General features: G+C 72.4%; 40 protein-coding genes and 1 tRNA gene. 18 read left to right on the forward strand and 23 right to left on the reverse strand.

Features of this window, described 5'->3' with window-relative positions; translation table 11 throughout:
- The 6 genes from PLJ28_RS00910 to PLJ28_RS00935 form a co-directional block, all read right to left on the reverse strand.
- Nucleotides 1-1,642: protein kinase domain-containing protein (locus tag PLJ28_RS00910; RefSeq protein WP_324589829.1), on the reverse strand; the 1,642-nt coding region annotated here is incomplete at its 3' end.
- Nucleotides 1,639-3,087 carry a penicillin-binding transpeptidase domain-containing protein gene (locus PLJ28_RS00915; RefSeq protein ID WP_298042550.1) on the reverse strand — a complete coding sequence of 483 codons (1,449 nt, stop codon included), beginning with the start codon at nt 3,085-3,087 and terminating at the stop codon, nt 1,639-1,641. The genes PLJ28_RS00910 and PLJ28_RS00915, both read right to left, overlap by 4 nt.
- The gene (locus PLJ28_RS00920) at nt 3,084-4,520 is read right to left on the reverse strand and encodes an FtsW/RodA/SpoVE family cell cycle protein (RefSeq protein WP_298042553.1); all 1,437 of its coding nucleotides are present in this window, start codon (nt 4,518-4,520) and stop codon (nt 3,084-3,086) included. The genes PLJ28_RS00915 and PLJ28_RS00920 overlap by 4 nt, the downstream gene beginning before the upstream one ends.
- The gene (locus PLJ28_RS00925) at nt 4,520-6,067 is read right to left on the reverse strand and encodes a PP2C family protein-serine/threonine phosphatase (RefSeq protein WP_324589830.1); all 1,548 of its coding nucleotides are present in this window, start codon (nt 6,065-6,067) and stop codon (nt 4,520-4,522) included. Before PLJ28_RS00925 ends, PLJ28_RS00920 begins: the two co-directional genes overlap by 1 nt.
- Before the next feature lie 5 nt (nt 6,068-6,072).
- Complete coding sequence (locus PLJ28_RS00930) at nt 6,073-6,615, reverse strand: FHA domain-containing protein FhaB/FipA (protein WP_298042559.1); 543 nt, start codon at nt 6,613-6,615, stop codon at nt 6,073-6,075.
- Entirely contained in the window at nt 6,612-7,508 is an 897-nt protein-coding gene (locus PLJ28_RS00935) for an FHA domain-containing protein (RefSeq protein ID WP_324589831.1), read from the reverse strand. Before PLJ28_RS00935 ends, PLJ28_RS00930 begins: the two co-directional genes overlap by 4 nt.
- A 288-nt stretch (nt 7,509-7,796) precedes the next feature.
- Between PLJ28_RS00935 and PLJ28_RS00940 the strand changes: the two genes are divergently transcribed.
- Nucleotides 7,797-7,880: transfer RNA gene (locus PLJ28_RS00940), tRNA-Leu, on the forward strand.
- Between the two features lie 116 nt (nt 7,881-7,996).
- Here the strand turns inward: PLJ28_RS00940 and PLJ28_RS00945 are convergent.
- The 4 genes from PLJ28_RS00945 to PLJ28_RS00960 form a co-directional block, all read right to left on the reverse strand.
- Nucleotides 7,997-9,199 carry a M20 family metallo-hydrolase gene (locus tag PLJ28_RS00945; RefSeq protein WP_502876472.1) on the reverse strand — a complete coding sequence of 401 codons (1,203 nt, stop codon included), beginning with the start codon at nt 9,197-9,199 and terminating at the stop codon, nt 7,997-7,999.
- Nucleotides 9,200-9,305: 106 nt separating this feature from the next.
- Nucleotides 9,306-10,943, reverse strand: coding sequence for an amidohydrolase (locus PLJ28_RS00950; RefSeq protein WP_298042568.1), 1,638 nt, complete (start codon nt 10,941-10,943; stop codon nt 9,306-9,308).
- The gene (locus tag PLJ28_RS00955) at nt 10,940-12,601 is read right to left on the reverse strand and encodes a thiamine pyrophosphate-dependent enzyme (RefSeq protein WP_324589832.1); all 1,662 of its coding nucleotides are present in this window, start codon (nt 12,599-12,601) and stop codon (nt 10,940-10,942) included. Before PLJ28_RS00955 ends, PLJ28_RS00950 begins: the two co-directional genes overlap by 4 nt.
- A gap of 88 nt (nt 12,602-12,689) precedes the next feature.
- Nucleotides 12,690-14,054 (reverse strand): MFS transporter, encoded by a 1,365-nt coding sequence (locus PLJ28_RS00960; protein ID WP_324589833.1) that lies wholly within the window; start codon nt 14,052-14,054, stop codon nt 12,690-12,692.
- A gap of 139 nt (nt 14,055-14,193) precedes the next feature.
- Here PLJ28_RS00960 and PLJ28_RS00965 point away from each other — a divergent pair, with 139 nt between their 5' ends.
- Entirely contained in the window at nt 14,194-15,348 is a 1,155-nt protein-coding gene (locus PLJ28_RS00965; protein ID WP_298042577.1) for a PucR family transcriptional regulator, read from the forward strand.
- 40 nt (nt 15,349-15,388) lie between these two features.
- On the opposite strand, the gene PLJ28_RS00970 is transcribed toward PLJ28_RS00965, so the two are convergent.
- Both PLJ28_RS00970 and PLJ28_RS00975 read right to left on the reverse strand, forming a co-directional pair.
- Nucleotides 15,389-16,591: a glycosyltransferase family 4 protein gene (locus PLJ28_RS00970; RefSeq protein WP_324589834.1), complete on the reverse strand. Its 1,203-nt coding sequence runs from the start codon at nt 16,589-16,591 to the stop codon at nt 15,389-15,391.
- A gap of 79 nt (nt 16,592-16,670) precedes the next feature.
- On the reverse strand, nt 16,671-17,927 hold the full coding sequence (locus PLJ28_RS00975; protein WP_324589835.1) for an NAD-dependent epimerase/dehydratase family protein: 1,257 nt from the start codon (nt 17,925-17,927) through the stop codon (nt 16,671-16,673).
- Between the two features lie 385 nt (nt 17,928-18,312).
- On the opposite strand from PLJ28_RS00975, the gene PLJ28_RS00980 reads away from it, so the two are divergent.
- From PLJ28_RS00980 to PLJ28_RS00990, 3 genes are all read left to right on the forward strand, one after another.
- Nucleotides 18,313-18,876, forward strand: coding sequence for a YceI family protein (locus PLJ28_RS00980; RefSeq protein WP_010145364.1), 564 nt, complete (start codon nt 18,313-18,315; stop codon nt 18,874-18,876).
- A 258-nt stretch (nt 18,877-19,134) separates the two neighbouring features.
- Entirely contained in the window at nt 19,135-19,857 is a 723-nt protein-coding gene (locus PLJ28_RS00985; protein WP_298042586.1) for a dienelactone hydrolase family protein, read from the forward strand.
- A gap of 5 nt (nt 19,858-19,862) precedes the next feature.
- Nucleotides 19,863-20,708 (forward strand): LysR family transcriptional regulator substrate-binding protein, encoded by an 846-nt coding sequence (locus PLJ28_RS00990; RefSeq protein ID WP_298042589.1) that lies wholly within the window; start codon nt 19,863-19,865, stop codon nt 20,706-20,708.
- A 16-nt stretch (nt 20,709-20,724) separates the two neighbouring features.
- Here PLJ28_RS00990 and PLJ28_RS00995 read toward each other — a convergent pair whose 3' ends face one another.
- A complete protein-coding gene (locus PLJ28_RS00995) occupies nt 20,725-21,294 on the reverse strand; it encodes a gluconokinase (protein WP_298042591.1) in 570 nt (189 codons plus the stop codon).
- Between the two features lie 39 nt (nt 21,295-21,333).
- Nucleotides 21,334-22,662: a uracil-xanthine permease family protein gene (locus tag PLJ28_RS01000; protein ID WP_298042609.1), complete on the reverse strand. Its 1,329-nt coding sequence runs from the start codon at nt 22,660-22,662 to the stop codon at nt 21,334-21,336.
- A gap of 190 nt (nt 22,663-22,852) precedes the next feature.
- Here PLJ28_RS01000 and PLJ28_RS01005 point away from each other — a divergent pair, with 190 nt between their 5' ends.
- The 4 genes from PLJ28_RS01005 to PLJ28_RS01020 are packed head-to-tail and all read left to right on the forward strand — an operon-like array spanning nt 22,853 to nt 27,191.
- Nucleotides 22,853-23,803, forward strand: a complete 951-nt coding sequence (locus PLJ28_RS01005; RefSeq protein WP_298042593.1) for a carbohydrate kinase family protein — start codon at nt 22,853-22,855, stop codon at nt 23,801-23,803.
- A 52-nt stretch (nt 23,804-23,855) separates the two neighbouring features.
- Nucleotides 23,856-24,752, forward strand: a complete 897-nt coding sequence (locus PLJ28_RS01010) for an HAD family hydrolase (RefSeq protein ID WP_183530366.1) — start codon at nt 23,856-23,858, stop codon at nt 24,750-24,752.
- A 25-nt stretch (nt 24,753-24,777) separates the two neighbouring features.
- Entirely contained in the window at nt 24,778-25,644 is an 867-nt protein-coding gene (locus tag PLJ28_RS01015) for a glycerophosphodiester phosphodiesterase family protein (protein WP_298042600.1), read from the forward strand.
- Between the two features lie 17 nt (nt 25,645-25,661).
- Entirely contained in the window at nt 25,662-27,191 is a 1,530-nt protein-coding gene (locus PLJ28_RS01020) for an aldehyde dehydrogenase family protein (protein WP_183530362.1), read from the forward strand.
- Between the two features lie 3 nt (nt 27,192-27,194).
- Here the strand turns inward: PLJ28_RS01020 and pgm are convergent, their stop codons facing one another.
- A complete protein-coding gene (gene pgm / locus PLJ28_RS01025; protein WP_183530360.1) occupies nt 27,195-28,925 on the reverse strand; it encodes a phosphoglucomutase (alpha-D-glucose-1,6-bisphosphate-dependent) in 1,731 nt (576 codons plus the stop codon).
- A 137-nt stretch (nt 28,926-29,062) separates the two neighbouring features.
- On the opposite strand from pgm, the gene PLJ28_RS01030 reads away from it, so the two are divergent.
- The 3 genes from PLJ28_RS01030 to PLJ28_RS01040 all read left to right on the forward strand — a co-directional run bounded on the left by PLJ28_RS01030 (nt 29,063) and on the right by PLJ28_RS01040 (nt 33,751).
- Complete coding sequence (locus PLJ28_RS01030) at nt 29,063-30,358, forward strand: M24 family metallopeptidase (RefSeq protein WP_255459812.1); 1,296 nt, start codon at nt 29,063-29,065, stop codon at nt 30,356-30,358.
- 115 nt (nt 30,359-30,473) lie between these two features.
- Nucleotides 30,474-31,562, forward strand: coding sequence for an acyl-CoA dehydrogenase family protein (locus PLJ28_RS01035; RefSeq protein ID WP_183530358.1), 1,089 nt, complete (start codon nt 30,474-30,476; stop codon nt 31,560-31,562).
- Complete coding sequence (locus tag PLJ28_RS01040; RefSeq protein ID WP_324589836.1) at nt 31,559-33,751, forward strand: PIG-L family deacetylase; 2,193 nt, start codon at nt 31,559-31,561, stop codon at nt 33,749-33,751. The genes PLJ28_RS01035 and PLJ28_RS01040 overlap by 4 nt, the downstream gene beginning before the upstream one ends.
- Here the strand turns inward: PLJ28_RS01040 and PLJ28_RS01045 are convergent.
- The 3 genes from PLJ28_RS01045 to PLJ28_RS01055 are packed head-to-tail and all read right to left on the reverse strand — an operon-like array spanning nt 33,735 to nt 36,159.
- The gene (locus tag PLJ28_RS01045) at nt 33,735-34,109 is read right to left on the reverse strand and encodes a hypothetical protein (protein ID WP_183530354.1); all 375 of its coding nucleotides are present in this window, start codon (nt 34,107-34,109) and stop codon (nt 33,735-33,737) included. The two genes, PLJ28_RS01040 and PLJ28_RS01045, sit on opposite strands and share 17 nt — an antisense overlap.
- 9 nt (nt 34,110-34,118) lie before the next feature.
- Nucleotides 34,119-35,297: a M4 family metallopeptidase gene (locus PLJ28_RS01050; RefSeq protein ID WP_255459811.1), complete on the reverse strand. Its 1,179-nt coding sequence runs from the start codon at nt 35,295-35,297 to the stop codon at nt 34,119-34,121.
- Entirely contained in the window at nt 35,281-36,159 is an 879-nt protein-coding gene (locus tag PLJ28_RS01055; RefSeq protein ID WP_183530352.1) for a DNA/RNA non-specific endonuclease, read from the reverse strand. The genes PLJ28_RS01050 and PLJ28_RS01055 overlap by 17 nt, the downstream gene beginning before the upstream one ends.
- A 114-nt stretch (nt 36,160-36,273) precedes the next feature.
- On the opposite strand from PLJ28_RS01055, the gene PLJ28_RS01060 reads away from it, so the two are divergent.
- On the forward strand, nt 36,274-36,894 hold the full coding sequence (locus PLJ28_RS01060; RefSeq protein ID WP_183530350.1) for a DUF4190 domain-containing protein: 621 nt from the start codon (nt 36,274-36,276) through the stop codon (nt 36,892-36,894).
- A gap of 10 nt (nt 36,895-36,904) precedes the next feature.
- Here the strand turns inward: PLJ28_RS01060 and PLJ28_RS01065 are convergent, their stop codons facing one another.
- Together PLJ28_RS01065 and PLJ28_RS01070 are read right to left on the reverse strand one after the other, a co-directional pair.
- On the reverse strand, nt 36,905-38,296 hold the full coding sequence (locus PLJ28_RS01065) for an amidase (protein WP_183530348.1): 1,392 nt from the start codon (nt 38,294-38,296) through the stop codon (nt 36,905-36,907).
- A 21-nt stretch (nt 38,297-38,317) separates the two neighbouring features.
- Nucleotides 38,318-40,384: an ABC1 kinase family protein gene (locus tag PLJ28_RS01070; RefSeq protein WP_298043205.1), complete on the reverse strand. Its 2,067-nt coding sequence runs from the start codon at nt 40,382-40,384 to the stop codon at nt 38,318-38,320.
- 27 nt (nt 40,385-40,411) lie between these two features.
- On the opposite strand from PLJ28_RS01070, the gene PLJ28_RS01075 reads away from it, so the two are divergent.
- Both PLJ28_RS01075 and pheA read left to right on the forward strand, forming a co-directional pair.
- Complete coding sequence (locus tag PLJ28_RS01075) at nt 40,412-40,738, forward strand: rhodanese-like domain-containing protein (protein WP_029139318.1); 327 nt, start codon at nt 40,412-40,414, stop codon at nt 40,736-40,738.
- On the forward strand, nt 40,735-41,727 hold the full coding sequence (pheA, locus tag PLJ28_RS01080) for a prephenate dehydratase (RefSeq protein ID WP_183530345.1): 993 nt from the start codon (nt 40,735-40,737) through the stop codon (nt 41,725-41,727). The genes PLJ28_RS01075 and pheA overlap by 4 nt, the downstream gene beginning before the upstream one ends.
- Before the next feature lie 39 nt (nt 41,728-41,766).
- On the opposite strand, the gene PLJ28_RS01085 is transcribed toward pheA, so the two are convergent.
- Nucleotides 41,767-42,999, reverse strand: a complete 1,233-nt coding sequence (locus tag PLJ28_RS01085) for a diacylglycerol/lipid kinase family protein (protein WP_298043208.1) — start codon at nt 42,997-42,999, stop codon at nt 41,767-41,769.
- 51 nt (nt 43,000-43,050) lie between these two features.
- On the opposite strand from PLJ28_RS01085, the gene serS reads away from it, so the two are divergent.
- Together serS and PLJ28_RS01095 are read left to right on the forward strand one after the other, a co-directional pair.
- Nucleotides 43,051-44,337: a serine--tRNA ligase gene (gene serS / locus PLJ28_RS01090; RefSeq protein ID WP_298043210.1), complete on the forward strand. Its 1,287-nt coding sequence runs from the start codon at nt 43,051-43,053 to the stop codon at nt 44,335-44,337.
- A 135-nt stretch (nt 44,338-44,472) separates the two neighbouring features.
- Nucleotides 44,473-45,396, forward strand: coding sequence for an HAD family hydrolase (locus PLJ28_RS01095; RefSeq protein ID WP_502876470.1), 924 nt, complete (start codon nt 44,473-44,475; stop codon nt 45,394-45,396).
- Between the two features lie 59 nt (nt 45,397-45,455).
- Here PLJ28_RS01095 and PLJ28_RS01100 read toward each other — a convergent pair whose 3' ends face one another.
- Together PLJ28_RS01100 and PLJ28_RS01105 are read right to left on the reverse strand one after the other, a co-directional pair.
- On the reverse strand, nt 45,456-46,112 hold the full coding sequence (locus PLJ28_RS01100) for a hypothetical protein (protein ID WP_298043212.1): 657 nt from the start codon (nt 46,110-46,112) through the stop codon (nt 45,456-45,458).
- 12 nt (nt 46,113-46,124) lie between these two features.
- Nucleotides 46,125-46,718 carry an inorganic diphosphatase gene (locus tag PLJ28_RS01105; RefSeq protein ID WP_324589837.1) on the reverse strand — a complete coding sequence of 198 codons (594 nt, stop codon included), beginning with the start codon at nt 46,716-46,718 and terminating at the stop codon, nt 46,125-46,127.
- Between the two features lie 161 nt (nt 46,719-46,879).
- Between PLJ28_RS01105 and PLJ28_RS01110 the strand changes: the two genes are divergently transcribed.
- On the forward strand, nt 46,880-47,496 hold a 617-nt coding region (locus PLJ28_RS01110), incomplete at its 3' end, for a D-alanyl-D-alanine carboxypeptidase (RefSeq protein WP_324589838.1).

Raw genomic sequence — 47,496 nt, forward strand, 5'->3', positions numbered from 1 at the left:
GTGCCGAGGTGGTGGCCGGCGGTGCGGTCGTGGTCGGCGGTGCCGAGGTGGTGGCCGGCGGTGCGGTCGTGGTCGGCGGTGCCGAGGTGGTGGCGGGCGCCTGGGGGCCGGTCGAGTAGTCCACCGTCACCAGCGTGCCCACGGGCATCTCGCCCTGCGGGGAGAGGGACAGGACGGTGCCCTCGGGGCTGCTGTCCTCGATGGGCCTGGCCTCGACCTCGAGTCCCAGGGCCTGCAGGGCGCGGGTGACGTCGTCGATCTGCTGTCCGCGGTACTGCGCTGCCACCACGTCGACGGTCTCCGGCAGCGTGCTGGTCTCGCTGGCCGAGGTGGGCGGAGCCGAGGTGGTCTCCTCGCCACCGCCACCGGCGAGCATCGGGCCGAGCCACATGCCGAGGATGACGAAGCCCGCCAGGGCCACCAGTCCGATCATCGGCCAGGTCCACGGGCTGCGCCGCTTGCGCCCGGCCGTGCGGTCCAGTGCGTCGTGGTCGTCGGCACCCCCGGACCCACCGGGTGCGGCGAGACCGGACGTGTCGGTGCCGGGGACGCCGTCGGGCGAGCCGGTGGCCGAGATCGGCCCGGCCCCGGCGCCCGCGGCCGCACCCGCGGCAGCCGCGCCGGCCACCGGCAGGGCCGAGGTGCCGGTGCCCCGGGAACCGGAGGCCCCCGGGGAGCGGTCGATGATCTCGGTGGCGTGGGTCTGGGTCATGCCCGAGTAGTCCACCGGCTGGGTCATGGCCTCGGTGGGTGCACCGGCAGCCGCGGCGCCCGAGGTGAGGAACGGCAGCATCCCGGGGACCGAGGCCGCCGCGGAGGCGGTGTCCTGGCGGCGCAGCGCCTCGGCGGCGTCGGCCAGGGACGTGGCATTGGCCGGGCGGTCCTGGGCCTCCTTGGCGAGCATGGACAGGATGAGCGCCCGCACCGGCTCCGGGATCGTCTCCGGCAGCGGCGGTGGCGGGTCGTTGACCTGGGCCAGGGCGATGGCGATCTGGGACTCGCCCGAGAACGGGCGGCGTCCCACGAGGCACTCGTAACCGATGACCCCGAGGGAGTAGATGTCGGAGGAGCCGGTGGCCTGCTGGCCCGTGGCCTGCTCGGGCGCCAGGTACTGGGCGGTGCCCATGACCTGCCCGGTCGCCGTGAGGGGCACCTGGTCGGCCAGGCGGGCGATGCCGAAGTCCGTGACCTTGACCCGGCCGTGCGGGGTGATCAGCAGGTTGCCCGGCTTCACGTCCCGGTGCACCAGGCCCTGGGCGTGCGCGGCGGAGAGGGCACGTGCCGTCTGCGCGATGATGTTCAGGGTCCGGTCCGGGGACAGGACCTTCTCCTTGTCCAGGATCGCGGACAGCGGCTGGCCGGGGACCAGCTCCATCACGAGGTAACCGGAGCCGTCCTCCTCACCGTAGTCGAAGACGTTGGCGACCCCGGGGTGGTTCAGCAGGGCCGTGTGCTGGGCCTCGGCACGGAACCGGCGCAGGAAGTTCGCGTCCCCGGTGTACTCCTCCTTGAGGATCTTCACCGCCGTGAGCCGGCCCAGGACCTTGTCCCTGGCCTTCCAGACCTCGCCCATCCCGCCGATGGCGATGCGCTCGGTGAGCTGGTACCTGCCGCCCAGCGTGATACCCGATGTCGGCCTCACTGTGTGACCACCGCCTCCATGATGTCCTTCAGTTTCGTCGACGTCAGCGCGCTGCCGGTGTCGTAGTCGATGTTCTGGTACACGAGCGTGACGGCCACCTGCGGGTCGTCGGCCGGGGCGAACCCGGTGATCCAGGAGTGGACGTCGTCCGTCTCGGCGCTGATCTGCGCGGTGCCGGTCTTCGCGGCGATGTCCACCGTGTTCGACTTCGCCCGGTAGGCGGTCCCGCCCTCCACCACCCCGCGCATCATCTGGGTCATCTGGGCCGCGACCTCCGGGGTGGTGGAACGCTTGAAGACCTCCGGCTGGGTCTCCTCCAGCAGGGTCAGGTCCGAGCCGCGGATGGAATCGATCAGCTGCGGTTTCATCAGGGTCCCGTCGTTGGCGATGGCCGCGGCCACCATGTTCATCTGCAGGGCGGTGGCCTTGACGTTGCGCTGGCCCAGCGCGGACTGCGCCAGTTCCGCGTCGTCCATGTCCTCGGGGAACTGCGAGCCGGAGACCGTCAGCGGGATGTCGAAGGACTCGTTGAAGCCGAAGTTCTCGGCCGTGGTGCGGATCCTGTCCTGGCCCAGCTCCATCGCGGCGGTGGCGAAGGGGGTGTTGCAGGACTGGGCGAAGATCTCCGCGAGGGTGGCCTGGTCGAAGGTGCCGCAGATCCCGCCGCCGAAGTTCCCCAGCTGGGTGCTGGAGTTCGGCAGGGTGATGCTGTCCGGGACCTCGAGCACGGAGTCCGGCTGGTACTGGCCCGACTCGAGCATGGCCACCGTGTCGATCAGCTTGAACGTGGACCCGGGGGCGGCGAGGGAGGCGGTGGGACGGTTCACGTAGGGGCTCAGGCCCGGGACGGACTGCAGCTCCTCCATGTTGGCCGAGGCCTTGGCCCCCGAGTGCACCGCCAGCAGGTTGGTGTCGAAGCTCGGCTTGGAGGCCATCGCCAGGATGTCCCCGGTCTTCGGATCCGTGATGACCGCAGAGGCGGTGACCCCGTCCGGCAGGGCGTCGTAGGCGACCTGCTGCATCTGCGGGTCGATCGTCAGCTCGACCTGGGCACCCTCCATGGGCGTGCCCGAGAACAGCTCGACGATGCGGTCCACGAACTGGCCGTCCGAGGTGCCGGCCAGGTAACGGTTCATCTTGTCCTCGAGCCCGGTGGCGCCGTACGTCAGGGAGTAGAAACCGGTCAGCCCGGAGTACAGCAGGGGGTCGTGGTAGACGCGCTGGTAATTGAAGTCGTCATTGGACTCCACCGACTCGGCGATCGCCGCCCCGTCCACGAGGATCGGACCCCGGGCCGAGCCGAACTCCTGGTACAGCTGCCGGGAGTTGAAGTCGTTGTTCTTCAGGGTGTCTGCGGCGACCACCTGGATGATCGAGATGGCCGCGATGAGCACCATGAACATGGCGATGATGACGACCCAGGTGTTGCGGATGGCCTGGTTCATGCGATCTCACCTCCCGGTATGGCGGTGACGGGGGTCTCCGGCCCCGGCGTGGCGGCACCGGTGGCAGGGTCCTGGTGGCCGGAACCGGCCCCGGAGGCATTGACCATCGGCCCGACGGCGACCGGCCGGCGCGCGGACTGGGAGACCATGAGCACGAGGGCGACCACCAGCCAGTTCGCCAGCAGCGACGAACCGCCGGCGGCCATGAACGGCGTGGTCAGGCCGGTCAGCGGGATGACCATGGTGACACCGCCGATGACCACGAAGCACTGCAGGGCCATGGTGAACGCCAGCCCGGCGGCCAGCAGCTTGCCGAAGGTGTCCCGGGTGCCCAGGGCGGCCCGCATGATCCGGGTCACCAGCAGCACGAACAGCATGATGATGGCCGCCAGCCCGACGAACCCGAGCTCCTCGCCGAAGGAGGCGATGATCATGTCCGAGTTCGCGAAGGCCACGATGTCCGGACGGCCCCCGCCCAGCCCGGTGCCCAGCAGGCCACCGGAGGCCAGCCCGAACAGGCCCTGGACGATCTGGTAGCTGCCGGCGCCCCGGTTGTAGACCTCGGGGTCGAAGGCGTTGAGCCAGGCGTCCACCCGCAGTCCGACGTGGGAGATGGTGTTGACGGCGATCACGCCGCCCACGGCGACCAGGGCCAGGCCGAGCAGGATCCAGGAGGTCCGCGAGGTGGCGAGGTAGATCATGGCCATGAACAGGCCGAAGAACAGGATGGCGGACCCCAGGTCCCGCTGGAACACCAGCACGCCCATGGAGATCAGCCAGGCCACCACGAGCGGGCCCATGTCCCGGAACCGCGGGAACGTGATCGGCCCGATCCTCTTGCCGGCGAGCAGGATCAGGTCCCGGTTGGCGGAGAGGTACCCCGCGAAGAAGACGGCCAGCGTGACCTTGGCGACCTCACCGGGCTGGAACGAACCGACCCCGAGGTTGATCCAGATCCGTGCCCCGTTGATCTCCATGCCCAGTCCGGGAACGAGCGGGAGCAGGAGCAGGAGGCCGGAGATGGCCAGGAACAGGTAGGGCCAGCGGCGCAGGATCCGGTGGTCCTTCAACAGCCACAGCAGCGTGATCGCCGCGCCCATGGCGACCACCGTCCAGATCAGCTGGCGGGAGGCGGCGTCGTCCCCCTCGGCGACGTCGATCCGGTGGATCATCGCGATGCCCAGCCCGTTGAGGGTGATGACGATGGGCAGGATGTACGGGTCCGCGTAGCGGGCCTTGAGGCGCAGCACGAGGTGGAACAGCAGGGCCATGATCGCCAGCACGGCACCCTGGACCCAGTATTCCGGGGTGATCTCCCGGTCCATGCCGATGGCGCCGAGCAGGTTGGCTCCGACCCCGATGCACAGCCCGAGCAGGAGCAGGACGAGTTCGGTGTTGCGGCGCGGACGCACCGGGACGACGACCTGGTGCATCAGCCGGCACCCCCGGCGGGGCTCGGGCTGGTGGTGCGCTCCGGCGAGGGGCTCCCGGACGGCGTGGCCGTCCTGGTCGGGCCGTCGGTTCCGCGCGGGCTGGCAGACCCGGAGGGCCGCGGAGTGGCGGGTGGGGCAGGGGTCACGGAGTTCTCCAGGTCGGCGACGATCTCCTGGGCGTGTTCCAGGTCCCGGGCCGGCAGCCCGGACTCGACGCGCTGGCGGGTATAGGACGGCAGGTCGTCCAGCATCACGGCGGTCTCGGTGTCCAGGTGGGACAGGGTGATCGGTCCCAGTCTCTGGGAGACCCCGTTGTAGATGGCCACCCGTCCCTCGTGGGTCCCGACGTAGTACTGCGTCTGGGTCCAGAGGTAGCCCCAGGTCAGGACGACGGCGAAGATCAGTGCCAGCAGGGCGGTGAACACCGGGATGAACACCGACCGGCGGCGGCGGACCGGGTGGTCGGCCACCTGCTCCACGGCGTCACCGCGGGCGGGGTCAGCCGTGTCCGGATCAGCGGGCCGGCTGCCGCCGATCAGCTCGGAGGCGGCACTCGCGGCCAGGGGGTCCAGGGGCGGAGCGGTCTCGGCCTCGCCGGCGCCGGTCAGCAGCGTGGCGGCCCGCTTCTGGGTGCTGCGCCGGGTGACGATCGGGATCTGGCCGGTGTCGGTGGCCTGGGCGGCCGCCCCGACCAGGACGTGGGGGCGGGACTCCAGGTCCTCGCGCAGCAGGGAACCCGAGACCGGGCCCGTCTCCGCGGGCGTCGCGGCGGCCAGGGCCTCGTCGGAGAGCTGGGCACGGGGCGGGGTGGCGGCCTCCTCGGCGGTGGACTCCGCCACCTCGAGGGCGACCACGGTGACGTTGTCCGGCGCCCCGCCGGCCAGGGTGAGCTCCACCAGCTCGTCGGCGATGGCCTGCAGGTCCCGGCGGTGCCGCAGCTTCTGCTCGATGGTGGACGGGGAGACCACGGCGGTCAGCCCGTCGGAGCACAGCAGCCAGCGTTCCCCGGGCGCGGCGGGGAGGGCCGAGATGTCCAGCTCGGGGGAGGCGTCCACGTCACCCAGCACCCGCATCAGCACGTTCTTGTGCGGGTGGGACTCTGCCTCCGCGGGGTCCAGCCGGCCCTCGTCCACGAGCCGCTGGACGAAGGTGTGGTCCACGCTGACCTGTTCGAAGGACCCGTCCTTGAGGCGGTAGGCGCGGGAATCGCCGATGTGGGCCAGGTGCAGGGTCTCGCCCGCGAGCAGCAGCGCGGTGCAGGTGGTGCCCATCCCGGCGAGCTTGGGGCTGGCGTGCACCAGGTCGTTCAGGATCAGGTTCGCGTTCTGGATCTCGTCCGGCAGCACGGTGGACGGGTCCGGGTACCCCGTGGCGTCCAGCACCGCGAGGTCCAGGACGGTCGAGGCACTGGCCACGTCCCCGCCGACGTGCCCACCCATGCCGTCGGCGACGACGGCGAGGTGGAGGCCGGCGTAGGCGGAGTCGTCGTTCTTCGACCTGACCCTGCCCACATCGGACCGCGCGGCGAAACGGAGGACCAGTGGCATCGGGTTCAGGACCTCAGCTCCAGCACCGTCTTGCCGATGCGAATGGGCGTGCCCGGCTCGACCGCGACCGTGCGGGACAGCGGGTTGCCGCTCACGAAGGTGCCGTTCGTGGAGCCGAGGTCCTCGAGGAACCAGCGCGAACCCTGCGGGAAGAGCCGCGCGTGGCGGCCCGAGACGTAGTCGTCCTCCAGCACCAGGTCGGCATCCTCGGCCCGGCCCAGCAGCAACGGCGTGCCGTTGAGCTGGATGACGGTGTCCTTCAGCGGGCCCTCCGTGATCGCGAGCCGGGTGGCCAGCGGGCGCGCGGCCGGCGGGGCGGCCGCGGGTCCGCCGGGGGCGGAGGGTGCCGTGGAGGAGCCGGTCGGGGCGGCGGACGTGCCGCCACCGGCACCGGCCGCGACGGGCGTGCCGGCCCCGCTGCGGGAACGGACCTTGTTCCGGGCGCCCACCATCAGGTCACGGCCCTGGGAGGAGACGATGGAGATGATGAGGATCCACATGACCAACAGCAGGCCCATGCGCAGGGCTGCGACGGCGAGTTCGCTCACTGGTCACCTCCCTGGTTCCTGGCCGGTAGCTTGCGGAAGACCATGGTGACCCGGCCCATGGTGATCCGGTCCCCGTCACGCAGCACGGTGGACCCGTCCACCTTACGGTCATTGACGTAGAAGCCGTTGGTCGAGCCGAGGTCGACCGCCATGACGGTCGGCCCGCGGGTGATCACCTCCAGGTGACGGCGCGAGACCCCGGTGTCGTCCACCAGGATGTCCGCGTCCGCCGAACGGCCGAGCACGATCGAGTCCGCGTTGATCGCGTACTTGCGTCCATCGATCTCCAGGACCGGCTGCAGGGGGGCGTCGGCGTCTACAGGGCGGGCCCGGGGTCCGGGGCTGGAGGTCCTGGGGGCTGCGGGTGCCACGGCGGCCGGGGGGACCGGTGACGGGCCCGGGGAGGGGGAGGGCGTGGGGCGAGGTGCCGGCTCACGCTCCACCGGCGCGGAGGGCGCGACGTCGGCCGAGCCGGTCGCCGTGGGCGCGGCACCGGAGCCGCCCGCCTGGTCCGCCCCGCCGGTGCGGTCGGAGACGGCCTCGATCCCGAGCTTGCCGGGGCGCAGGGCGCCGTCCTCGACGAAGGTGACCCGGACCGGACCGTGCAGGGTGTACCCCTGGTCCTGGGCGTGGCGGATGGCCTCGTCACACAGTTCCTCGGCCAGGGCGGAGCCCCACTTGCGGGCCAGCTCGAAGTCAGGGGTGGAGAAGGACACGGTGAAGACATTGGGCACGAGGGTGCGGCCCTCGGAGAGGGCCATGGCCTCGTCGTCCATGGCCAGTCGGAGGGCATTGGCGATCTCGACCGGCTTCACCGCGCGGGTGCCGCCGGCCGAGAAGGCCGACTGCACGGCCTTCTCCAGGCCGCGCTCGAGGTTGTCCAGAAGACCCACGCGGGGTTCTCCTTTCCGCAGATGTCTGTGTCGATAGTACGCGGCCGGGGTGAGGGAACCGTGAGAGGCGGGACCACCGCGGATTGCGGAGTGGTTGCGAGGGGGACCGGTGGCCGGTGCCGGTGGGGTGGCAGTGGCCGCATCGGGGCCCGAAGACCGGGTGTCCGCACCGCCTCCGTCCTCGATTTGGGATTCGGAGAAGGTTGTGGCTAAGATGGACCCTGCTGTTCTGACCGGCACGAAGGAATCCGCAAGGCCTTTCGTCCGGGAAGACAGACCAGCAATCTCGCGCGAGTGGCGGAATTGGCAGACGCGCTGGCTTCAGGTGCCAGTGTCCTTACGGACGTGGGGGTTCAAGTCCCCCCTCGCGCACGCGAGTCGAGGAAGGCCCCGGACCATCGGTCCGGGGCCTTCGTCATGAGTACGGCCACGTCGTGCGGTGGGGGTCGCATGCGGGCGGTCCGCCCCCGCAGCGACCCGGCCTGGAATCAGCGCGGATCGACGAAATGGCCCGTCACGGCCTTGGCCACGACCGCCTCGAGCAAGCGCAGGCCCGCGATCATGTCCTCGTCACTGGTGTACTCCCGCTCGTTGTGCGAGATGCCCTCCGCACTGGGGATGAACAGCATGATGGTTGGGACCAGGTCCTTGAGGTTCGTGGAGTCGTGGCCGGCCAGGGTCCGCACCACGCGATGGGGCAGGCCCAGTCCCTCGGCGCACTCGCGGGCCAGCTCCATGCCGGCCCGGTCGTAGGCCTTGGCGTCCCACAGGTGCTCGGCCCCCCGAACGATCTCCACCGACTCCCGGGCGGCGATCGCCTCGATGCGGCGCCGCAGTTCCGCGTCGGCCGCGGCGAGCCGCTGCGGGTCCGTGCTGCGCAGGTCCATCAGCAGGTCCACCCGGTTGGCCACCACCACGGGGGAGTTGGGGTACACGGAGAACTCGCCGCACGAGGTGATGACCATCCCGTCGTCGTCCGTGAACTGTTCGGCGACCTCACGGGCGGCCACCACCATGGACGACGCGGCGAACAGGGCGTCCCGGCGGTCCGCGATCACCGTGGCCCCGGTGTGCGCCTGCTCCCCGTGGACGGTGTACTCGTACTTGTTCGCGCCCCAGGTGGACTCCACCAGACCGATGGTGGCTCCGGCGTCCTCGAGCGAGCGTCCCTGCTCGATGTGGATCTCCACGTACGCCGCGAGGTCGAGGCTGGCCTCGCCGACGGTCCGCAGGGACTGCAGGGCCTCGCGGACCGTGACGCCGTCCGGATCCCGGGTCGCCAGCGCCTGTTCGGCGTCCAGCTTGCCGGTGAAGACCGAGCTGCCCATCATGGACGGCTTGAAGCGGCAGCCCTCCTCGTTGAACCAGTTGACGACCGCGATGTTGAACTCGGCCTCCTCCTCCGGGACGGCGTCACGGACCGCCGCCGCGGCGTGCGCCGCGGCGAGGACCCCGTAGGCACCGTCAAAGCGGCCGCCGGAGGGCTGGGAGTCCAGGTGGGAACCGACCGCGATGTACGGGGCGCCCGGCACGAGCTCGAGCAGGGCGAACTGGTTGCCGATCCGGTCATAGCGCACCTCGAAGCCACGGGCCTCGCACAGCCCACGGAACCAGTTGCGCGTCTGGCCGTCGGCGTGTGTTCCGGCCTGGCGGTCCACCCCTCCTCCCGCGGTGGCGCCATGGGTGCTCATGGAGGCGAAGTCGGCGAGGAAGGCGGTGGCGTCGATGGACACGGCGTCGATGGTCACAGCGGGTCTCCGGGTTCTGTTCGGGGGTGGGGTGATCGGGCGCAGGTGGTCAGCGCCGGTGGGTGCAGGAGCCGCCCACGAAGGTCGCCAGGACGTCCAGGTCGTTGAGGTCGTCGGCCTCCAGGGGCGAGCCGCTGAGGACGGCGGCGTCGGCGAACTTGGCGCGGGCGAGGGTGCCCCGGGTGGAGGACTGGCCATTGGCCGCCGCCGACCACTCGGTGTAGGAACGCAGCGCCTGCTCGGCGGTGAGCCCCTCCTGCGCGCCGATGACGGCACCGGTGTCACTGCGCCGGTCGATGGCCGACTGCATGCCCCGCAGCATGTCGTTGTCCGCCACGGGCAGGTCGCTGGACCCGGCCAGGATCACGCCGGCCTCCACCAGTGTCCGGCCGCGGTAGATCCAGTCCCGGCGGTGGTCGTCCAGGCGGTCGGCCATCTGGTCACCGATGGGCTGCAGGAATCCCGCCTGGGGCGTCACGGCCACGCCTAGCCGACCGGCCCGGGCCACCTGGTCCGGACGGGAGACCCCGAAGTGCTCGATCCGGTTGGGCGCCCCGCGGAGGCCGAAGCTGTCCTGGCAGTCCTCGATGAGGTCCAGGGCGAGGTCGATCGCCGCGTCGCCGATGGCGTGCAGCGCGATGGGCCAGCCGGCCCGGTACACCGCCTTCACCCGTTCGCGGTACTGCTCTGGGGTGTCCAGAAGGTAACCGGTGTTCCCGTGGTGGCCGCAGAAGGACTCCGTGACCGCCGCCGTGCGCCCCAGCAGGGAGCCGTCCAGGAAGACCTTGACGTGACCGAAGCGGACGCGGTCCGTGCCGAAGGCGAAGCGCTCGCCGAGGCCCAGGCCCAGGGCGGTGCCCATGCCGTGGAAGTCCTGCGCGTGGCCGTCCACGGTGGACAGGGAGTCCAGGGCGGGCATGAGCTGGGCACGGGCGTGCAACCGGCCGGTCTCCGCGGCCAGCTGGTAGGCCGCGACCTCCGTGGGGCTGTGGCCGATCCAACCACCGCCGACCCCGGCCTCGGTGAAGCTGGTGATACCGCGTGCGGCGTAGCGGCGGGTGGCCGCGTCGAGTGCGTCGGCGATGTCCTCGGCCGCGTAGGGCAGCAGACGCCGCTGCAACAGGCTCTGAGCGGTCTCCTCCAGCACGCCGGTGGGCCGGCCGGCGGCGTCCCGGACCACGGCACCGCCCGTGGGGTCGGTGAAAGCGGGCTCCAGCGCGCCCACCGCGCGCAGCGTGGCGGTGTTGGTGATCGCCGAGTGCCCCGAGGTGTGCCGCAGGTAGAGCGGACGGTTCCCGGTGATCGCGTCCAGCCGATCGATGCTGGGGTACTGGCTGTCGTGGTCCTTGTCATTGAAACCGGTCCCGTGGATCCAGGCGTCCGGCTGGGCGTCGAGCCTGCGTACCTCCGCCTCGAGCATCGAGTACAGCTCCTCCAGCCCACGGGCGCGGTCCAGCGGGACGGCCTGCAGGCCCAGTCCCCACCAGGTGGTGTGGCAGTGCGCGTCGTTGAAGCCGGGGACGATCGTGGCACCGTCGAAGCGCTCGGTGCTGCGGGCCGTCATGCCCTTGAGATCCTCGTCGAACCCGACGATCATCCCGCCGATGACCCCCATCCGCCGGACCCGAGGCCGTTGCGGGTCGAGGGTGATGATGGCGTCCGCCTCGAACAGCTGGTCCAGCATCATGGCCTGGCTCCGGCGAACTCGGCTTCGACAGCGTTGGCAGTGCCGGCCGGCACGGTCTCCCGGTCCACCACGAGGTGGATCAGGGCCGCCGTACGGCTGGCCAGGGCGCGCTCGACGGCGCCCCGGACGCCGTCGGTGGTCTCGACCCGCTCACCGAAGCCACCGAACGAGCGCATGAATGCCCCGAAATCGGGATTCGCCAGGTCCGTCCCGGAGACCCGGCCGGGGTACTCGCGCTGCTGGTGCGTCACGATGGTCCCGTACCGGCCGTTGTCCACCACGACGACGATCGGCGCCGCACCCTCGGCGATCGCCACGGACAGCTCCTGGCCGTTCATCAAGAAGTCCCCGTCCCCGCAGACCGCGACGACGGTGCGGTCCGGGTGCACCAGGCTCGCGGCGACGGCGGCCGGCACGGCGAGCCCCATAGCCCCGTTCCGTGGCCCGACCAGGCTGTTGGGTGCCTCGTGCACCAGGTGCCGGTGGCCCCAGAGGGTGGCGTTGCCCGCCCCGTAGGTGCACACGCGGTCGGCCGGCAGCAGCTCGGCGAGGACCCCGAAGGCGACCCCGAGGTCCACGCCCTCCGGCGGGTGCTCCGGGCCCGGCTGGGAGAAGCGGCGTTGGTCCGCGGCCAGCAACCGCATCCACTCCTCGCCGCGCTCGCCGCGGAGCCGGTCCGCCCCGAGCCGGAACAGGGCGTCCACAGCCGTGGCGGGGCCGGCCACCACGAGCTCGTCGATCCGGCCATGGTGCATCAGGGCCTGCGGGTCCGGCATGGCGACCACGGTGGTGGGCTCGAACCCGGCCGTGTAGCCCTCGCTGAGGACGTCACTGCGACCGCAGCCGACGAAGAGCAGCAGGTCCGCCTCGAACAGCCGGGAAGCCAGGGTGTCCGCCCGGCCGTACCCGAGCCAGCCGGCGTACGCGGGTGATGAGTTGGGCACGGCGTCGTAGGCCCTCCAGTCCGCGGCGACCGGGATGCCGGCGGCCTCGGCCAGCGTGGCGAGGTCCGCACCCGTGGAACCGTGCCAGCCGTCCCCGCCGGCGATGAGCAGGGGACGCCGGGCCCCGGCGATCAGCTGTCCGATCCGCTCGAGTTGGTCTGCGTCGACGGACGGCCGGGCCACGGGACGGGGGGCCGGTGTCGGGGCCTCGGTCAGCTGGACCAGGATGTCCTCCGGCAGGCCCACCACCACCGGGCCCGGGCGGCCCGAGGCGGCCAGGTGCATGGCCTGGGCGATCACCTCGCCGGCACGGTCGGCGACCTCCACGGTCAGCACGCCCTTGGCGGTGGTACCGAACCAACCGTCCAGGCTGAACTCCTGGAACGACTCCTGGCCGCGGTCCCGGTGCGGGATCAATCCCACCATCAGCACCATGGCCGTGGCGTCCTGCCAGGCCGTGTGTACCGCGATCATCGCGTTGGCCGCGCCGGGCCCGCGGGTGACCATGGCCACGCCGGGGCGGCCGGTCAGCCGGCCCTCGGCCAGGGCCATGAAGCCGGCCCCGCCCTCCTGTCGGCAGACCACGGTGCGGATGGCCGCGTCGTGCAGGCCGTCCAGGACGTCCAGGTAGCTTTCTCCCGGGACGACGTAGACACGTTCCACGCCGTGCTCGGCGAGGGTGTCCACGATCAGGTGACCGGCTGAGCGTGACACGGTGGTGACTCCTTGGGGTCGGTGGTTCCGGGACCGGTGGCCCCGGGGCGGGTGAGCGGAAGGGGAGAGTGGGGGAAGGCGGGACGACTCAGTGCTTGAAACCGGGCAGGTTCACGCTCATCCGCGGGGAGACCAGTGCCGAGAAGGCGGTGAACAGGGACAGGAAGACGAGCATCACCGCGGCGGGCCACCAGTGGTTCGCAGCGGTGGCCACCAGGGCGGTGGCGATCACCGGGATGAACCCGGAGAGCATCCCGGCGATGTTCTGGGCCAGCCCCACGCCGGTGTACCGGTACTTGGCCGGGAAGAGGCCGGTGAGGATGGTGCCGGAGGCCGCGTAGGGGATGGAGAGGGACGCCACGGCGATCGTCATCCCGAGCACGACCACCACGGGGTTGCCGCTCTCGATCATCAGGAAGCTGGGCCAGGCGAGCACGGCGGAGGCGAGACCGCCCCACAGGATGACCTTGCTGGCACCGAACCGGGCACCGGCCCGGCCGGCCAGGATGAGCACGGGGATCTCGACGGCCGCGGCCACCAGGCCTCCGAGGAGCATGACCGTGCGGTCGTACTCGAGGATGTTCACGCCGTACCAGACCACGAAGGCGGTCACCAGGTAGAAGCCGCCGATGCCCAGCAGACCGGCCGCCATGCCGACCAGGATGTGGCGCCAGTACCCGCCGAGGGTCTCCCGCACGGGGCTCTGTGCGGTCTCACCCTTTTCCATGAGTTCCTCGAACACCGGCGATTCCTCAAGCCGGCTGCGGATGTACAGGGCCACCAGGAGCATCGGGATGGCGGCCAGGAACGGCAGGCGCCAGCCCCAGGCGTCGAAGGACTCCTGGGTCATCCACAGGGCCAGCAGGTAGAAACCGCCGGAGGAGAGGATCGTGCCGATGGGTGAGCCGATCTGGGGGATCGCGGCGTAGATGGCCCGCTTCTCCAGGGGAGAGTTCTCCACCACGATGGTCATGGCCCCGGACCACTCACCGCCCACGAACAGTCCCTGGCCGATGCGCAGCAGGACGAGCAGCAGGGGAGCGGCCAGGCCGATCGCCGCATAGGTGGGGAGCATGCCGATCAGACCGGTCACCGCCCCGATGCCGACGATGGTGATCATCAGGACCTTGCGCCGGCCGATGCGGTCGCCCAGGTGACCGAAGACCAGACCGCCGAGCGGGCGGGCCGCCAGCCCGACACCGAAGGTGGCGAACGAGGACAGCGCGGCCGCCGTCGCGTTGTCGGTGGCGAAGTACTGGACGTTGAAGACGATGGCCGCCGCGGCGCTGAACAGGAAGAAGTCGTACCACTCCAGGGCGGTGCCGATGAGGGCGCCCATGGCAACCCGGTTGGCCTCCCGGGTGGTGAGCTGCCGCGCCGCGCCGAACTCGATGCTGGCGGTGGTCGGAGGAGCGGCATCGGGGATGATGCCGGTGGTGGTCTGCTGGTCCATGGCGACCCTCTCAGGGATGTGGGTGAGATCACAGTCTCGGTTGCTTCGTACCAGTGTGGTGGGCATCCTGCTGGCTTCGGCACGGCATGTGCCCCCGGATCCCGCCTCAGTATTGGGCATGTGCACATACACTGTGGTCATGAGCGCGTCGCCCATGTCCTCGTCCCCGCTGCCGGAGGACCGGGACCGGTGGCTGCGCCTGCTGGACAGTCTCGACGTCGACGGCCTGACGAGGCGTTTCCTCGACGCGGTCCGGCAGTTGCCCGACTACGTGAACCCACCCATCCCGTGGTCTCGCGTGGCCGAGGACGCGGAGGAGTCGTTCCTGGGCCTGGTCTCCGCACTGCGCGGGACGGAGCACTGGGTCCTCGAGGGCATCGCGACCCAGGTGGGTGTCACCCGGGCCAGGGCCGGCATCCCGCTGACGAGCCTCATGAGTGCGATCCGCCTGGACTTCGCCCTGTTGTGGGAGGAGCTGGTCGCCCTCGGAGACGTCGATGACATGGGCATCCTGCTTCGTCACGCGGCACTGGTGTCCGAGACGGTGGAGACCTACGTCCAGCAGACGCAGCACGCCTACCTGGTCGAGGAGCGGCGCATGGCCGACGAGATAGACGCCGAGCGGCGCGGCCTGCTCACCGAGCTGCTCGCCGAGCCTCCGGTGACGCCCGCCCGGCTGGCGCAGATCGCCGAACGGCTGGGAGTGGGCGTCGAGTGGGAGTACTCCGTCTATGCGAGCCGGGACGAGTCGCTGCAGCAGTTGCGGGTGGAGGCGGCTGCCCTGGAGCGCCAGGGCACCCAGGTGCTCTCGACCTATACGGGCAGCGGCCTGGTGGTGATCGTCCCCCACCCGCCGCGGACGGGACGGGCGCGCCTGCGACGCGTGGACCAGCTGAGGGTCGGCGCGGTCGGGGACGTCCGGGGGATGTCGGAGGTGAGCAGGGCGGTTCACCTGGCCAGGGAGCTGGCTGAGGTGCTCCGTCCGGGAGAGGCGGGATGCATGACCCCCGCACGGGGCTGGACGCGCGTCATCAGGCAGAGGCTGGCGGGGACCTCGCTGCGGGAGGTGGTGGACCTGTCTCCGCTGCTGGCGGGCTGCGGACCGGCCGAACGCTCCTCCGTCGAATCGGCCGTGCGCAGCTACCTGCGGACGGGGAGCATCGCGGAGACCTCCACCGAGCTGTTCTGCCACCGGAACACGGTGACGAACCGGCTGCGTCGCTTCCAGGAGCTCACCGGGATCGACCTGACCGTCCCGGACCAGGCCGCTCGGGCCGTCATCGCCTTCTCCTGACGGCCGTCGCCCGCAAGAGCCACGCGGGAAGAGGCGCCTCTCAGTCCAGGGGCCGGGGCATGGGCCGGGCGAAGCGGTCCAGCAGTGGCCCGTTGAGACTGCGGTGGTCCCTCCAGTGGGTGTCGATCGCCTGGTCGTAGAAGCCCGCCAGCGTCTGGGTGGCGGCGCGCCAGGAATGCCGTTCGGCCTCCTCGCGCGCGGCCCGGCCCATCCGGAGGCGCAGTCCGGGATCCGCCAGCAGTCGCCCGAGCCGGTCCGCCCAGCCGTCCACGTCACCGGGGTCGACGAGGAAACCGGTCCGCGCGTCGTCGATCACGAAGGGGACCCCGCCCGCCCGGGCGCCCACCACGGGCACCCCGGAGGCCATCGACTCCAGGGCCACCAGGCCCAGCGTCTCCGTGGTCGAGGGGAAGGCGAAGACGTCCGCGCTCGCATAGGCCTGGGACAGCTCGGGGCCGGACAGGTAACCGGTGAACACCGTCCACGCCGGGTCGAAGTGCCTCCTCAGTTGCTCCACGTGGGGGCCCGAACCGACCATGGCCAGCCGGGCTCCGGGCACCCGCTGCCGCAACCGGCGCATGGGTTCCAGGAGCGCATCCAGGTCCTTCTCCCGGCTCATGCGTCCCACGTAGACCACGAGGGGAGCCTCGGGGTGGCCGTCCGTGAGCCGGGCGCGCATCGGCGCGGAGGCGTGGGAGGGGTGGTAACCGATGGTGTCCACGGCCTTCGGCCACAGGCCCACCCGCCGGATCCCGACCTGGCGGGCCCGCTCCACCATGGGGCCGGAGGTGCACAGGTTCACCTCGGCCTTGTTGTGGATGAACCGGATCCAGCTCTCCGCGGGGTGCCGTGCCCAGCCGACCCGCAGCGACTCGGTGTACTGGGGGACGTCCGTGTGGAAGCTGGCCAGCTGGGGCACGTCGCGCCGTCCTGCGGAGAGCACCCCGTAGGCGGCCAGCCAGACCGGGTTGACCGTGTGCACCAGGTGCGGGCGGAAGGCCTCCATCTTCCGGGCGATCTCCGGGGTGGGCATGCCGACCTTCAGCTCGGGGTACAGCGGGCGCAGGGAGACACCGCGCACCCGGACCACCTCGTGGCCCGCGTACTCGGCCGGCGGGTGGCCGGGGGCGAAGAGCAGGACCTCGTGGCCCAGGTCCCTCAACTGTTCCAGGGTGCGCACCACCCGGGTCACCACCCCGTCGATCTTGGGCAGGAAGACCTCGGTGAACATCGCGATGCGCATGCGGCTCCTCGGCGGGCGCTGCGGGAGGTTCCCGACGCCGGACCGCGGGCGCCGGCGTCGGGGGACCTCCCGTGTCAGGTCACTGGGCGGAGGCGTGCTCCGCCGGCGCCGGGCGGGACGGGGTGTACTCCGGGATCCCGGCATGCTGCTGGGCCGTCCACAGGGAGGTGGCCGGGACCCTGGACAGGTCCGCGCGGTCCCGGTACCTCTCGGCGATCTGCTCGACCTCGAGCAGCAGGCCCTCGGACAGGGTGGTCGGGTTCAGTCCCAGGTCGATGAAGGCGTCGTTGACCACGTGGAGCTCGTTCTCGGCGGACTCCTTGCGCGGGTTGGGCACCATCTGCACCTCCGCGCCGGTGATGCGCCCGACCAGCTCGGCCAGGTCCCGGACGCGGTGGGTCTCGGTCATCTGGTTGAAGATCTTGACCCGGTCCCCGGTGGCCGGCGGGTTCTCCAGGGCGATCTGCACGCACCGGACCATGTCCTGCATGTGGATGAAGGCGCGGGTCTGGCCACCGGTGCCGTGCACGGTCAGGGGGTAGCCGACCGCAGCCTGCATCAGGAAGCGGTTCAGCACCGTGCCGTAGTCACCGTCGTAGTCGAAGCGGTTGATGAGGCGTTCGTCGAGCTGGGTCTGCGCGGTGTGCGTGCCCCAGATGATGCCCTGGTGCAGGTCCGTGATCCGCAGCGAGTCATTCTTCACGTAGTAGGCGAAGAGGTGCTGGTCCAGCACCTTGGTCATGTGGTAGATCGACCCCGGGTTGGTCGGGTACAGGATCTGCTGCGGGATCCGGTGCGGTTCGACCGGGTTGCCCTCGGCGTCCTCCTGGGCGGTGACCTCGACGTCCAGGTAGCCCTCCGGGATCTTCATCCCTGCCGTGCCGTAGCCGTACACGCCCATGGTGCCCAGGTGCACGAGGTGGATGTCCACGCCCGAGTCGACGATCGCGCACAGCACGTTGTGGGTGGCGTTGACGTTGTTGTCGACGGTGTAGCGCTTGTTCTTCGGGGACTTCATGGAATACGGCGCGGCGCGCTGCTCGGCGAAGTGGACCACGGCGTCCGGGCGCTCGGTGCGGAAGAACTCCACCAGGCCCTCGTAGTCCTGGGCGACGTCCAGGAAGGCGAAGCCGATCTCCTTGCCGGAGACCTCCTGCCACGCGGCGCGCCGCTCGGACAGGGACCGGATGGGGGTCAGGGACTGCGCCCCCAGCTCCTCGTCGATCACCCGGCGGGAGAAGTTGTCCACGATGACCACCTCGTGGCCCAGGTCAGACAGGTGCAGGGAGGCGGGCCAGCCACAGAAGCCGTCTCCGCCGAGGATCGCAATCTTCACAGGTACTCCCATTGCAGGTTGAGGGTGACCGGACACCGTCCGCCGGTCCCGGTCGTCGTCCGGGGCGCGGCGGGTCGTCGTGTGGGTCGGGCTGTGTCGAGCCTATCCAACCGCCGACCGCGTGCGGGTCCTGCTGGTCCCCGCATGACGGCCTGACCGGGGACGCTCGACCGCCCCGGGCCGTGGCGGGCGGCGGGCGGGATGGGGTAGGGGTGGAAGCGGTGGACCGGCGCGCTCCCCGGGAGTACCTCGAGGTTCACGGGACGTTCATCTCGCGGGCAGGAATACTTCCCGGGGAGGCGCTGTTCTATTGAACGTTCAACCATAGAAGGTGGACCGGCCGGACCGCGGTCCGGACGCCGCCGCAACCCAGAGGAGAGCTCATATGACCGCACTGACCCCCGGTACCTGGAACCTGGACGCCACCCACACCGACGTGGACTTCACCGTCCGCCACGCCGGCATCTCCAAGGTCCGCGGCACCTTCAACGCCGTCGAGGGCTCGCTGGTCGTCGGTGACGACGCCACGGCCTCGAACGTGAACGTGACCATCGACGCCAACTCCGTCGACACCGGCCAGCCGGACCGCGACGCCCACATCAAGGCAGCCGACTTCTTCGAGACCGAGGCCCACCCGAACATGACCTTCGTGTCCACCGAGGTGCGTGGAGACGCCGCCGGCGAGTTCACCCTCGTGGGCGACCTGACCATCAAGGGCATCACCCAGCGCGTCGAGCTGGACGCCGAGTTCGGCGGCCAGACCGTGGACGCGTTCGGCATGACCCGCGCCGGCTTCGAGGCCAAGGGCGAGATCTCCCGCAAGGACTTCAACATCACCTGGAACGCCCCCCTGCAGGCCGCCGCCGGTGGCGTGCTCGTCTCCGACAACGTGAAGATCCTGATCGACGCCTCCTTCGTGCTGCCGTCCGAGGAGACCGCCCAGGCCTGATCCTCAAGGGCCTCCTCCGGGAGGTCCCCGCAGCGCCCCCGCCGCGGCCGCCGGCCGACCGGACGCCTGGGGCCGACCACGCCCCCGTTCTCCCGTGGATCTCCCGGGAGGGCGGGGCGTTCCCGACCGCCGGGCGTCCCCGCTACGGGCACTTGCCGTGCGGGAGGGCACCCCTAGACTGGCGATGGACCTGGACCCGGCGGCGCCGAGGGCGCCACGACGCCGGGCCCTGAGGACGAGACCGACGGAGGCCCGTACATGGCAGGCAAGACCGCGCACCAGAACACCACCTTCCCGCTGCCCGACAAGGACCCCGGCCAGGACGGCGACCGGCTGGGCCACGGCTACCTGGCCACGCCCGAGTCCGGATCCGGGCCGGGTGTCATCGTCATCCAGGAGTGGTGGGGACTGACCGACCACATCAGGGACGTGTGTGATCGCCTGGCCGCGGAGGGCTTCACCGCCCTGGCCCCGGACCTCTTCGGCGGCTGGGTGGCCCACGACGGCGACGAGGCCGGCGAGATGATGTCCAAGCTGCCGGCCGAGGAGGGCGCACGCCAGCTGGCCGGCGCCGTGGACTACCTGCTGTCCCTGGACGCGGTGACCTCGCAGACCGTGGGCACCATCGGCTTCTGCATGGGCGGGGGGTTCGTGCTCGCCCTGGCCGCCCAGCAGGGCCCGAAGGTCTCGGCGGCCGTGCCGTTCTACGGAGTGGGCCAGGCCGTCCCGGACGCCTATGCGGGCGTCAGGGCCGCCGTGCAGGGTCACTACGCCGAACAGGACTCGATGTTCCCGCCGGACCAGGCGCGCAAGCAGGAGCAGCAGATCCGCGAGGAGTCTGGTGCCGAGGTGGAGTACTTCTTCTACGACGCCCCGCACGCCTTCCACAACGACGAGAACCCGCAGGGCAACTACCGGCCCGAACAGGCCCGCCTGGCCTGGTCCCGCGCGGTGCAGTTCCTCAAGGACCGGGTGAAGTAGGCCCCGTGCCCCGTGCCCGCGACCGGGCGTCCGATCCGCGGCCGGCGCCCGTCCCGGCCGTCCCGGAGACGCTCTTCCTCTCCACCATCCCCGGTGCCTCCCCCTCCAAGTGGGTGGACCGCTTCACCTCGCGCGAGCGCCGGGCCCAGCTGGTGAACCACGACGTCGGCGGGCAGCTGGCGTTCCTGGCCCCCGGTCCCGGTGGCTCGGCCCCCCGGGGCCTGCCCCAGCTGGGCTACCTGCGCTGGTCGCTGGACTCCGGGCCGGAGGCGCTGCTGCGCGCGGGCGGGATCGATCCGCAGGACGTGCACGTGGTGCGGTTCTACGAGGAGGACCCGGTGGTGTGCGTGGGCAAGGACCACCTGCTCGCCGCCTGGGACCCCGAGGCGGACGGCCCGGTGCCCGTGGAGGAGCTCGACCCGCAGGCACTCATGGACCCGGACCGGTTCGCGCCCGAGCCGCCGGCCGATCCGCTGGAGGCGCCGGAGGTCCCCGGCTCCGGGGAGCGGATGGCCGTGGAGATCGTCGCCAGCGGGACCGGGCACACCGTGCTGCCGGCATCCGTGGCGCGCATGTTCGGCCGCAAGGACGTGATCGTGCTGCCGCTGTCCGGCCACCCGGGCTGGGGCGTGGGTCTGGCCTGGCTGAAGTCGGCGGACTCCGAACTCGTCCAGGACTTCGTCGGGGCCGCCAAGGGCCGACGTCCCGGCTCGTCCCGGAACGATCGCGGACAGTCCGCCGCGGGCTCCGCGTCCACCGGGGCATCGCGGGCGGCGGCGGGCGGGCGACCGGCGAGGAAGCCCTCCAGGGCGCCGGCGAAGTCCTCCTCGAAACCGCGCAAGCGCCGCTGAGCGGCCGTCGGGTCCCTCAGTCCCAGGACAGCACGAAGCCCAGCTCGTCCAGGATGCGGGACGCGGTGGCCTGCGGGTCCTCCGTGGAGGCCACCGTGATCCCGTCCTCCCCCGCGGCCAGCGGTTCCATCAGGGCCGCCTGGCTGTCCACCAGCGAGGCCGGCATGAAGTGTTCCCGCCTCGACGCCAGCCGGGCCCGCAGCTCGTCCGGGGAGGCCAGGATCTGCACCACGGTGACGGGGTAGCCGCACGAACGCAGCACGTCCCGGTGGGCGCGCCTGAGCGCCGAGCAGGCCAGCACCGCGGGCAGTCCGAGCCCGCCCAGCCGGCCCAGCTCCGCGGCGAGCCGGTCGAGCCAGGGCGCGCGGTCGTCCTCGTCCAGGGGGGTCCCGGCGGCCATCTTCTCGCGGTTGGCCACCGGGTGGAAGGCGTCCCCCTCCACCCAGACCCGGCCCAGCGCCGTCGCCACGAGCCGGCCGACCGTGGACTTGCCGGACCCGGTGGGGCCGGACACCACGAGGTGGGCGGCCCCGGCGGGCCAGGGCGCCGGCGTCGGGGGCTGCGGGTGTTCCGTGTGCTCGGCCACGCCCCCAGCGTACGGCGGAACGGGCCGGGACGGGCAGGCTCAGCCGAGGCGGCCGGGCTCGGCCGACTCGTACGGTTCCCCGTCCGGATCGGCGGGGACCGGTTCGGTGCCGCGCCACCGGGCGATGAACGTCATCAGGTGGAACACCACCAGCACCATCGCCGTGCCCAGGGCGATCCCGCCGAACTGCATCCCGCCGAGGTCCAGGGTGGGGTTGGCGATGGCGACGATCAGTCCCGTGCCGGCCGCCATCAGGTTGATGGTGTTGGAGAAGTCCACCGAGTTCTGCACCCAGATGCGCACGCCCATCACGCCGATCATCCCGTACAGGATGATCCCCGCCCCGCCGAGCACCCCGGCGGGGATGGTGTTGATCAGTGCGCCGAACTTGGGCAGGAACGCCAGGGCCAGGGCCGTGCACCCGGCCACCCAGTACGCCGCGGTGGAGTACACGCGGGAGGAGGCCATGACGCCGATGTTCTCCGCGTACGTGGTGGTGCCCACGCCGCCGCCCGCCCCGGACAGGGTGGTGGACAGGCCGTCGGCCATCAGCGCGCGCCCGTAGGAACCCTCCAGGTCGCGGCCGGTCATCAGGCCCACGGTCTTCACGTGCCCGATGTTCTCCGCCACGAGCACGAGCACCACGGGCAGGAACAGGAACAGGACGTTCCAGTGGAACTCGGGCGCGTGGAACGGCGGCAGGCCCACCCAGGCGGCCTGGCCGACCGGGGCGAAGTCGACCTGCCCCTGCACCAGCGCCACCAGGTAGCCCACGATGATGCCCAGCAGGATGGACAGCCGGCCGAGCAGGCCCTTGAACAGGACGGCGGCCACGACGATCGCCAGGGTCGTGGAGAAGGTGGTCAGCGGCACGTCGACCATGGCCTGCGTGGTGGAACCGGCCAGGTTCAGGCCGATCAGCGCGACGATCGTGCCCATCACCACGGGCGGCATCAGGGCGTGGATCCAGCCGACGCCGGCCCTCTGCACCACCAGGCCCACGAGGAACAGGGCCACGCCGGTGACCAGGACGCCTCCGAGGGCACCCCCGATCCCGTGCTGGTTCATGGCCGCGGAGATGGGGGCGATGAACGCGAAGGAACTGCCGAGATAGGACGGCACCCGCCCGGCGGTGATGACCAGGAACAGCAGGGTGCCCACGCCGGAGAAGAACAGGGAGGCGGTCACGGGGAACCCGGTGATGGTGGGGACCAGCACGGTGGCGCCGAACATGGCCATGACGTGCTGCACGCCCACGCCGATGGTCTGCGGCCAGCCCAGCCGCTCGTCCGGGGCGACCACCTCGCCCGGGGCGATGCGCCGGCCGTCACCGTGGACGGTCCAGCCGATGCCGAGGCGTCGGGTCAGTGCGGGACGCGAGGCGGGGCGGCGGCGGGGGGAGTCCGGTCCGGGCGTCCGGTCGGCGGGCGTGTGCGGGTCGTTCGTGGTCACGGTGCACCTTCGGTCGGCGTGCAGGAGGGGCTGTCCGGCCCCGGCGGTGTCCGGCGGGCGGCTTCATCCCCGGGGAGTCAACTGACCCGTAGGGTACCGTTGAATCGTGACTGACTACGTGGGTGTGATCGGCGAGGCGCTCGTCGACGTCGTCGTCTCGGACACCGCCACCCCACGGGCCCACGTGGGTGGAAGTCCCCTGAACGTTGCCGTCGGCCTGGCCCGCCTGGGGGAGAACGTGCTGTTCACCGGGCGCTATGGCCGGGACGAGTACGGGGACATGGTCCGCGACCACCTGGCGCGCAACGGCGTGGACTCCGTCCTGGGCCCGGACGACACCGCGACCTCGGTGGCCACCGCCCGGCTGGACCCCACCGGGGCCGCGAACTACTCGTTCGACCTCGACTGGACGCTGCCCCCCGCCGCGGAGCTCTCCGAGCTGGTCCGCCAGGCCCTGTGCCGGGACGGGAAGAGCCGGACCCTGACGCACGTGCACGCCGGGTCCATCGCCACCATGCTCGAGCCGGGCGCCTCCACCGTCATGGAGCTGCTGTCCACCCTGGAGCCGGACGTCACCCTCAGCTACGACCCGAACTGCCGGCCCTCGATCGTCCCGGACCGCGCCCTGGCCCGGCGCCGGGCGGAGGAGTCCGTGGCGCTCGCCGACGTCGTGCACGCCTCGGACGAGGACCTGGCCTGGCTGTACCCGGACCGCCCGCTCGAGGACACCATCGTGGCGTGGCAGCGGATCGAACCGGCCATGGTGGTGGTCACCCGCGGGGCGACCTCCATCCTCTGCGCCACCGCCGCCGGCGTCTCCGAGCACCCCGTGCACCCCGTGGAGGTGGCGGACACGGTGGGAGCGGGGGACTCGTTCACCGCCGCACTGCTGATCGCCCTCAAGGACCGCGGCCTGCTCGGTGCCGACCGCCGGGAGGCGCTGCGGGGCATCAGCCCGGAGGACACGACGGCGGTGCTCGCCTACGCAGCGCGGGCGGCGGCCATCACCTCCTCCCGGCCGGGCGCCGACCCGCCCACCCGCGACGAGCTCGGCTGAACCGGCCCGGGAGTCCGGTCCGGTCCACCGGCCCCCGGCCTAGAATGGACCCATGTCCCTCCCCGATCCGGCCCTCGATCCGGCACCGCCGGTCAGGCCCGGCGGCGCCACGCGACGTCCCCGGATGATCGCCAGCGACCTGGACGGGACCATCATCGGCTATGAGCACTCCCGCACGGGGTGGGTCTCGCCGCGCACGGTGGCCGCGTTCCAGGCCGCCCATGACGCCGGAGTGCAGGTGGTCTTCGTGACCGGCCGCCCGATCCGCTGGCTGACGCCGGTGGCCGAGGGCCTCGCCCACGCCGGGCCGGTGATCTGCTCCAACGGAGCGGTGGTCTACGACCTGGTCCGTGACACCGTGCTGGAGTCCCGGCCCATGATGCTGGACACCGTCCTGGAGGCCCGGGCCATGATCGCCGCGCTGGACCCCTCGGCGTCCTTCGGCGTGGAGACCCTCGACGGGTTCCACCTCGACGCCGCCTTCATGGACCGCCTGGACGAGGACTCTCCTGCCGAGCTCGCCCGGGGCATCCACGTCGGCCGGTCCCTGGACGAGGTGCTGCCCCCGGAACCGGAGGTGGTGAAGTTCCTGGCCAAGACGCGCAGCAGCGAGCCGGACGCCTTCCTGGCCGAGGTGCGGTCCCTGCTCGGCGAACTGCTGGCCGTCACCCACTCCGCCCCCGGCGTCGCCCTGCTGGAGATGTCCCGCCCGGACGTGAACAAGGCCAGCACCCTGGAGGACTTCGCCGCCCGGCACGGGATCTCCGCCCAGGAGGTGGTCGCCTTCGGGGACATGCCCAACGACCTGGAGATGATCCACTGGGCCGGGACCGGGTACGCCGTGGCCTCCGGGCACCCGCTGCTGCTGGAGGCCGCCGACGCCACCACCGATGCCTGCGACGACGACGGCGTGGCCGCGATCATCGAGCACCTGCTCACCCTGGACTGACCCCGCACCCGCTGCCGTTAGGGTGATGACCGTGAAGCCCCCCAGCCTGCCGCAGTACCTGAAGGACTCGTTGCCCGGCCGCCGGGGCTGGCCCCTGGCCTTCGCCCACCGGGGCGCGGACACCGCCCGGGAGAACACCCTCGCCGCCTTCCGCGCCGCCGTGGAACGCGGCTACGGCTATCTCGAGCTGGACGTGCGCACCACGCGGGACGGCGTGCTCATGGTCTTCCACGACGAGGTGCTGGACCGCGTCACCACCGGTACCGGCCGGGTCTCCGACCACACGTGGGAGGAACTGGCCCGGGTCCGCGTCATCGATCCCGCCCTCACCGGGGCCGCCGCCGGGACCCCCGGGGCCGCCGCGTCCGAGGCCCCGGAGGGTGAGCACCTGCTGCGCTTCGAGGACCTGCTGACCGAGTGGGACGACGTCCGCCTCAACGTGGACCTCAAGGACGACGCGGCGGCCGAGGCGATCGCCCGGATCGTGGCGCGCCATGACGCCTGGGACCGCGTGCTGGTCGCGTCCTTCCACGACTCCCGCCGCCGCAGGTTCACCCGGGCGTCCGGGCGGGCCGTGGCGATGTCCGGCGGGGCGCTGGCGGTCGGGGCCCTCGTGCTCACCGCCCCGCTCGGCCTGACGCGGTTCGTCGCCCGCCGGCTGGCCCACGTCCACTGCGTGCAGGTCCCGGTGAGGCAGGGGCCGATCACGGTGGTCACCCCGCGGTTCGTCTCGCGCTGCCAGGCCGCGGGACTGCAGGTCCACGTCTGGGTCGTGGACGAGCCGGCGGAGATGGAACGGTTGATCGCCCTGGGCGTGGACGGACTGATGACCGATGACGTCGAGGCCCTGGCCGCGGTGATGGAGGCACGTGGTTTCTGGCCCCAGCGGTAGGCCGCTACCGTGGGAGGATGCCTGAGATTCCCGACGCCGTCCAGGACCAGACGATGAGACTCGCCCCGGGCTCCGAGCAGCCCCTCGACGAACCGGGAGCCGGCCTGCCGGTGCCCGCCGGCCCCGCCGTGGCCATGGGAACGGAGGCGCCGGCCGACGCCGTCGGGCGCATGCGGCAGGCCGCCACCCTGCGATTGCCGCACCCGCGCCGGTACCGGGCCGCACAGCTCAAGGGGATCCGGCGGATGCTGGAGGAGGAGGCCGACGCCATCTGCGCGGCCCTCGAGCAGGACCTCGGCAAGTCCCGCACGGAGGCCATGGTCACCGAGGTCCAGGTGACCCGCGCCGAGGCGGACCACGCCCTGCTGTACCTCACCGACTGGATGGAACCGCAGTCCGTGAAGGTCCCGCTGGCCTTCCAGCCGGCCAGTGCCAAGATCGAGGCGCGTCCGCTGGGTGCGGTGCTGGTCATCGCCCCGTGGAACTACCCGTTCCAGCTGCTCATCTCCCCGCTGGTGGCCGCCGTGGCCGCGGGCAACGCCGTGGTGCTCAAGCCCAGTGAGAAGGCCCCGGCCACGTCCGAGCTCATCGGGCGCCTCATCCCGCAGTACCTGGACCCGCGCTCGGTGGCCGTGGTGCAGGGTGGCGCCGAGACCGTCCAGGGGCTGCTGGCCGAGAAGTTCGACCACATCTTCTACACCGGCGGAGAACGGGTCGGCCGGATCGTCTACGAGGCGGCCGCCCGGCAGCTGACCCCCGTCACCCTGGAACTGGGCGGGAAGTCACCGTGCGTGGTGGCGGACGGGCGCAACTGGCCGGCCATCGCCCGGCGCATCGCCTTCGGCAAGTTCACCAACGCCGGACAGACGTGCGTGGCCCCGGACTACGTGCTCGTGGTCGGCGAGGAGACGCAGCGGCAGCTGGAGAGGCACCTGACGAAGGCCATCACCGAGTTCTACGGTGCGGACCCGCAGGCCTCCGCGGACTACGGCCGGCTCATCGACACCCAGCACGCCGAGCGACTGGCCGGCCTGCTGCAGGACGCGCTCGAGCCCGGGGAGGGGCGCGCCCCGGCGCGGCTCGTGCACGGGGGCCGGGCCGACGTGGCGGACAGGTACCTCGAGCCGACCGTGCTGGCGGACGTCTCCGCGGACAGCGCGCTGATGGCCGAGGAGATCTTCGGGCCCATCCTGCCGATCCTGCGCGTGGACACCGTGGAGGAGGCGATCGAGTTCATCAACGCCCGGCCGCATCCGCTGGCCGCCTACCTGTTCACGGACAAGCCCCGTTACCACCGCGCGTTCGAGGAGCGCGTGACCGCCGGCGGGATGGCCTTCGACGTCACGCTGATGCACGTGGGCCTGCCGACCCTGCCGTTCGGCGGCGTGGGGCCCTCGGGGATGGGCTCGTACCACGGGCGTGCCGGGTTCGAGACGTTCTCCCAACTGCGCCCGGCCCTGACGAAGACCGACCAGGTGGACACCCTCAAGGCCGTCTACCCGCCCTACACCTGGACCAAGCGCCAGGCGATCAAGCGCCTGCTCTGACGCTCAGGCGATGACCGCGTCCACGATCGCCTTCGCCTCGGCCTGGACCTGGGCCAGGTGCTCGGCGGAGACGAACGACTCGGCGTAGATCTTGTAGACGTCCTCGGTGCCGGAGGGGCGCGCGGCGAACCAGGCGTTCTGCGTGGTGACCTTCAGCCCGCCGATGGGCGCCTCGTTCCCGGGCGCCTCGGTCATCGTGGCGATGATCCGCTCCCCGGCCAGGGTGTCCGCGGTGACGTCCGCCGGGGACATCCGCTTCAGCTTGGCCTTCTGCTCCGCGGTGGCCGGGGCGTCGATGCGGGCGTACACCGGGTCCCCGTACCGCGCGACGAGGTCCGCGTAGTACCGGGACGGCGACGTGCCCGTCACCGCCCGGATCTCCGCGGCCAGCAGGCACAGCAGGATCCCGTCCTTGTCCGTGGACCACGGGGTCCCGTCGAAGCACACGAAGGACGCCCCGGCGGACTCCTCCCCGCCGAAGACACCCGTCCCGTCCAGCAGGCCGGGCACGAACCACTTGAAGCCCACCGGCACCTCCACGAGGTCCCGGTCCAGCCCCGCGGCCACCCGGTCGATCATCGAGGAGGAGACGAGCGTCTTCCCGACGCCGGCCCCGGCCGGCCAGTCGTAACGGTGCCGGTAGAGGTAGTCGATCGCCACGGAGAGGAAGTGGTTCGGGTTCATCAGCCCGCCGTCCGGGGTGACGATGCCGTGGCGGTCGGCGTCCGCGTCGTTGCCGGTGGCGATGTCGAACGGCGCCGCAGCGTCCGGTCCCGGCACGTCCGCGTCGGCGCCGGGACCGGACGCGGAACCGGCGTCGGGCCGCATCCGCCCGATCAGCGAGGCCATGGCGTTCGGCGACGAGCAGTCCATCCGGATCCTGCCGTCCCAGTCCAGGGTCATGAACGCCCACTGGGGGTCGACGTCCGGGTTCACGACGGTGAGGTCCAGTCCGTGGCGCTCGGCGATCTCGCCCCAGTACTCCACCGAGGCCCCGCCCATGGGGTCCGCGCCGATGCGGACCTTCGCCCGGCGGATGGCGTCCAGGTCCACGACCTTCGGCAGGTCGGTGACGTAGCGGTCCCGGAAGTCATAGGTGCCCAGCGCCTCGTGGCGCCGCGCCTCGGCCAGCGGGATGCGCCGGACCTCCGCCAGGCCCCCGGCCAGCAGCTCGTTGGCGCGGTCCGCGATCCAGTCCGTGGCGTCGGTGTCCGCGGGGCCGCCGTGGGGCGGGTTGTACTTGAAGCCGCCGTCGGCGGGCGGGTTGTGGGAGGGCGTGATGACGATGCCGTCGGCCAGGTCCTGCCCGTGGGTGCGGTAGTCGTTGAGCACCAGGATGGCGTGGGAGACGGCCGGGGTGGGGGTGTAGCCGTCCCGGGAGTCGATCAGCGTGCGTACCCCGTTGCCCATGAGCACCTCGAGCGCGGTGTCCTGGGCCGGCCCGGACAGGGCGTGGGTGTCCCGGCCCATCAGCAGCGGGCCGGTGATCCCCTGGGCGGCGCGGTACTCGACGATCGCCTGCGTGATGGCGGCGATGTGGTCCTCGTTGAAGGAGGTCTTCAGGGACGAGCCGCGGTGGCCGGAGGTGCCGAAGGAGACCCGCTGCGCCGGGTCCGCGGGGTCCGGATGACGCTCGGCGTAGGCCGCCAGCAGGGCGTCCAGGTCGACGAGGTCTTCGGGGAGGGCCACGGTGCCTGCCCGTTCGGCGGCGGGCGCAGGGGTCTGAGCGTTCATGGCACCACTGTTCCACGAACGCGTGACCACAGGTAGCCGACCGGTGAACATGACCGACGGCGCGGGGACGGCCGGCAGGTGGTGCTGGGGTACGCCCTACCGTTGTCACCCGGTCCCGGGGAGCGGAAAATCGGGTCATGTCCACAGCACGCGTGACCGGGGACGGGCTCACGGTGGGAGCCGCCGCCCCGGGACCGGACGTCGTTCCCGCCCCGGCCATCGCACCCGTTCCGGCCGGGGACGCCGACATCCGCGGGGCGCTGTTCCCCATGGACGAGTACGCCCAGCGGCTGCTGTCGGTGCGCGAGAGGATGGACCGGCAGGGCCTGAGCGCCCTGATGGTCGTGGACCCGGCGAACATCTTCTACCTCACCGGCTATGACGCGTGGTCGTTCTACACCCCGCAGGTCCTCTTCATCCCCCTGGACGGGCCCATGCTGTTGTTCCTGCGGGAGATGGACGCCCTGGGTGCCTTCCGCACCAGCTGGCTGCCCATGGACCAGGTCCTGGGCTATCCGGAACGCTACGTGCACCAGCCCCGGATCCACCCCTTCGACTGGGTCGCCGACGCCCTGCGCCGGCGCGGTCTGGTCGAACCGGCCGCCCGGGGAGGCGTGGGCCTGGAGATGGACGCCCACTTCTTCGCGCCGAAGGCCTACCAGGCGCTCCTGCGGGGGATTCCGGAGTGGTCCCTCGTGGACTGCTTCGAGCTGGTCAACTGGGTGCGGGCGGTGAAGTCGGATGCCGAGATCCGGTACATGCGCCTCGCGTCCCGGGTGACCACGGTGTCGATGCAGGAGGCCATCGACGCGATCGAGCCGGGAGTGCCCCAGAACCAGGTGGCCGCGCACATCGCCGCCGCCCAGGCCGCGGGCACCGAGGACGCGTGGGGTGACTTCCCCGCCATCGTCCCGATGCTGCCCACCGGCGGGTCCGCGGACACCCCGCACCTGACCTGGTCCGATCGCGTGCTGCGGGAGGGTGACGCCGTGGCCGTCGAGCTGGCCGGGGTGCACCGCCGGTACCACGTGCCCCTGGCCCGCACGGTCGTGCTCGGCACGCCGTCGCCCGAACTGCTGCTGCTGGAGGAGGCGGTCGGAGCCGGGCTGCAGGACATCCTCGACGTCGCCGCCCCCGGCGTCCCCGTCCGGGAACTGTCCCGGACGTGGACCCGGACCCTGGCGGGGTACGGGCTGGAGAAGCCCAGTCGCCTCGGGTACTCCATCGGGGTCGGCTTCCCGCCGGACTGGGGGGAGCGGACCATCAGCATCCGTGCCGAGGACGAGAACGTGCTGGCGGAGAACATGACGTTCCACCTGATCTGCGGGATGTGGATGACCGGCTACGGCTACGCGGCCTCGGAATCGATCCGCATCACGGACACCGGCGTCGAGGCCTTCACGCAGTTCCCCCGGCTCATCCTGCGGAAGTGAGCTCCGCCCCCGGTCCGGCGCCACCGGGCGGCCGGGGCGGCCCGGCTGGTTGAATAGGCGGCAGGGGCCGACGAGACGACCGTCAGGCCGGCCCGGGACCGCAGGAGGAACACCGATGTCGCTGCCCCGTTGGGTGCACCTGGGACACCCGGGCCGGATCACGGACACGGGCGAGGGCGAACGCGGGGAAGCGGACGGCGTGGCGGCCCCCTGCCTGGTGCGTGCCGCCACCGCCTCCCACGGCTCGGCGGAGCCCATGCTGGAGGCCCTCGGGGACCTGCCGGCCCAGGAGCTGCCCCGGCCGGGCGGCGGGGACACCCGCGCCCTGTGGGAGCTCCTCGCCTCCGTGGCCGCGGTGGACCTGGTGGCCGCCCGCGTGCTCGAACCCCACCTGGACGCCGTGGCGATCCTGGACCAGGCCGGGGTGCCGGCCCCGCACGGTGTCCTGGGCGTCTACGCCTCCGAGTCCGGGGGGCAGACCCCCGTCGCCCACCGGACCCGCCCCGGACACGCCGACGGGCCCGGTCCCTGGGCGCTGGACGGCACCAAGCCGTGGTGCTCCCTGGCCGGGCGCTGCTCGGCCGCCGTCGTGACCGCCGCCCTGCCCGACGGCGGCCGGCAGGCCTTCCTCGTCGACCTCCGCCACCCCGGCGTGCACCCCGGGGCGGGCAGCTGGCCCGCCCTGGGGCTGGCCGCGATCGACAGCGGTCCGCTCACCTTCGAGGCGGTCCCGGCCCTGCCGGTGGGCGGCCCGTCCTGGTACCTGGACCGGCCCGGGTTCGCCTGGGGCGGGATGGGGGTGGCCGCCGTGTGGTTCGGCGGTGCCGTGCACCTGTACCGCACGCTGGCGGCCTCGGCGGCCCGCCGGGAACCGGACCAGTTCGCGCTCGCGGCACTGGGGCGCGTGGACCGCCTGCTGTCCTCGGTGTCTGCCCAGCTGGCCGCGGCCGCCGACGCCATCGACGCCGGCGACCTGACCGGGCCCGCCGCAGAGCTCGAGGCGTACCGGCTGCGGGGCGCCGTGGCGCAGGTCTGCACCGAGGTGATCGACGTCGTCGGACAGGCCACCGGTCCCGGGCCCCTCACCGGGGACGCCGACCACGCCCGGGCCGTGGCCGACCTGCAGGTCTACGTCCGCCAGCACCATGCCGGGCGCGACGACGCCCGGCTCGGCGCCCTGATCCTCACGGCGGTGCGGCCATGACGTTCTCGCACCTGGACGCCGGGACGCCCGAGGGGCACTGGCAGGCCGCCGGGGTGTCCGGTGTGCGGGAGGCCCCGGGTCGCGGACGGCTGCCGGCGGAGACGTTGCTGGTGGTCGTGGCCGCCCACCCCGACGACGAGACCCTGGGCGCCACCGGGCTGATCCGCTCGGTGCTGGGCGCCGGCGGGAGCGTGCGGGTGGTGATGGCCAGCCTGGGGGAGCGGTCCCATCCGGACTCCCCGACCCACACCCCGGAGCAGCTGATCGCGGTGCGCCGGGCCGAACTGGCCTCCGCCCTCGAGGCGCTGGGGACCGGCCACCGGGACCGCATCGAGCTGGTCGGGCTCGGCCTGCCGGACGGGGACGTGGCCGCGCACACGGACCGGGTGCGGGCCGTCGTCGTGGACCTCCTGGACGGGCACACCGGGCCGGCCGTGCTGGCCACCCACTACCGCGCCGACGGGCACGCCGACCACGACGCCCTCGGCCACGTGGTGTCCGCCCTGGCCGCGGACCGGGGCCTGGACCTGTACGAATTCCCGATCTGGTTCTGGCACTGGGCCGACCCCGCGCGCGACCCGGACTGGCGGGACTGGGTGCGCTGGCCGCTGGCGGCGGAGGCCCGGGCCGCCCGCCGGGACGCCCTGGCGGCCCACGCCAGCCAGGTGGAGCCGCTCTCCCCGGCTCCCGGGGACGAGGCCATCCTGGGCCCGGGGATGCTCGAGCACTTCGTCGGCCGGTCCTTCGACGTCTACCGGTACACGGCGCCGGAGGCCGCCGCGGGGGCCGGCACAGCGTCCACAGCGTCCACAGCGTCCACAGCGTCCGCGTCATCCGCAGCGTCCCCGTCGGCCCGGGCGACCGAGGTCTTCGACCGGCTCTACCGCGAGCGGGAGGATCCCTGGGGATACCGGAGCAGCTGGTACGAACGGCGCAAGCGGCTGGTCACCCTCGCGGCCCTGCCGCGCGAGCGCTACGGCACCGTCCTGGAGGCGGGAAGCTCGATCGGGGTGCTCACCGGCGACCTGGCCGAGCGCGCCGAGCGGGTCATCGGCCTGGAGGCCTCGGGCGTGGCGATCCGGGAGGCCCGCCGGGCCCTGGCCGGGCGATCCGGGGTGACCTTCGAGCAGGTGGTGCTGCCGGACCAGTGGCCGAACCGGCTGCCCGGTGGAGGCCCGGCCGACCTGGTGGTGCTCTCCGAGATCGGGTACTTCCTCTCCGCCCCCGAACTGGAGCGGTTGCTGGACCACCTCGAGCGGTCCCTGGCCCTGTCCGGCCACCTCGTGTCGTGCCACTGGCGCCAGGAGGTGGAGGGATGGCCCCTGGACGGGGACGAGGTCCACGAGAGGGTCGCCGCGGACCCCCGGTTCCGGCTGGTCTCGCGCCATCTCGAGCAGGACTTCGTGGTGGATGTCCTCACCCGTGCCTCCGCCGCGGACAGGGTGGCCGTGGTGGTCCCGGCGCGCAACGAGGAGGACCTGCTGCCGGGGTGTCTCCAGGCGCTGGCCCGGGCGGCCGACCGCTGGGAGGAGGTCCACGCGCAGGGGTCCGTCCAGGTGGTGGTGGCCCTGGACGACTGCACCGATGCGACGGCGCACCGGGCTGAGGCCGTGGTGGCGGGCGATCCCCGCTTCCACGTGATGGACCTGGCTGACGAGGCGTCCCCTGCGGGGGCGCCGGCCTCGGGGCCCGCGAACGTCGGCCGCGCCCGGGACCTGGGCCTGCGGCGGGCGGTGGAGCTGTTGTCCCGGTCCGGCGGGGCCCAGCGGACCTGGGTGGCCAGCACGGATGCGGACACCGTCGTTCCCCCGGACTGGCTGGTGGCCCAGACGGCACTGGCCGCGCGGGAGGACGGCCCGGTCGTGGTGGCCGGGACGGTCGGGCTGGATGCCTCGGGGGTGGACCCGCAGGTGCTGCGGCGCTGGTTGCGGGACTACACGCACGGCGAGGACCACGGGCACGTCCACGCAGCCAACCTGGGCCTGTCCTGGGAGGCGTATGAGCGCCTGGGGGGCTTCCCCCACACGGCCGAGCACGAGGACGTCGCGCTCGTCGAGGCGGCGCGGGCCGCCGGGGTGCCGGTGCTGGCCACGGACCGGATCCGGGCGGTGACCTCGGGCCGCACGACCGGGCGCACGGCCGGCGGCTTCGCCGGTTACCTGCGGGGACTGGTCACGGACGCCGGGTGATCACGTCGATCAGTGCGTCCAGGTCCGGATCCCGGCGCCGTCCGTCCTCGTCGTAGCTCGCCGACCCGTCCCCGCACGTCACCGTCCACTGGAAGGCGTCGCGCACCCGTCCTCTCGCCCCCCGGCCGGGAGACGGCCCGGATCCGGGCCGGTCGGGACGCCGGGAGGCCTCCCCCGGGTGCGCGGCCGGGGCGAGCCCGGAGATCCGGCGGGCGGCCCGCGCGGCCGGGGTGCCGTCGTCGGGGATCCGCGCCGTCCAGCGGCGCACCATCCCGGCCACTCCACCCGAGCGCGACACCGTGACCTCGAGCATGCCCGGTGCCGGGTCCGGCGTGCTGACAGCGCGGTCCTCGCTCATGACCCCAGCCTACGGAGCGGAGGCCCCCTCGGTCAGTACCCCCACCTGCGCCCAGGACTCCCGGACGATCCGGGCGGCCTCGTCCCCGAACCGGCCCTGGGCGGCCGCCACCGTCGCGCGGGCGAACCCGGCGAAGTCCACGTCCCGTGGCAGGTCCTGCGAGGTCACCACGTCGAACCAGACCTGCCCGGCCCGCTCCCAGGCGTGGCCGCCCAGGGACCTGGCCGCCAGGTGGAAGGCGCGGTTGGGGATCCCCGAGTTCAGGTGCACCCCGCCGTAGTCCTCCCGGGTGACGATGAACCGGTCCATGTGCTCCGGCTGCGGGTCGCTGCCCAGCCGCGGGTCGTCGTAGGCGGTGCCGGGCGCCGACATCGAACGCAGTCCCCGGGCCCGGACGCCGGCCCCGAACACCTCCGCGCCGATCAGCCACGTCGCCTGGTCCGCCGTGTGGCCCCGCACGTACTGGTCCACCAGCGCCCCGACCACGTCCGCGAAGGACTCGTTCAACGCCCCCGACTGGCCTTGGTAGTCCAGGTCCGAGGCGTACTGCATCAGGCCGTGCGCCAGCTCGTGGCCGATGACGGACAGCGAGGGCGTGAACCCCGTCAGGACCTCCCCGTCGCCGTCGCCGAAGACCAGGCGCCGCCCGTCCCAGAACGCGTTGTCGTAGCGGTGGCCGTAGTGCACGGTGGCCCGCAGCTCACGCCCGAGGCCGTCCGGTGAGGACTGCCGGAAGACCTCGGTCAGGAACCCGTGCACCGAGCCCAGGCCGTCGTAGGCCTCGTTCACCGCGGTGTCCGCCACCGGCGGAGCGCCCTCGGAGCGCACGACGACGCCCGGCAGCTCCTGCGTGCCGCGCGCGTCGGAGATGTTGCGGTCCAGGGTGCCGCCGGGGGTGGCGACACCCCCCTCCGGCCGGATCCCCCGGTGGCGGCGCTCGCGGACCTGCTGGCCCAGGTCCCGCGTCCGGCCCGCGTCCGCCGGCCGGTCCGGTGCCCCGGGTTCCGCGCCCCGCGGCGGACGGTGCGGCGGCGGGAGGAAGGGGCTGGCCGGCGGTGGAGGCTCCGGTTGCCGCGGGAGGTGCCGGGAGAGCTGCTCGAGCATGTACGGCGGCACGATGCAGTGCCGGCGGTGTACCGGCGGGCCGGGGACCTCCGTCCCCGCGGACGTCTCACAGGCTGATGTCATCGAATCCCTCCAGGGCCCGCCAGCGCCGCGCGGCGCGGGCCCCCCGGACCCGTTCACCCAGGGCCTCGGCGGGGACGCGATAGCGGTCGGCCGCGGCGAGCTGGCCCATGTCCAGGCCCGTCAGTTCGGCGATGTCCGACACCGGGACCTGGAAGGTGCGGAAGGGACCGGGCCCGGGTACCTCCTCACCGGCGCGCAGCCCGCGGCTCAGGACCCGGTCCAGTCCCTCGCCCTGGTCCAGCAGGTACCCGGTCGAGGCGAGCGTGCCCAGGGCCGGCTGCTGGTTCCAGGCCACGATCTTGAAGAACCGCCGGGGGATCCGGAACTCCCCGCGGTACTCGGGGTCGTCCTCGGCGAAGACGCAGCCGGTGAAGACGCTGATCCGCTGGCCGGCGGCCCGGGCGTGGCCCAGCACGTGGTCCTCCAGCCCGAGCCACAGCTCCTGGGACTGGTTGAAGTAGGCGGCCTGGGGGGCGCACACGGTGTAGTGGAAGGTGTCCAGGTTCGCCAGGCGGGCGGTGACGCCGTCGCCCCACGCCGGGTCGCGACGACGGACCAGGTGGCCGCGGTCCAGGTCGTTGGCGGCGTAGAGCGCCTCGCCGGCCTGGTGCTCCTCGGGCAGGCGTGCGTCGAACCGCCAGGCGTCCCCGCGGTCCACGTCGCGCAGCTGGGTGCCGTCGACGTTGACCGCGGTGATCGCGGCCAGCCGGCGGTCGGTGTCCTGATGGACGGAGAAGTGCACGTAGTCCAGGACGGCCAGGCGCTCGTCGCTCGGGACCGGCACCGCGGCGGTGGTACCCAGGAAGTCCGCGTCGTAGCCGTTGCGGACGCCGACGTCCGCGGGGGCGTGGGATTCGACCATGTAGTCATGCAACCAGCCGGCGGGGTCCACGGGAAGGGCGGGGACCGAATGCCCGTGATGGAGACCCTGTGGAGAACCCCGCACCTCGTCCGGGGTGTTGCCTACACTGGACCCATGGCCGACCGGAATGACCAGGGACAGCACTCGGACGCGTACCGCCCGTTCGACGACCCCAAGCATCCCTCCTGGTACACGGACCCGGAGGCGCCGGGCGGTCCGTCCACGCCGCCGCCCCCCGGCAGCTCCCCGGCCCCCCGGAACCCCTACGCCGACCAGCCACTGGCCGGTCCCTACGGTGACGGCCAGCCCCAGTACCCGATCCACGGCGGGTACCCCGTGGTCGCCAACCAACCCGGCCGTCAGGACCGGCCCCGCCCGGTGCAGAACCCCTACGACGTCACCCATGGCCAGGCGGGGGGCTATGGCGGGCCCGGTGCCCACGGTCAGGGCGGGATGCAGCCGGGCCGCAGGGGCGGGGCGCCGTATCCGGGCGGTGAGTCCCGTCCTGCAGGACTGGGCATCACCGCGATGGTGCTGGGCATCGCGGGCGTGGTGACCTTCGGTTTCCTGGCCGTCCCGCAGCTCCTGGCGATCGTGTTCGGGCACCTCTCCCTGGCCAGGGAACCCCACGGCAAGGGGTTCGCCGTGGTGGGGCTGATCATGGGGTACCTGGTCACCGGCCTGTGGGTCCTGATGATCATCGGTTTCATCGCGTTCGGGGCGATGCTCGGATAGCCGGGGCGGCTCAGCCCAGCAGGTGCTCCAGGCGGGCCGCCAGGGCCAGCAGGTGCCCCTCCGTGCCGGGCCGGCCGATGGCCTGCACGGACCAGCTCAGGCCCTCCGCATCCCGGAGCACCGGGACGGAGACCGCCGGCAGGCCCATGACGTTGACCATCGAGGTGTACGGGGTGAACCGGCACTGCAGTGCGTAGTCTTCGGCCGGGGGGAGGGACGTGAAGGTCCCGATCAGTGGGGGCGCGAAGGCCAGCACCGGGGTCAGCACCACGTCGTGGGCCGCCAGCTGCCGACGGGCATCCGCGGCCCAGCGGGTCAGCCGGTCCACGGACCCCGCCAGCCGGTCCGGGGTGTAACCGCGGGCCAGCTCCAGGAAGTAGGCGGCCAGGGGCCCGAGCAGCTGCTCGGCGTCCCCGGGCAGGGGAGCCTCCGTGAGCGCCGCCGTCCAGACGGTGCGGAAGTCCTCGTGATAGCCCGGTGCGTAGTCCAGGTCGGCCTCGGCCACCTCGTGGCCGTCCCGCTCGAGGGCGGCGGCGGCCCGGGTCAGGGCGTCGAGGGCGGGCCGGGCCAGCGTGATCTCCAGGTCCGGGGTGAACGGGGAGGCGGTGGAGTAGCCGATCCGCAACCGGTCCGGTTCCGCCCGCCGGGCCCGCGGCAGGCTCCGCCCCTCGCCCCGGGGGCCCCCGAGCATGGCGTCGTAGAGCAGGGCGGCGTCCACGGCCGTGCGGGCCAGGGGGCCGGACACGGACAGGTTCCGCACCGAGTCCTCCTGCCGGTCCGTGGGCACGGTGCCGCGGCCGGGCTTGAGCCCGACCAGCCCGCAGGCCGCGGCCGGGATGCGGACGGACCCGCCGCCGTCGGTGCCGGGCGCGAAGGGCAGCATCCCGGCGGCGACGGCGGCCGCACCGCCCCCCGTGGACCCGCCCGCCGTGCGCTCGGGGTCCAGTGGATTGCGCGCCCCGCGGGAGATGAGGTTCTCCGAGTGGCACGGCAGCCCGAACTCGGGGACGGTGGTCTTGCCCAGGGAGATGCCCCCGGCCGAGTGCACCGCGGCGGCCAGCGGGTCGTCCTCGTCGGCTGGCGGGGCGTCGACGGCGGTCCGCGAACCGAAGGTGGTGCGCATCCCGGCCACGTCCACGAGGTCCTTGAACGCCAGGGGCATGCCGTGCAGTGAGCCGACGGGACCGGCGTCCCGGAACCGGCGGTCCAGCTGGTCGGCACGGGCCAGGGCGGCCTCGGGCTCCACCGAGATGAACGCCCCCAGCTCCGGGTCGCGCCGCTGGGTGACGTCGAGGAAGTGGCGGGTGGCGTCCGCGGCGGAGACCTCACCGGCGGCCAGGGCGTCGCGCAGTTCCAGGGCGGTCAGGCGCGCCAGGTCAGGGGTCCGGACGGGGTGGTTCATGGCCTCCACTGTATCGAGGGCCTACTCCGGGACCTCCGCGGGGCCCGGCCGCTGCATCACCAGGGCCACGGTCCGCAGGGAGAGCACGAAGCCGGCGAACAGGACGATGTAGCCGAACGCGGTGTGCCAGGTCATGTAGCTGGTCATGGCCGGGCCGCCGTCGCCGAAGGCCAGCAGGACGATGCCGCCCAGGACGCAGAACCCGGCCAGGATCGCCACCACCACCTGCTGGAACAACCAGGTGACGTACTGCCGGTCGTCCTTGTCGCCGAGCAGCCGGACATTCACCGAGATCCGTCCGCCCTGCAGGTCGTCGGCGATCCGGTTCAGCCGCCGCGGCAGCTGGGCGGCGATCGGGAGCACCTCCAGCAGGGCCGTCGTGGCGGTGTCCTTCAGCGAACCGGGCGTGAACCGGTCCTTCAGCAGGTCCGCGCCCAGTGCGCGGGCCGCCTGCACGACCTCGAGGTCCGGGTCGATCAGCCCGAGGGTGCCCTCCATGCCGCCGAGGGAGCGCAGGGCCGCGGCCACCTCCTTGGGCACCGCGAACCGGTGGTCGAGGATCAGCCGCGTCAGGGAGCCGAACAGCTTGGACGCCGAGCCGCCGCGCAGCCCGCCGCGGTAGCGCACCAGCAGCTCCCCGACCTCTCGCTCCAGTGCCCGGTCGTCCAGGCCCGCGGGACGCCCGAGCAGCTCGACCAGGGAGTCGCCGAGCAGCCGGGCGTCATTGCGCTCGATCGAGGCGAAGACCATCACCAGTTGCTGTTGCGAGCGGGGGTCGAGCCGGCCGACCGTGCCGAAGTCGAGCAGTCCCAGCCGGGTGTACTGGGCCTCGCCCAGGAGCATGACATTGCCCGGATGCAGGTCGGCGTGGAAGATGCCGTCGTCCATGATCTGGCGCATCACCGAGTTCGTCAGCTCCTCGGCCAGCCGGCGCCGGATGGACGGGTCCAACCGGTCCAGCCGGGCCTTGGCGCGCCCCACGGGGACGCCGGGCAGGTAGTCCATCACGAGCAGCCGCCGCGAGGAGTACTCCGGGTAGACGGTGGGGACGGTGAGGTTGTGGCCGGTCACGGCCGCGGCCATGTCACGCATGTTGGCCTCCTCGACGTGGTAGTCGAGTTCCTCGGCCAGCGAGCGGGTGAAACCGCGGCCGAGGTCCAGGATCCGCAGGGACTTGCCCCACGTGGTGTTGAGCTGCAGCCACCGGCAGATGCGCACCACGATGTCCGTGTCCCGCATGACCTCCTCCACGGCACCCGGGCGCTGGACCTTCAGGACCACCTCCGTGCCGTCCTGCAACCGGGCGCGGTGCACCTGGGCCACGGAGGCCGAGGCCAGGGGCGCCTCGTCCACCCAGGCGAAGACCTCCAGCGGGTCCCGGCCCAGCGAACGGGACAGCGCCCCGCGGATCGAGTCCCAGGACTCGGGGGCCACCTCGGACTGCAACCGGGACAGCTCCCGGATGAAGTCCTCGGGCAGCAGGTCGGTGCGCGCCGAGAGGTTCTGGCCGAGCTTGACGAAGGTGATGCCCGCGTCCTCCAGGGCCCGGCGCAGCGCCCGTGCCGTGCCCGCCCAGGAACCCTCGCCGTCGTCGGAGGGCCGGCCGAAACCGCGCAGGTTGGCGCCCAGCCCGTGGCGCAGGAACACGCCGACCACCTGACGGTAACGCCGGTTCCGGGCCCAGGTGCTGCGCAGCCCGGCCGACCACAGGACCGGGTTCGGCAGCATGCCGGTGGGGATCACCATCTCCAGGATCATCAGCACGGCGGTGCCCAGCCCGAAGATCCACAGCAGGGCGATGAGGATCAACACCATCGCGGCCGGGGCGGAGACCCCCGAGAGGGCGCCGGAGGTGTCGGTCCCGGCGACCTGGGTGATGACGGCGTCGAAGACGACGTTGGTGCTGAGCACCATCAGCAGCGCCACCAGCACCGAGCGGAACCAGCCGACCGGCACCCCCAGCACGCGCCGCACGGTGGTGGCGATCAGCCAGGCCACCAGGACGAGCAGCACGAGGCCGAAGACGGCGCCGAGGGTGGACCCGACCCAGTAGCCGACGGTGCCCAGGTCTCCCAGAAAGGTCTCCACGGGCACACCCTATTAGGCTGGGGTGTCATGAGCATGTTCGAAACAGTCAGCGTGGACGACGTCCCGGAGAACGCAACCATCCTCGACGTGCGCGAGGACGACGAGTTCACCCTCGGCCGGGCCGCCGGGGCCCTGCACATCCCGCTGGGACAGCTGCCCGAACGCATCGAGGAACTGGACCCGGACACCGACTACTACGTGATCTGCCGGACCGGTGGCCGGTCCATGCGCGCCTCCGACTTCATGGTCAACCGGGGTTACTCGGCCATCAACGTCGCCGGCGGCTCCGGCGCCTGGCTGGAGTCCGGCCGTCCCATGGAGGCGGACGGCGGCGCCGAGCCGTCCGTCAAGTGAGCCCCGCCTCCGGTTCCCCGGCCGGGGAGCCCGGCGCCGGCACCGCCGGGGGATCGCGTCCCCGCTACGTCTACCTCGGCCCCGAGGGCACGTTCACCGAGGCCGCGCTGCGCCAGGTCCCCGGCACCGACGCCGCCCAGTGCGATCCGGTCGGCTCCGTGATCACCGCGCTGGCCCAGGTCCGGGACGGCTCCGCGGACTTCGCGGTGGTGCCGATCGAGAACTCCGTGGAGGGCGGCGTCAGCGCCACCCTGGACGACATCGCCAGCGGGGACGCGCTGCAGATCCGCCGCGAGATCCTGGTGCCGATCAGCTTCGTGCTGGTGGGGCGCCGGGACATGGAGCTGTCCGCGATCCGCTCGGTGGCCACCCACAGCCACGGCTGGGCACAGGTGCGCAACTGGGCCGCCGCGCACATCCCGCAGGCCGAGTTCATCCCCGCCTCGTCCACCGCCGCCGGCGCCCGGGGGCTGCTGGACGACGAGACCTCCTATGACGCCGCCGTCTGCGCGCCGCTGGTGGCCGCGCAGACCGGCCTGCCCGTGCTGGCCTCGGCCATCGAGGACACCGCCGGGGCCGTGACCCGGTTCGTGCTCGTCTCCCGCCCGGGGGCGCTGCCGGCGCCGACGGGCTCGGACAAGACGACCGTCGTCGTGCCCCTGCCGGACGACCACCCGGGCGCGCTGATGGACATCCTGGAGCAGTTCGCCGCGCGCGGGATCAACCTGTCCCGGATCGAGTCCCGGCCCACGGGGGCCGGGCTGGGCAGCTACTTCTTCTCCATCGACCTGGAGGGCCACCTCGTCGAGGAACGGGTCTCCGCCGCGCTCGCCGCCCTGTACCGGATCATCCCGCAGATCCGGTTCCTGGGCTCCTATCCCCGCGCCGACCACCGCCGGTACACGGTCCGGGACGACGTCACGGACGAGGCCTACCGCACCGGCCAGGCCTGGGTGCGCGGGATCCTGGGACGGCCTGCCGGGGACTGAGGCCCGCCGGGAGCGCCCGGCGACGCTGCCGGGGTCCGGTCAGGCGTGCTGTTCCGGCACCGACTCCGGCTTCATGACCGGGGCCGCGGCCGAGTCCGGCACGTCCGAGGCCGGCACCTGGATGCGCAGCGTGTCCGGGCGGACCCGGGCGTCGAAGGAGCGCAGCTCGCCGATCGCGTCGCCGTCGAGCTGGGCGATCATCGGCTCGTGCAGGACCACGCGGCAGCGCGTGGCCTGGTAGGTCTCCATGACGGGGATGGTGCCCCGGGACTTCGTCAGCGTCTTCGCCGCGATCCGGATCCAGTCACCCACGTGGCGGGGGGAGAGCATGACCACGTCCAGCAGGCCGTCGTCGAACCGGGCCTCCGGGACGAAGTCCATGCCGGCGGTCAGCTCCCCGCAGTTGGCGATCATCACCGACCGGACCTTGCGGCGCTGCGGGGCGCCGCCGTCGATCGAGATGGAGATCTCCTTGCGGTGGCCCGGCAGGTGGCGCATCCCGGCCTCGCCGTACGCCAGCCAGCCGGCCTTGACCTTCAGGTCGTCCCGGGTGTCCCCCATGACCTCGGCGTCGACTCCCGCCCCGGCGATCACCAGGAAGGTGTGGCGCCGGGTGGTGCCGTCCGTGGTCTCCATCCTCAGGTCGATGGTGTCGATGTCCCGCCGCGTGCCGTGGATGGCGGTGTTGATGCAGGCCTCGAGATTGTCGATCGGCAACCGCAGGTTCCGGGCCAGCAGGTTGCCGGTGCCCAGCGGGATCACCCCCAGGGTGGCGTCCGTGCCGGCCAGCTCCTCGGCCACGAACCGCACGGTCCCGTCCCCCCCGGCGGTCAGCACGACGTCGGCCCCGTCGGCCACGGCGTCGCGGGCCATCTGCCGTCCCGGGTCCTCCACGGTGGTCTCGTAGACGGCCAGCTCCGGCAGGCCGGCCTCCTGGACGGCGGCGGCGACCTTCCGGCGCACCGTGTCCGCCCCGGCCTTGGAGGGGTTGAGCACCAGGGCGATCCGCCGGGGGTGCTCCAGGGCCCGGGACACCAGTGGGGCCTCGGCGATCTCGCTGACCTGGCCGTCGAGCGCCTGGACCTGGCCGGTGAGGGCGGCCATCCGGTCCGGGAGGGTCCCGACATCGCCCTTCAGGGACGTCACGCTGCCGTGCAGTTCGTCCATCCGCCCGTGCAGGCGGCGCTGACCGGTCCACAGGCCGATCACGAAGGCCAGGGCGGCCAGCACCAGGACGAGTGCCACGAGGGCCAGGATCAGTTCTGCAGGCATGGGGCGAAGTCTACGGGGCTCGCCGGGTGGGGGGCCGCTAGGCTGGTGCGCGTGATCGACGTCAAGCACCTCACCGAGAACCCGGACCTCTACAGGGCCTCCCAGCGCGCCCGCGGAGCCGACGAGTCCCTCGTCGACCAGATGCTCTCCGCCGATGCCGCCCGCCGGTCCTCGATCGCCGCCTTCGAGGAGCTGCGGGCGGAGCAGAAGCTCTTCGGCAAGAGGGTGGCGGCCGCCCAGGGGGAGGAGAAGCAGGCCCTGCTGGCCGAGGTCAAGGAGCTGGCCTCCCGCGTGAAGGCGGCCGAGGCCGAGGCCAACGAGGCGCAGGCCGAGCTGGACCGCCTGCAGCGGTTGTTCCCGAACCTCATCGAGGACGGCGTGCCCGCCGGTGGCGAGGACGACTTCGCGGTCCTGAAGACGGTCGGCACCGTCCGGGACTTCGCCGCTGACGGCTTCACCCCCCGGGACCACCTGGAGATCGGTGAGCTGATCGGTGCGATCGACATGGAGCGCGGCGCCAAGGTGTCCGGCTCCCGGTTCTACTTCCTCAAGGGCGTGGGGGCCCGGCTGGAGATCGCCCTGATGCAGATGGGCCTGGACCTGGCGGTGCAGAACGGGTTCATCCCGGTGATCACCCCCACCCTGGTCCGTCCCGAGACCATGCAGGGCACCGGTTTCGACGTGGAGCACGACGACGAGATCTACAAGCTCGAGCGCGACGACCTGTACCTGGTCGGCACCTCCGAGGTCTCCCTGGCCGGTTACCACGCCGACGAGATCCTGGAGCTGGGCAACGAGCCGACCCGCTACGCCGGCTGGTCCACGTGCTACCGCCGGGAGGCCGGCGCCGCGGGCAAGGACACCCGGGGCATCATCCGGGTGCACCAGTTCAACAAGCTGGAGATGTTCATCTACACCACGCAGGACCAGGCCGCCGAGGAGCACCGCCGGCTGCTGGACTGGGAGGAGCAGATGCTGGCCAAGGTCGAGCTGCCCTACCGGGTGATCGACACCGCCGCCGGTGACCTCGGCATGAGCGCGGCCCGCAAGTTCGACTGCGAGGCCTGGGTGCCCACGCAGGAGACCTACCGCGAGCTCACCTCCACCTCGAACTGCACCACGTTCCAGGCCCGGCGGCTGAACATCCGCGAACGGCTGGTCAACGAGGACGGCTCCAAGGGCGGCACGCGGATGGTCGCCACCCTCAACGGGACACTGGCGACCACACGGTGGCTCGTGGCCATCCTGGAGAACCACCAGAACCCCGACGGCTCCGTCACCGTCCCCGAGGCCCTGCGGCCGTACCTGGGCGGCCTCGAGGTCCTGCCGGTCCTATAGATCCTCGCCGGTGGATGTCCACCGTGGGGAACGACCCGGTGGATGTCCGCCGGCCACGGGCGGTGTTCACGTGCTGGACACCGGACGGCCGGGGCTGGTCTACTGGCTGTCCGCACCATCTGCTTGACTGGGGACATGATGAATAACAGGAAGGCCGGCACCGAGGACCGGCACGAAGAACGGGATGCGGACACCGGATCCCTGCAGACGCTGTACCACCCGCCGTCGGACATGACCACCTCCGGGTACCGTCCGAACGGGAACGGGAAGCGCAAGATGGTGTGCCTGGACGTGGACGGCACCCTCGTGGACCATGACGGCCACATGCATGACGAGGTCCGCGAGGCGGCCCGGGACGTCGTGGCCGCCGGACACCACGTGCTCATCGCCACCGGACGCTCGCTGGGCGCCACCCTGCCGATCATCCAGCTGATCGGCCTGGAGGAGGGCTACAGCGTCTCCAGCAACGGCGGGGTCACCCTCCGGCTGTCCGCCGCGCTCGAGGACGGCTTCGAGGTCATCGACCGCCGGACCTTCGATCCCGCCCCGGCCCTGCGGGCCCTGCGGCACCGGCTGCCCAACGCCAAGTACGCGGTGGAGGACGACCAGGGCCGCTTCCTGTCCACCGAGCGCTTCCAGGACATGAGTTTCGGCGTGGTGGCCGAGGGTGTCACGCTCGAGGAGATGATGCGGTCCAGCGCCACCCGCCTGGTGGTGTTCTCCACCGACTCCTCGGCCGAGGAGTTCGGCGAGGCCGTCGAGTCCATCGGCCTGCAGGGCGTCACGTACTCGGTGGGCTGGTCCGCGTGGCTGGACATCGCCGCGGCGGGGGTGTCCAAGGCGTCCGGTCTGGAGGCCCTGCGGGACCGGCTGGGCGTGCACATCGATGACACGGTGGCCGTGGGCGACGGGCGCAACGACATCGAGATGCTGGCCTGGGCCGGCCGGGGGGTGGCCATGGGCCAGGCTCCGCCGGAGGTCATGAGGGTCGCGGACGAGGTCACCGGCCACGTCGAGGAGAACGGGGCCGCCGCGGTCCTGCGCTCACTGCTCGACTGACGGGGCGCGGCCGGCCGACCCCAGGGGCGAGCCCGGCCGCCGCCCCCTGCCGACCCGGCTCAGGGGCGGGTCGTATCGGGGCCCTCGGCCAGGCCCAGGAGCCTCGCGGCGGCGGGGCGGCACGCGTGCTCCTCCGTCCAGAAGGAGCGCTGCACCGCCTTGGACACCGCCTGGACGGTGATCCCGAGTTCGGCGGCCGCGAGCTTCTGCTGACCGCGCACGCCGGGGACCAGCAGGTCCAGCACGGCCCACTCCGCCTCGGTCCGGGTCAGCACCAGCTGTCCCACCAGGCGCAGCACGGCCTCGGCCTGGGCGGCCGTCTCGGCGTCGGGACCGCCCACGGACACGGGCACCCGGACCCCTGCCTTGGCCGCCTCTTCGACGGCCCGGCGGGCGTGGACCAGTCCCGGCCCGCCGACCTCGCGCAACTCCTGCGTGTCCGGCAGCGCACCGGGTCTCACCGGGCCGTCCGGGTCCGCGGGGTCCACCGCCCCCACGGACCCGACGCCGATCCCCACGTTCCAGCGCCGCTCCCGCAGGGCCCGCAGGGCGGCGTCCACCGCGGAGGCGGGGTCGGCCACGATGCCGATGGCCTCATCGCCCACCGAGCGCTGGAACGGCAGCACGGTGCGCACGGGGCGCAGCGCGCGCAACAGGTCGTGCACCATGTCCCCGACCTCCCGCGAATCACGCTGGTTGATCGTCAGGACGTACATAGAGGGGGTGGATCAGCCCTGACGGCCCTGGGGGACGTCGGCCTCGGGGCCCTCCTCGGCGGCCGGCTCGGCCTCCTCGGTCTCCACCTCGCGGCCCTGTGGCTCGTCGGTGGGGGTGTGCTCCCCGGCGGCGTCGAAGCGCTCGATCGAGGCGGCCAGCTCGGCCTCGGCGGCCTCGCGGCCCTCCCAGCCCTCGGCCTTGACCCACTTGCCCGGCTCGAGGTCCTTGTAGCGGGTGAAGAAGTGCTCGATCTCCTGCTTGAGCCACTCGTCGATGTCCTCGAGCTCCTGGATGTGGTCGAAGCGCTTGTCCGAGGGGACGCAGAGCAGCTTGGCGTCGCCGCCACCGTCGTCGGTCATGTTGAACACGCCGATCGGACGGGACTCGACGATCACGCCGGGCACCAGGTCGAAGCCCGGCAGGAAGACCATGGCGTCCAGCGGGTCGCCGTCCTCACCGAGGGTGTTCTCGAAGTAGCCGTAGTGCGTGGGGTACTGCATCGACGTGAACAGCACACGGTCCAGGCGCAGCCGGCCGGTCTCGTGGTCGAACTCGTACTTGACCCGCGAGGCGGCCGGAATCTCGATGGTGACGTCATGGTTCATGTCAGCAGGCTCCTTGGAATGCATGGAGGGCAGGATGGGAGCCGCGCCGGGGCACGGCATCTGGAAACAAGGGTATCCTCCGGTCAGGCGCGTCCGGTCCCGGCCCGCCCATCGCCGCGAGCGTGACGCACGCACCCGTACGCCTCCCAGGAAGCCCGACCGTGACCTCTCGACCCCCACGACGCCGGCCCGCCGCGCGTGCGATCCCGCGCACCCTGGGTGCCGCGCTGGCCCTGCTGCTCGCCGGCACCGTGACCGGTGGCCAGGTGCAGGGCGCGCAGACCGGTGCCGCCCCGTCCGGGCCGACGCCGGCGCTGGCCGTCTCCTCCACGATCACCGCGGGTGCCGCGTCCTCCCCGACTTCCGCCTCGTCCACGGCCTCCGCGTCATCCCTTGCCTCCGCGTCGGACCCGTCGTCCCCCGCCGCCCCGACCTCCAGCTCGTCCCCGGCCCGCCCCGCGGCCACGGGTGCCCACGGCCCTGGCGAGGGAGGGTCCACGCTGGCCGCGGTGCTCGGGCTGTCGGGCCTCACCGCACTGCTGGACCCGATGCCGGACCCGGAGGCCCTCGCCCCCGCACTGGACGAGGCGCTGACGGTGTCCTCGGGCACGATGTCCGCGGCCGTCGTCGACGTCCTGACCGGTGAGGTCCTCTACGACCGGTCGGCCGACGAGCCCGCGGTGCCGGCCTCAGCGGTCAAGATCCTCACGGGCCTCGCGGCCCTGGAGGTCCTGGGCCCGGGCCACCGCTACACCACCGGTGCCGTCGCCCTGCCCGG

It is taken from the genome of Citricoccus sp. (genome assembly GCF_035445025.1).
Taxonomy (GTDB): domain Bacteria; phylum Actinomycetota; class Actinomycetes; order Actinomycetales; family Micrococcaceae; genus Citricoccus.

Bases quoted from the DNA above. Each gene is read 5' to 3' on its own strand.
- PLJ28_RS00950 (WP_298042568.1), bottom strand. From the start codon at position 10,943: ATGATGCTGGACCAGCTGTTCGAGGCGGACGCCATCATCACCCTCGAC.
- PLJ28_RS00965 (WP_298042577.1), top strand. From the start codon at position 14,194: ATGAGCGCGTCGCCCATGTCCTCGTCCCCGCTGCCGGAGGACCGGGAC.
- PLJ28_RS01035 (WP_183530358.1), top strand. From the start codon at position 30,474: ATGTCGCTGCCCCGTTGGGTGCACCTGGGACACCCGGGCCGGATCACG.
- PLJ28_RS00915 (WP_298042550.1), bottom strand. From the start codon at position 3,087: ATGAACCAGGCCATCCGCAACACCTGGGTCGTCATCATCGCCATGTTC.
- PLJ28_RS00980 (WP_010145364.1), top strand. From the start codon at position 18,313: ATGACCGCACTGACCCCCGGTACCTGGAACCTGGACGCCACCCACACC.
- PLJ28_RS01095 (WP_502876470.1), top strand. From the start codon at position 44,473: ATGATGAATAACAGGAAGGCCGGCACCGAGGACCGGCACGAAGAACGG.
- PLJ28_RS00920 (WP_298042553.1), bottom strand. From the start codon at position 4,520: ATGCACCAGGTCGTCGTCCCGGTGCGTCCGCGCCGCAACACCGAACTC.
- PLJ28_RS00970 (WP_324589834.1), bottom strand. From the start codon at position 16,591: ATGCGCATCGCGATGTTCACCGAGGTCTTCCTGCCCAAGATCGACGGG.
- PLJ28_RS01055 (WP_183530352.1), bottom strand. From the start codon at position 36,159: ATGGTCGAATCCCACGCCCCCGCGGACGTCGGCGTCCGCAACGGCTAC.
- PLJ28_RS00985 (WP_298042586.1), top strand. From the start codon at position 19,135: ATGGCAGGCAAGACCGCGCACCAGAACACCACCTTCCCGCTGCCCGAC.
- PLJ28_RS01050 (WP_255459811.1), bottom strand. From the start codon at position 35,297: ATGACATCAGCCTGTGAGACGTCCGCGGGGACGGAGGTCCCCGGCCCG.
- PLJ28_RS00925 (WP_324589830.1), bottom strand. From the start codon at position 6,067: ATGCCACTGGTCCTCCGTTTCGCCGCGCGGTCCGATGTGGGCAGGGTC.
- PLJ28_RS01030 (WP_255459812.1), top strand. From the start codon at position 29,063: ATGTCCACAGCACGCGTGACCGGGGACGGGCTCACGGTGGGAGCCGCC.
- PLJ28_RS01065 (WP_183530348.1), bottom strand. From the start codon at position 38,296: ATGAACCACCCCGTCCGGACCCCTGACCTGGCGCGCCTGACCGCCCTG.
- PLJ28_RS01010 (WP_183530366.1), top strand. From the start codon at position 23,856: ATGTCCCTCCCCGATCCGGCCCTCGATCCGGCACCGCCGGTCAGGCCC.
- pgm (WP_183530360.1), bottom strand. From the start codon at position 28,925: ATGAACGCTCAGACCCCTGCGCCCGCCGCCGAACGGGCAGGCACCGTG.
- PLJ28_RS01040 (WP_324589836.1), top strand. From the start codon at position 31,559: ATGACGTTCTCGCACCTGGACGCCGGGACGCCCGAGGGGCACTGGCAG.
- PLJ28_RS00960 (WP_324589833.1), bottom strand. From the start codon at position 14,054: ATGGACCAGCAGACCACCACCGGCATCATCCCCGATGCCGCTCCTCCG.
- PLJ28_RS01060 (WP_183530350.1), top strand. From the start codon at position 36,274: ATGGCCGACCGGAATGACCAGGGACAGCACTCGGACGCGTACCGCCCG.
- PLJ28_RS01085 (WP_298043208.1), bottom strand. From the start codon at position 42,999: ATGCCTGCAGAACTGATCCTGGCCCTCGTGGCACTCGTCCTGGTGCTG.
- PLJ28_RS01015 (WP_298042600.1), top strand. From the start codon at position 24,778: ATGACCGTGAAGCCCCCCAGCCTGCCGCAGTACCTGAAGGACTCGTTG.
- PLJ28_RS01100 (WP_298043212.1), bottom strand. From the start codon at position 46,112: ATGTACGTCCTGACGATCAACCAGCGTGATTCGCGGGAGGTCGGGGAC.
- PLJ28_RS01105 (WP_324589837.1), bottom strand. From the start codon at position 46,718: ATGAACCATGACGTCACCATCGAGATTCCGGCCGCCTCGCGGGTCAAG.
- PLJ28_RS00945 (WP_502876472.1), bottom strand. From the start codon at position 9,199: ATGAGCACCCATGGCGCCACCGCGGGAGGAGGGGTGGACCGCCAGGCC.
- PLJ28_RS01020 (WP_183530362.1), top strand. From the start codon at position 25,662: ATGCCTGAGATTCCCGACGCCGTCCAGGACCAGACGATGAGACTCGCC.
- PLJ28_RS01075 (WP_029139318.1), top strand. From the start codon at position 40,412: ATGAGCATGTTCGAAACAGTCAGCGTGGACGACGTCCCGGAGAACGCA.
- PLJ28_RS01045 (WP_183530354.1), bottom strand. From the start codon at position 34,109: ATGAGCGAGGACCGCGCTGTCAGCACGCCGGACCCGGCACCGGGCATG.